Origin of the sequence: Pseudomonas sp., from assembly GCF_030690725.1 — a bacterium.
Taxonomy (GTDB): Bacteria; Pseudomonadota; Gammaproteobacteria; order Pseudomonadales; family Pseudomonadaceae; genus Aquipseudomonas.
In genome coordinates this window covers 1-56,826 of sequence record NZ_JAUYGD010000001.1, presented here as the reverse complement: position 1 = coordinate 56,826, position 56,826 = coordinate 1, and the positions used below count along the sequence as shown (strand labels likewise).

Annotated in this window: 48 protein-coding genes and 1 tRNA gene (1 of these 49 only partly in view); 21 read left to right on the top strand and 28 right to left on the bottom strand. The window is 63.6% G+C overall.

The window, feature by feature from the left end; all coding sequences use genetic code 11:
* Together dprA and Q8O69_RS00240 are read left to right on the top strand one after the other, a co-directional pair.
* Positions 1–379, top strand: partial view of a DNA-processing protein DprA gene (dprA, locus tag Q8O69_RS00245; protein WP_305588872.1) — the final stretch only. 737 nt of this gene lie to the left of the window's left edge; the window shows 379 of its 1,116 coding nt (coding positions 738–1,116); its start codon lies beyond the left edge, outside the window; the stop codon is at positions 377–379.
* Positions 380–433: 54 nt separating this feature from the next.
* A complete protein-coding gene (locus tag Q8O69_RS00240) occupies positions 434–991 on the top strand; it encodes an L-threonylcarbamoyladenylate synthase (RefSeq protein WP_275960008.1) in 558 nt (185 codons plus the stop codon).
* An 81-nt stretch (positions 992–1,072) separates the two neighbouring features.
* Here the strand turns inward: Q8O69_RS00240 and Q8O69_RS00235 are convergent, their stop codons facing one another.
* Positions 1,073–2,050 (bottom strand): NADPH:quinone reductase, encoded by a 978-nt coding sequence (locus Q8O69_RS00235; RefSeq protein ID WP_305588870.1) that lies wholly within the window; start codon positions 2,048–2,050, stop codon positions 1,073–1,075.
* A 182-nt stretch (positions 2,051–2,232) separates the two neighbouring features.
* Here Q8O69_RS00235 and hemF point away from each other — a divergent pair, with 182 nt between their 5' ends.
* From hemF to Q8O69_RS00220, 3 genes are all read left to right on the top strand, one after another.
* On the top strand, positions 2,233–3,150 hold the full coding sequence (hemF, locus tag Q8O69_RS00230; RefSeq protein WP_305588869.1) for an oxygen-dependent coproporphyrinogen oxidase: 918 nt from the start codon (positions 2,233–2,235) through the stop codon (positions 3,148–3,150).
* Between the two features lie 90 nt (positions 3,151–3,240).
* Complete coding sequence (gene aroE, locus Q8O69_RS00225) at positions 3,241–4,065, top strand: shikimate dehydrogenase (RefSeq protein WP_305588868.1); 825 nt, start codon at positions 3,241–3,243, stop codon at positions 4,063–4,065.
* A 4-nt stretch (positions 4,066–4,069) separates the two neighbouring features.
* Positions 4,070–4,696, top strand: coding sequence for a bifunctional 2-polyprenyl-6-hydroxyphenol methylase/3-demethylubiquinol 3-O-methyltransferase UbiG (locus Q8O69_RS00220; RefSeq protein ID WP_305588867.1), 627 nt, complete (start codon positions 4,070–4,072; stop codon positions 4,694–4,696).
* Positions 4,697–4,886: 190 nt separating this feature from the next.
* Here Q8O69_RS00220 and Q8O69_RS00215 read toward each other — a convergent pair whose 3' ends face one another.
* Positions 4,887–8,951 (bottom strand): bifunctional nitrate reductase/sulfite reductase flavoprotein subunit alpha, encoded by a 4,065-nt coding sequence (locus Q8O69_RS00215; RefSeq protein WP_305588866.1) that lies wholly within the window; start codon positions 8,949–8,951, stop codon positions 4,887–4,889.
* Between the two features lie 542 nt (positions 8,952–9,493).
* On the opposite strand from Q8O69_RS00215, the gene nirB reads away from it, so the two are divergent.
* The 5 genes from nirB (at position 9,494) to modC (ending at position 15,244) form a co-directional block, all read left to right on the top strand.
* Entirely contained in the window at positions 9,494–12,049 is a 2,556-nt protein-coding gene (gene nirB, locus Q8O69_RS00210; protein WP_305588865.1) for a nitrite reductase large subunit NirB, read from the top strand.
* Positions 12,049–12,426, top strand: coding sequence for a nitrite reductase small subunit NirD (nirD, locus tag Q8O69_RS00205; RefSeq protein WP_305588864.1), 378 nt, complete (start codon positions 12,049–12,051; stop codon positions 12,424–12,426). The genes nirB and nirD overlap by 1 nt, the downstream gene beginning before the upstream one ends.
* A gap of 239 nt (positions 12,427–12,665) precedes the next feature.
* On the top strand, positions 12,666–13,412 hold the full coding sequence (gene modA, locus Q8O69_RS00200; protein ID WP_305588862.1) for a molybdate ABC transporter substrate-binding protein: 747 nt from the start codon (positions 12,666–12,668) through the stop codon (positions 13,410–13,412).
* 12 nt (positions 13,413–13,424) lie between these two features.
* Positions 13,425–14,105: a molybdate ABC transporter permease subunit gene (modB, locus tag Q8O69_RS00195; protein WP_305588861.1), complete on the top strand. Its 681-nt coding sequence runs from the start codon at positions 13,425–13,427 to the stop codon at positions 14,103–14,105.
* Positions 14,102–15,244 (top strand): molybdenum ABC transporter ATP-binding protein, encoded by a 1,143-nt coding sequence (gene modC, locus Q8O69_RS00190; protein ID WP_305588860.1) that lies wholly within the window; start codon positions 14,102–14,104, stop codon positions 15,242–15,244. The genes modB and modC overlap by 4 nt, the downstream gene beginning before the upstream one ends.
* Here the strand turns inward: modC and Q8O69_RS00185 are convergent.
* The gene (locus tag Q8O69_RS00185) at positions 15,227–15,658 is read right to left on the bottom strand and encodes a hypothetical protein (RefSeq protein ID WP_305588859.1); all 432 of its coding nucleotides are present in this window, start codon (positions 15,656–15,658) and stop codon (positions 15,227–15,229) included. The genes modC and Q8O69_RS00185 overlap by 18 nt on opposite strands.
* A 125-nt stretch (positions 15,659–15,783) precedes the next feature.
* Here Q8O69_RS00185 and Q8O69_RS00180 point away from each other — a divergent pair, with 125 nt between their 5' ends.
* Positions 15,784–16,596 (top strand): helix-turn-helix domain-containing protein, encoded by an 813-nt coding sequence (locus Q8O69_RS00180; protein WP_305588858.1) that lies wholly within the window; start codon positions 15,784–15,786, stop codon positions 16,594–16,596.
* A 102-nt stretch (positions 16,597–16,698) separates the two neighbouring features.
* Entirely contained in the window at positions 16,699–17,442 is a 744-nt protein-coding gene (locus Q8O69_RS00175) for a hypothetical protein (protein WP_275959994.1), read from the top strand.
* A 148-nt stretch (positions 17,443–17,590) separates the two neighbouring features.
* Here Q8O69_RS00175 and Q8O69_RS00170 read toward each other — a convergent pair whose 3' ends face one another.
* A complete protein-coding gene (locus tag Q8O69_RS00170) occupies positions 17,591–18,115 on the bottom strand; it encodes a DUF962 domain-containing protein (protein WP_305588857.1) in 525 nt (174 codons plus the stop codon).
* Between the two features lie 92 nt (positions 18,116–18,207).
* On the opposite strand from Q8O69_RS00170, the gene Q8O69_RS00165 reads away from it, so the two are divergent.
* Both Q8O69_RS00165 and Q8O69_RS00160 read left to right on the top strand, forming a co-directional pair.
* A complete protein-coding gene (locus tag Q8O69_RS00165) occupies positions 18,208–18,891 on the top strand; it encodes a Crp/Fnr family transcriptional regulator (RefSeq protein WP_305588856.1) in 684 nt (227 codons plus the stop codon).
* A gap of 93 nt (positions 18,892–18,984) precedes the next feature.
* The gene (locus Q8O69_RS00160) at positions 18,985–20,976 is read left to right on the top strand and encodes an alkaline phosphatase D family protein (protein WP_305588855.1); all 1,992 of its coding nucleotides are present in this window, start codon (positions 18,985–18,987) and stop codon (positions 20,974–20,976) included.
* Between the two features lie 97 nt (positions 20,977–21,073).
* Here Q8O69_RS00160 and Q8O69_RS00155 read toward each other — a convergent pair whose 3' ends face one another.
* The 4 genes from Q8O69_RS00155 to Q8O69_RS00140 all read right to left on the bottom strand — a co-directional run bounded on the left by Q8O69_RS00155 (position 21,074) and on the right by Q8O69_RS00140 (position 24,249).
* Positions 21,074–22,387 (bottom strand): FAD-binding oxidoreductase, encoded by a 1,314-nt coding sequence (locus Q8O69_RS00155; RefSeq protein WP_305588854.1) that lies wholly within the window; start codon positions 22,385–22,387, stop codon positions 21,074–21,076.
* 82 nt (positions 22,388–22,469) lie between these two features.
* Entirely contained in the window at positions 22,470–22,643 is a 174-nt protein-coding gene (locus Q8O69_RS00150) for a hypothetical protein (protein ID WP_305588853.1), read from the bottom strand.
* Between the two features lie 94 nt (positions 22,644–22,737).
* A complete protein-coding gene (locus tag Q8O69_RS00145) occupies positions 22,738–23,709 on the bottom strand; it encodes a hypothetical protein (protein WP_305588852.1) in 972 nt (323 codons plus the stop codon).
* A gap of 123 nt (positions 23,710–23,832) precedes the next feature.
* Positions 23,833–24,249, bottom strand: a complete 417-nt coding sequence (locus Q8O69_RS00140; protein ID WP_305588851.1) for a MerR family transcriptional regulator — start codon at positions 24,247–24,249, stop codon at positions 23,833–23,835.
* Between the two features lie 77 nt (positions 24,250–24,326).
* Between Q8O69_RS00140 and Q8O69_RS00135 the strand changes: the two genes are divergently transcribed.
* Positions 24,327–25,556, top strand: coding sequence for an NADH:flavin oxidoreductase/NADH oxidase family protein (locus Q8O69_RS00135; protein ID WP_305588850.1), 1,230 nt, complete (start codon positions 24,327–24,329; stop codon positions 25,554–25,556).
* Positions 25,557–25,635: 79 nt separating this feature from the next.
* Here the strand turns inward: Q8O69_RS00135 and Q8O69_RS00130 are convergent, their stop codons facing one another.
* The 9 genes from Q8O69_RS00130 to speB form a co-directional block, all read right to left on the bottom strand.
* On the bottom strand, positions 25,636–26,319 hold the full coding sequence (locus tag Q8O69_RS00130; protein ID WP_305588849.1) for a type 1 glutamine amidotransferase domain-containing protein: 684 nt from the start codon (positions 26,317–26,319) through the stop codon (positions 25,636–25,638).
* 151 nt (positions 26,320–26,470) lie between these two features.
* Entirely contained in the window at positions 26,471–27,976 is a 1,506-nt protein-coding gene (locus tag Q8O69_RS00125; RefSeq protein ID WP_371136028.1) for a methyl-accepting chemotaxis protein, read from the bottom strand.
* Positions 27,977–28,300: 324 nt separating this feature from the next.
* A complete protein-coding gene (locus Q8O69_RS00120; RefSeq protein WP_305588847.1) occupies positions 28,301–29,374 on the bottom strand; it encodes an FAD-dependent oxidoreductase in 1,074 nt (357 codons plus the stop codon).
* A gap of 85 nt (positions 29,375–29,459) precedes the next feature.
* Complete coding sequence (locus Q8O69_RS00115; protein ID WP_305588846.1) at positions 29,460–30,899, bottom strand: aldehyde dehydrogenase family protein; 1,440 nt, start codon at positions 30,897–30,899, stop codon at positions 29,460–29,462.
* Positions 30,900–30,941: 42 nt separating this feature from the next.
* Positions 30,942–31,679 (bottom strand): MBL fold metallo-hydrolase, encoded by a 738-nt coding sequence (locus Q8O69_RS00110; protein WP_305588845.1) that lies wholly within the window; start codon positions 31,677–31,679, stop codon positions 30,942–30,944.
* Positions 31,680–31,727: 48 nt separating this feature from the next.
* On the bottom strand, positions 31,728–33,068 hold the full coding sequence (locus Q8O69_RS00105; RefSeq protein ID WP_305588844.1) for a cytosine permease: 1,341 nt from the start codon (positions 33,066–33,068) through the stop codon (positions 31,728–31,730).
* Positions 33,069–33,209: 141 nt separating this feature from the next.
* Positions 33,210–34,811, bottom strand: a complete 1,602-nt coding sequence (locus Q8O69_RS00100; protein WP_305588843.1) for a 5-guanidino-2-oxopentanoate decarboxylase — start codon at positions 34,809–34,811, stop codon at positions 33,210–33,212.
* Between the two features lie 113 nt (positions 34,812–34,924).
* Entirely contained in the window at positions 34,925–36,319 is a 1,395-nt protein-coding gene (locus Q8O69_RS00095) for a YjiH family protein (protein WP_305588841.1), read from the bottom strand.
* A gap of 150 nt (positions 36,320–36,469) precedes the next feature.
* Positions 36,470–37,429, bottom strand: a complete 960-nt coding sequence (speB, locus tag Q8O69_RS00090; protein ID WP_305588840.1) for an agmatinase — start codon at positions 37,427–37,429, stop codon at positions 36,470–36,472.
* Positions 37,430–37,594: 165 nt separating this feature from the next.
* Between speB and Q8O69_RS00085 the strand changes: the two genes are divergently transcribed.
* Positions 37,595–38,488, top strand: coding sequence for a LysR family transcriptional regulator (locus Q8O69_RS00085; RefSeq protein ID WP_170050257.1), 894 nt, complete (start codon positions 37,595–37,597; stop codon positions 38,486–38,488).
* 7 nt (positions 38,489–38,495) lie between these two features.
* Here the strand turns inward: Q8O69_RS00085 and Q8O69_RS00080 are convergent, their stop codons facing one another.
* From Q8O69_RS00080 to arsS, 5 genes are read right to left on the bottom strand one after another with little or no spacing between them, the layout of a single operon-like run.
* Positions 38,496–39,209 carry a DUF3047 domain-containing protein gene (locus Q8O69_RS00080; protein ID WP_305588839.1) on the bottom strand — a complete coding sequence of 238 codons (714 nt, stop codon included), beginning with the start codon at positions 39,207–39,209 and terminating at the stop codon, positions 38,496–38,498.
* Positions 39,209–41,350, bottom strand: coding sequence for an FAD-dependent oxidoreductase (locus Q8O69_RS00075; RefSeq protein WP_305588838.1), 2,142 nt, complete (start codon positions 41,348–41,350; stop codon positions 39,209–39,211). The genes Q8O69_RS00080 and Q8O69_RS00075 overlap by 1 nt, the downstream gene beginning before the upstream one ends.
* The gene (locus Q8O69_RS00070) at positions 41,343–42,311 is read right to left on the bottom strand and encodes a hypothetical protein (protein WP_305588837.1); all 969 of its coding nucleotides are present in this window, start codon (positions 42,309–42,311) and stop codon (positions 41,343–41,345) included. The genes Q8O69_RS00075 and Q8O69_RS00070 overlap by 8 nt, the downstream gene beginning before the upstream one ends.
* A complete protein-coding gene (locus tag Q8O69_RS00065) occupies positions 42,311–43,702 on the bottom strand; it encodes a sodium:solute symporter (protein WP_305588836.1) in 1,392 nt (463 codons plus the stop codon). The genes Q8O69_RS00070 and Q8O69_RS00065 overlap by 1 nt, the downstream gene beginning before the upstream one ends.
* A gap of 10 nt (positions 43,703–43,712) precedes the next feature.
* On the bottom strand, positions 43,713–44,681 hold the full coding sequence (gene arsS, locus Q8O69_RS00060) for an arsenosugar biosynthesis radical SAM (seleno)protein ArsS (RefSeq protein ID WP_305588894.1): 969 nt from the start codon (positions 44,679–44,681) through the stop codon (positions 43,713–43,715).
* A gap of 199 nt (positions 44,682–44,880) precedes the next feature.
* Between arsS and Q8O69_RS00055 the strand changes: the two genes are divergently transcribed.
* Both Q8O69_RS00055 and Q8O69_RS00050 read left to right on the top strand, forming a co-directional pair.
* Positions 44,881–45,315, top strand: a complete 435-nt coding sequence (locus tag Q8O69_RS00055) for a BLUF domain-containing protein (protein ID WP_275959972.1) — start codon at positions 44,881–44,883, stop codon at positions 45,313–45,315.
* 84 nt (positions 45,316–45,399) lie between these two features.
* Positions 45,400–48,291, top strand: coding sequence for an EAL domain-containing protein (locus Q8O69_RS00050; protein ID WP_305588834.1), 2,892 nt, complete (start codon positions 45,400–45,402; stop codon positions 48,289–48,291).
* Positions 48,292–48,298: 7 nt separating this feature from the next.
* Here the strand turns inward: Q8O69_RS00050 and Q8O69_RS00045 are convergent, their stop codons facing one another.
* The 3 genes from Q8O69_RS00045 to Q8O69_RS00035 form a co-directional block, all read right to left on the bottom strand.
* Positions 48,299–48,796 carry a DUF4189 domain-containing protein gene (locus Q8O69_RS00045; protein WP_305588833.1) on the bottom strand — a complete coding sequence of 166 codons (498 nt, stop codon included), beginning with the start codon at positions 48,794–48,796 and terminating at the stop codon, positions 48,299–48,301.
* Positions 48,797–48,893: 97 nt separating this feature from the next.
* The gene (locus Q8O69_RS00040) at positions 48,894–49,268 is read right to left on the bottom strand and encodes a hypothetical protein (protein ID WP_305588832.1); all 375 of its coding nucleotides are present in this window, start codon (positions 49,266–49,268) and stop codon (positions 48,894–48,896) included.
* Positions 49,269–49,365: 97 nt separating this feature from the next.
* Positions 49,366–50,079 (bottom strand): class I SAM-dependent methyltransferase, encoded by a 714-nt coding sequence (locus Q8O69_RS00035; RefSeq protein ID WP_305588831.1) that lies wholly within the window; start codon positions 50,077–50,079, stop codon positions 49,366–49,368.
* Between the two features lie 100 nt (positions 50,080–50,179).
* Between Q8O69_RS00035 and Q8O69_RS00030 the strand changes: the two genes are divergently transcribed.
* Complete coding sequence (locus tag Q8O69_RS00030; RefSeq protein ID WP_305588830.1) at positions 50,180–51,064, top strand: LysR family transcriptional regulator; 885 nt, start codon at positions 50,180–50,182, stop codon at positions 51,062–51,064.
* Between the two features lie 22 nt (positions 51,065–51,086).
* On the opposite strand, the gene Q8O69_RS00025 is transcribed toward Q8O69_RS00030, so the two are convergent.
* From Q8O69_RS00025 to gabD, 3 genes are all read right to left on the bottom strand, one after another.
* A complete protein-coding gene (locus Q8O69_RS00025; RefSeq protein WP_305588829.1) occupies positions 51,087–52,298 on the bottom strand; it encodes an HDOD domain-containing protein in 1,212 nt (403 codons plus the stop codon).
* A 340-nt stretch (positions 52,299–52,638) separates the two neighbouring features.
* Positions 52,639–53,919 carry a 4-aminobutyrate--2-oxoglutarate transaminase gene (gabT, locus tag Q8O69_RS00020; protein WP_305588828.1) on the bottom strand — a complete coding sequence of 427 codons (1,281 nt, stop codon included), beginning with the start codon at positions 53,917–53,919 and terminating at the stop codon, positions 52,639–52,641.
* A 176-nt stretch (positions 53,920–54,095) separates the two neighbouring features.
* Positions 54,096–55,544 (bottom strand): NADP-dependent succinate-semialdehyde dehydrogenase, encoded by a 1,449-nt coding sequence (gene gabD / locus Q8O69_RS00015; protein ID WP_305588826.1) that lies wholly within the window; start codon positions 55,542–55,544, stop codon positions 54,096–54,098.
* Between the two features lie 348 nt (positions 55,545–55,892).
* Here gabD and Q8O69_RS00010 point away from each other — a divergent pair.
* Positions 55,893–55,969 (top strand) — tRNA-Arg (locus tag Q8O69_RS00010).
* Between the two features lie 105 nt (positions 55,970–56,074).
* The gene (locus Q8O69_RS00005; RefSeq protein WP_305588825.1) at positions 56,075–56,710 is read left to right on the top strand and encodes a Shufflon-specific DNA recombinase; all 636 of its coding nucleotides are present in this window, start codon (positions 56,075–56,077) and stop codon (positions 56,708–56,710) included.
* Positions 56,711–56,826: the final 116 nt, after the last annotated feature.

The following is a 56,826-nucleotide window of genomic DNA, read 5'->3' as shown; positions in this document are numbered from 1 at the left end:
CAGCGGTTCGCTGATCACCGCGCGGCTGGCCGCCGAACAGGGCCGTGAGGTCTATGCGATCCCAGGTTCGATCCACCATCCCGGTGCCCGTGGCTGTCATCAGTTGATTCGCGAAGGGGCGACGCTGGTGGAAAGTATCGAGGATATTCTCCAGGCCCTGCGTGGCTGGCAGGCGCAGCCACCCGCAAGTGGCTCGCTTAAGCCCGAGCCGCTCAGCCACCCATTACTGGCCCTATTGCATGCCGCGCCGCATAGCAGCGAGGCGCTGGTGGTCGCCAGTGGTTTGCCGTTGGCCGAGGTGTTGGCGGCGCTGACTGAGCTGGAACTGGACGGCCGCGTTGCCTGTGAAAATGGCCGCTGGGTGGGCCGCGCACCTTGAACAGGGTCTTGGCTTGGATACACTGCCCGTCAAGTGTTTAGCGGAGAGCAGTGAATGGTCAGCAACTGGCAGATACAGCAGGCTGCACGGGTGGTGCGCAATGGTGGGGTGATTGCCTATCCGACCGAAGCGGTATGGGGGCTGGGCTGTGATCCCTGGCATGACGAGGCGGTGGAGCGTTTGCTGGCGCTGAAGGATCGTCCCGTGCACAAGGGGCTGATTCTGGTGGCCGCCGATATCGAACAGTTCGACTTTCTTCTCGAAGACCTGCCGGAAATCTGGCTGGCACGCCTGGCTGGTAGCTGGCCCGGACCCAACACCTGGCTGGTGCCGCATCAGAACCGCTTGCCCGAATGGATCAGCGGCCAGCACGACAGCGTTGCCCTGCGCGTTAGCGATCATCCGCAGGTGCGGGCGCTGTGCCGGCTGACCGGCCCATTGGTGTCGACTTCGGCCAATCCTGCTGGCCGCCCGTCTGCGCGCAGCCGTTTGCGTGTCGAGCAGTACTTCCCTGGCCAGCTGGATGCTGTGCTTGGCGGTGCCTTGGGCGGACGCAAGAATCCCAGCCTGATCCGTGACTTGATTAGCGGCGATGTGGTCAGGGCGTCGTAGGTTGCGCCTCATCACGTAGCCCGGATGCAATCCGGGGATGGCCCGACACCGCCCCCCGGATTACATCCGGGCTACCTGGTTTCAAGGCAATAGAATGCTCGAGCCCGTGGTCTGCCGTGCGCTCAGGGCGGTTTGTGCCAGCGGCGCATCCTTGAGCGCATAGCGGTTGCTGATCTCCACCTGCAGTTGGCCGCTGGCGATCATGGCGAACAGTTCGTCAGCCATCGCCTGCAGCCGGGAAGGTGTATCGGCGTAGCCGGCCAGGGTTGGGCGGGTGACGAACAGCGAGCCCTTCTGCGCCAGGACGCCCAGGTTGACCCCGCTGACTGCGCCAGACGCATTGCCGAAGCTGACCAGCAGGCCGCGCGGCGCCACGCAGTCCAGCGAGGTTTCCCAGGTGTCCTTGCCGACGCCGTCGTAGACCACCGGGCACTTCTTGCCAGCGGTCAGTTCCAGCACGCGCTGGGCGACGTTTTCATGGCTGTAGTCGATGGTCGCCCAGGCGCCCTGCTCCATGGCCCGTGCGGCTTTTTCGGCGGAGCTGACGGTGCCGATCAGCTTGACCCCAAGCGCCTTGGCCCACTGGCAGGCGAAGGAGCCGACCCCGCCAGCGGCGGCATGAAACAGAATGGTTTCGCCACCCTGCAGAGGGAACGTTTGGCGCAGCAGGTACTGCACCGTCAGGCCCTTGAGCATCACTGCGGCGGCCTGCTCGAAGCTGATCGCATCCGGCAATTTCACCAACTTCTCGGCCGGCAGTACATGCAGTTCGCTGTAAGCGCCCAGCGGCCCAGTGGCATAGGCCACGCGGTCGCCCACTCGAAAGCTGCTGACCGCCGTACCCACTGCCTCAACGATGCCCGCACCCTCGGTGCCCAGGCTCGACGGCAGCGCTGGCGGCGCATATAGGCCACTGCGGAAATAGGTGTCGATAAAATTCAGGCCAATCGCCTGGTTCTGCACCCGCACTTCATTGGGGCCTGGGGCAGCGGGAGTGTAGTCGCTGTAGTCGAGAACGTCCGGGCCGCCGTGATGGTTGAACTGGATGCGCATGGCCATTTTCAGAGTCTTCCGCAATTGAATGCCTGGATGATGCCCGCACGGGCAGAAAAGTGCCGTTATCCAATCGTCTGCATTGACCGCCGTCAACTGCGGCCGTGGGGTGGCTGGTGTTATGCTGGCCGCCCATTTTTCCCCGCGGCCACGTGCCGCCTGGCCTTACCCGTTTTCAAGGTGCCGCCGTGAGTGACCGTACTGAGGCCGTCAAAGCCTACCTGCTGGATCTGCAAGACCGTATCTGCACTGCCCTGCAAGCCGAAGATGGCGGCGCCGAATTCTTCGAGGATGCCTGGCAGCGGCCAGCCGGCGGTGGCGGGCGCACGCGGGTGATGGAGAACGGTGCGCTGATCGAAAAGGGCGGGGTGAACTTCTCCCATGTGTTCGGCGACAGCCTGCCGCCGTCGGCCAGTGCACACCGTCCGGAACTGGCCGGGCGTGGTTTCGAGGCCCTCGGCGTATCGCTGGTGATCCACCCGGAAAACCCCTATGTGCCGACCTCCCACGCCAACGTGCGCTTCTTCAGCGCCGAGAAAGCCGGTGAAGAACCTGTGTGGTGGTTCGGCGGCGGCTTCGACCTGACGCCCTACTACGGCAATGAAGAGGACTGCCGGCACTGGCACCAGGTCGCCCATGACGCCTGCGCGCCCTTCGGTGCCGAGGTCTACCCGAAGTTCAAGGAGTGGTGTGATCGCTACTTCCACCTCAAGCACCGCGGCGAGCCGCGCGGCATTGGTGGGTTGTTTTTCGATGACCTCAATCAGTGGGATTTCGACACCAGCTTCGCCTTTATGCGCGCTATCGGCGATGCCTATATCGCGGCCTATCTGCCCATCGTGCAGCGCCGCAAGCTGACCCCGTATGGCGAGCGCGAGCGTGAGTTTCAGGCCTTCCGCCGCGGTCGCTACGTCGAGTTCAACTTGGTATTCGACCGTGGCACGCTGTTCGGCCTGCAGTCCGGCGGGCGTACCGAATCGATCCTGATGTCGCTGCCGCCGCACGTACGTTGGGGCTACGACTGGAAGCCGGAGCCGGGCAGTGAAGAGGCGCGGTTGACCGAGTATTTCCTGACCGACCGTGATTGGCTCTCGGCTAAGGCGTAATTGCGTAGCCCGGATGAAATCCGGGGAGTTCCAGCGACCGTTCCCGGATTTTATCTGGGCTACGAACTCTGTAATCAGAAAGGATGTTTCATGGACCGCTACGGCGTATTCGGCAACCCCATCGGCCACAGCAAGTCGCCGCTGATTCATCGCCTGTTTGCCCAGCAGACCGGCGAGCAGTTGAGCTATGACGCCCTGCTCGCGCCGCTGGATGACTTCCCCGGCTTCGCCCGCGCATTCTTTGCCGAAGGGTTGGGTGCCAATGTCACGGTGCCGTTCAAGGAGCAGGCGTTTGCTCTTGCCGATCAGCTCAGCGCCCGTGCTCAACGTGCTGGCGCGGTAAATACCCTGAAGAAGCTCGCCGACGGCAGCCTGCTCGGCGACAACACCGACGGCGCCGGCCTGGTGCGTGATCTGACGGTGAATGCCGGGGTAACCCTCAAAGGCAAACGCATCCTCCTGCTCGGCGCGGGCGGTGCGGTGCGCGGGGTGCTGGAGCCGTTGCTGGCCGAGCAGCCGGCGGCGCTGGTGATTGCCAACCGTACGGTGGAGAAGGCCGAGCAACTGGCCCGTGAATTCGCCGACCTGGGCCCGGTGGTTGCCAGCGGCTATGACTGGATCGACGCGCCGGTGGACCTGATTATCAACGGCACCTCGGCCAGCCTGGCCGGCGAGTTGCCGCCGATTGCGCCAAGCCTGATTCAGCCGGGCCATACCCTGTGCTACGACATGATGTACGGCAAGGAATTGACCGCCTTTAACCGCTGGGCTGCCGAGCATGGCGCGGCGCGCACCCTGGATGGCCTGGGCATGCTGGTCGAGCAGGCCGCTGAAGCCTTTGCCTTATGGCGCGGTGTGCGCCCGGCCAGCGCGCCGGTGTTGGCCGAACTGCGTCGCCTGCTGGCCGAGAGCTAAGACCGTGGGATTGAGCACGGATGAGCTGGCGCAGATCAGCGCGCTGACCCTGCGCCATTATCAGGACTGCGCCGAAGACTTTCGTGAGGGTACCCGCGATCACGATGTCAGCCAGAATATCGCCGCCCTGCTCGCGCATATTCAGGCCACTGCGCCCTACCAGATTCTCGATTTCGGCTGCGGCCCGGGACGCGATCTGCGCACCTTTAGCGCCATGGGCCACAGCGCCGTCGGTTTGGACGGCTGCGCGCGCTTTGTCGAAATGGCCCGCGCCGACAGTGGCTGCGAGGCCTGGCAGCAGGACTTTCTTGCCCTGGATCTGCCGCCTGAGCGCTTCGATGGGGTGTTTGCCAATGCCTCGTTGTTTCATATTCCCCGCCAGGAACTGCCACGGGTGTTGCAGCAGCTGCATGCCACCCTTAAACCCGGCGGTGTGCTGTTCAGCTCCAACCCCCGTGGTGAGAACCAGGAAGGCTGGAATGGCGAGCGCTACGGCGCCTATCACGACCTGGCCAACTGGCGCCTACTGCTTAACGCCGCAGGCTTTAGCGAACTGCAGCATTACTACCGCCCGGCAGGCTTACCGCGTGAGCAGCAGCCCTGGCTGGCCAGCGTCTGGCGGCGCAGCTAACGCTCGGCTGTAGCCTGGATTAGCGCAGCGTAATCCGGGAAAGGGGGCTCGGTGATGCCGTGATACCCGGATTGCGCCTTCGGCTTATCCAGGCTACGAAACAGGGGCAGAGCCTGGCTCAGTCCGTAGGGTGGACGTCGTTTTTCACGTCCACCGCAATGGTGGATCGATGAAGCGTGATCCACCCTACTCAATACACATCACGCAGATAACGCTTCTGTTCGGCCAGACGGCGGATATGTTCGGCGGCTTTTTCCTCGCTTAAACCACCGTGCTCGCGCGCCACATCCCGTAGCGCCCGCTCGACATCCTTGGCCATGCGGTTGGCGTCGCCGCAGACATACAGCTGCGCACCCTCCTCCAGCCAGCGCCACAGCTCGCCGCCCTGCTCGCGAATACGATCCTGCACGTAGATCTTCTGCGCCTGATCGCGGGAGAAGGCCAGGCTGAGGTGGGTCAGCAGACCGTCGTGCTGCATCGCCGTCAGCTCGTCGCGGTAGTAGAAGTCGCTGGCCGCATGCTGCTCGCCGAAGAACAGCCAGTTCTTGCCGGTATCGCCGCGCGCACGACGTTCGTGAAGAAAGCCGCGAAACGGCGCCACGCCGGTACCGGGGCCGATCATGATCATCGGCACGTCGCCATCTTGCGGCAGGCGGAAGTATTTGTTGCTCTGCACAAACAGCGGCACCTCGCGGTTATCCGCACGGTCGGCAAGAAAGGTTGAGGCCACACCCTTGCGCTTGCCGTAGCGCACGGCGGAAACGGTCAGGTGCACTTCGCCGGCATGCGCCTTGGGGCTCGAGGAGATGGAATACAGGCGTGGTTGCAGGCGCTTGAGGCTGCCCAGCAGCTCGCCAGCCGTGTGTTCGGCCGGATAGGCCTGCAGCACATCGGCCAGTTGGCGGCCCCACAGCCAGTCCTTCAGCTCGGCCTTGCGCTCGCCAAGCAGGCTGTGCAGCTCGCTGCTGGCGCTGCGTTCGGCGACCAGGGCGAGGGCTTCGTTGCTTGGTCGGGCGATTTCGAAATGGCTGCTCAGCGCCTCGCGCAGCGGCAGGTCGCCGACCTTGGCCACGTTGACCCGTTGCTCGCCGTCAAGGCGCGCCAGTTCGAGCACTTCCTCGACCAACTCCGGGCAGTTGCGCGGCCAGATGCCGAGGGCATCGCCGGCTTCGTAGGCTAGGCCGGAGTCGCCCAGGGCGAAGGCGATCTGGCGAGTGTCCTTGCTCGCGCCTGCTGCGTTCAGGCGCAGGTTAAGCGCCAGACGCGCAGGAAGCGGCTGGGTTTTGTTCACCGTGCTGACGGGTTCAGTTGAAGCGGCGCTGTGTGGAGGAACTGCCGTTGCCGCCGGGCGCAGCAGTGGTAGCAGTTCGTTTAGCCAGGCTGAGGCGGCCTCGTCGAAGTCGCTGTCGCAATCCAGGCAGGCCCGCATTGGTGTGGCGCCGAGTTCGGCCAGGCGACGGTCGAGGTTTTTGCCATGCTGACAGAACTGCTCGTAATTCGGGTCGCCAAGTGCCAGTACCGCATAGCGCAGATTTTCCAGGCGCAGGTCGCTGGTCTGCAGGGCATTCCAGAAGGCTTGGCCGTTGTCCGGCGCATCACCGTCGCCGAAGGTGCTACTGAGCAGCAACACCGAGCCGGCGCTGGCCAATTGTTGCGGTGGGTAATCGGCCATGCAGCTGAGCGCCACGGCCACTCCGGCTTCGCTCAGGTACGCGGCCAGGCGCTCGGCCAGCGCTTCGGCATTGCCGGTCTGCGAGGCCCACAACAGGGTTACCGCAGGATTTGTTGCCAGCACCGCGGGTGCGACGCGGCTGAATATTCCGGCGAGCATGCCATCTAGCCACAGGCGGGTCGGCTCGGCCAGGGGCGCCTGGCTTGGCAGGCTGGGCACACCGCCGCCGGGGTTGCTGCGCAAGCCGCTGATAAAGCCGGCCATATAGCTGCGCTCGCTTTCGCTGAGGGGCGGCGGCGCGCTGCAATCTACGCCGACCAGGGCCGCAAAGGTGTCGATGCTGGACATCGCAAGTTCCTCGGGCGGGAGAGATAGGCGAGTGCTGTCGACTGCCTCGGCGGTGGGCGTATCGAGGCGTTGATGGGCGATCAGCTCGATACGCCGCAGGCTGACGGCGCAGAACTTGAATTCCGGCTGCTGCGAGATGGGGTCGATGGCGTCGCTGGTCACCGCGTTGATCGCCAGGTTATCGCCGTACACATCGTTCCAGTGAAACGGCGCAAAGCAGCCGCCGGGCAGCACGCGGTCGCTGATCTGCACCGGCAGCACGGCATGGCCACGCCGCGAGCGGACCTCCAGCTGGTCGCGGTCGCGCACGCCGAGGGCGGCCGCGTCCTGCGGGTGCACTTCGATAAAAGGGCCGGGGTTGAGCTTGTTCAGCGTGGCGACCTTGCCGGTCTTGGTCAGGGTGTGCCACTGGTGCTGCAGGCGCCCGGTATTGAGTACGAATGGGAAGTCGGCATCGGGCATTTCCGCCGGGTCGAGGTGCGGGCGCGGGAAAAACTGCGCCTTGCCGCTGGGCGTGGCAAAGGCCAGGCGCGGCGTGCTGCCATCTTCGCGGATGTGCAGCGTCTGGCTGATGCCGTCGTTTTGATAGCGAATCGGCATACGCCCGTCGCCCTCTTCACTGGCGCAGGGCCATTGCAGCGGCGTTTGGCGCAGGCGCGGGTAGCTGGCGCCGCGCAGGTCATAGCCGGTTTTAGGGTTGTGGAAGCGTTTGATCTCTTCGAATACCTGCTCGGCCGAGCTGTAGCTAAAGCCGTCGGCGAAGCCCATGGCGCAGGCCACCTTGGCGATGATCTGCCAGTCGGCCATGGCCTCGCCGGGCGGCTCGACGGCTTGCGGCATCAGGGTCAGGTTGCGCTCGGAGTTGATCATCACCCCTTCGGCTTCGGCCCACAGTGCGCCGGGCAGGAGGATGTCGGCGTAGCGGTTGGTTTCGGTGTCGAGAAAAGCGTCCTGGGCGATCACCAGTTCGGCGGCCTTCAGCCCTTCGATCACCTTGCTACGGTTGGCCATGCTCGCCACCGGATTGGTGCAGATGATCCAGCAGGCCTTGACCTTGCCGGCTGCCAGATCCTCGAACAGCGTCACGCTGCCGCCGCCCAGGCGAGTGTGCAGGGTGCCGGCCGGCACGCCCCAGACTTGCTCGACAAAGGCGCGGTCGTCGTCCACCAGCACGCTGCGCTGGCCCGGCAGACCGGGGCCCATATAGCCCATTTCGCGGCCGCCCATGGCGTTGGGCTGGCCGGTAAGGGAGAACGGCCCGCTGCCGGGGCGGCAGATCTTGCCGGTGGCCAGGTGCAGGTTGCACAGGGCGTTGGTGTTCCAGGTGCCGTGGGTGCTCTGGTTGAGGCCCATGGTCCAGCAGCTCATCCACTCGCCGGCTTCGCCGATCCAGCGTGCGGCCTGGCGGATCGCTGCTTCGCTGAGCCCGGTGTGGACGGCGACGTATTCGGGGGTGTAGCTCTCAAGGAAGTCCGGCATGACCTCCCAGCCTTCGGTGAACTCGGCAATAAAGCCTGGATCGGTGTGGCCGTTCTTGTGCAGCAGGTGCAGCAGGCCGTTGAGCAGCAGCAGGTCGCTGCCCGGTTTGATCTGCAGGAACAGGTCGGCTTTGTCCGCCGTGGCGTTGCGCCGGGGGTCGACGACGATCAGCTTGGCGCCGGCCTTGACCCGCGCCATCAGGCGTAGAAACAGGATCGGATGACAGTCCGCCATATTCGCGCCGATCACCAGCAGCACATCCGCGCGGTCGAAATCCTGGTATGAGCCGGGTGGGCCATCGGCACCCAGCGACAGCTTGTAGCCGCTGCCGGCGCTGGCCATGCACAGGCGCGAGTTGGATTCGATCTGGTTGCTGCCCAGGTAACCTTTGACCAGCTTGTTGGCCAAGTACTGCGCCTCCAGCGACATCTGCCCAGAGACATACAGGGCGATGGCGTCCGGGCCGTGTTCGTCGAGTATCGCGCGCAGGCGGGCGGCGGCGGCGCTGATGGCGGCATCCATGGCGATTTGCCCAGGGTCACGGTTACGTTCGCTGCGCAGGTAGGCGTGATGCATGCGGCCGGATTCGTTCAGCGGCTGGGCGCAGGTGCTGCCCTTGGTGCACAGGCGGCCGAAGTTGCTCGGATGCTGTTGGTCACCGCTGACCTTGGCGATCTTGCCGTTTTCCACTTGCATGACGATGCCGCAGCCGACGCCGCAATATGGACAGACACTCCGAACCGTTTTGTTCGCCACACCCCTCTCCTGCACCTGAAACGCAAAACGCCATGCAACCCTCCGTCGAAACGGGAGCGGCACGGCGTCTTTGTCGTGGATGGGCAATCAGCGTTGATTACCTGGGTGAGTCTATAGCAAGGCACGCGCCAGGGTTCGCCAGCGCGGCTCGAATGCCCGCGCGGCAAGGCCTGGCGAGGTGTGTGTGGGGCTGCTGGGCGGGTTTTACGCGACTCATAATGGGGCGCAGGCTGCCCTTATCGCCTCTTTTTGGGTCTTTATCGCGCCGGGCAGGTGAGCCTGCAACTGCGCCTGTAGCCCGCTGCAATGCGGGCCGCAGGCCGCTGCGGGGAAACTGGCACAAGCGCTGCATGAGCCCCGGCGAGCCCGCCACATTCGGGCCGCCCATTCGATCAATGGCGATCGCCAGCCTCTATAGGTAATGGGTATCAGGTGCCATGCAGGCACCGCACAGAACAGGCAAAGGCGCCTGAAACCGCAAGGTTTCAGGCGCCTTTTTTATTGCCGCAGAAAAACCTGATGAGCTTCGGCCGGGAAATGCCATGAACAGCACAGATACCTCCACAGACCAGCAACGGCTGATCATCATCGGCAACGGCATGGTCGGCCATCACTGCGTCGAGCAACTGATCGAACGTGGCGCACTCGCCCGCTATCAGGTCCATGTGTTCAGCGAAGAGCCGCTGCGCGCCTATGACCGCGTGCACCTCTCCGAGTATTTCACTGGCCGCGATGCCGAATCCCTGGCCCTCAGCGGTGCCGAGTTGTACCAGACGCCGGGCGTGACCCTGCACCTCGGTGTGCCGGTGCTGGAGATCGACCGCGAACGCCGCGAAGTGATCACCGCCGAAGGCAGCTTCCCCTACGACCAGCTGGTGCTGGCCAGCGGCTCCTACCCGTTCGTGCCGCCGATTGAAGGCGCCGAAGGCGATTCGCGCCTGGTCTACCGCACCCTGGCCGACCTCGACACCATCCAGGCCGCCGCCAAGAGCGCGCGCCGTGGCGTGGTGGTTGGCGGTGGCCTGCTCGGTCTGGAAGCGGCCAACGCGCTGAAGTCCCTGGGCCTGGAAGCCCATGTGGTGGAATTCGCCCCGCGCCTGATGCCAGTGCAGCTGGATGATCACGGCGGCCTGGCCCTGAAGGCGCAGATCGAAGCCCTGGGCGTCAGCGTGCACCTGTCGCGCGGCACCCAGTCGATCACCCCGGGCAGCGAGTACCGCTATCGGATGAACTTTGCCGGTGATGAATTCCTTGAAACCGACCTGATCGTGTTCTCCGCCGGTATTCGCCCGCAGGACGCCATCGCCAAGCAGTGCGGCCTGGAACTCGGCCCGCGCGGCGGTGTGGCCATCGACAGTCAGTGCCGCACCAGCGACCCGGCCATCTACGCCATCGGCGAATGCGCGGCGTGGAACGGCGGCATCTTCGGCCTGGTTGCGCCTGGCTACCAGATGGCCCGCAGTGTCGCCACCCAGCTGTGCGGCGAAGACAGCGAGCCGTTTATGGGCGCGGACATGTCGACCAAGCTCAAGCTGCTCGGCGTCGACGTCGGCTCCATCGGCGATGCCCACGGCGCCACCGCCGGTTCGCGCAGCTACCGCTTTATCGACGAAGCCAACGCCAGCTACCGCCGTCTGGTCGTATCTGCCGACGGCAAGCAGGCCATCGGCGCCGTGCTGGTCGGCGACAACAGCTACTACGACACCCTGCTGCAGTACGTGCAGAACGGCATTGCGCTTCCGGCTGACCCGTCCTGCCTGATCCTGCCGCAAGGCGAAGGCGCCCCGGCGCTGGGTGCCGATGCGCTACCGGACACCGCGACCATCTGCTCCTGCCACAACGTCAGCAAGGGCGCGATCTGCTCGGCCATCGATGCCGGTTGCGGCGACCTCGCCGGGCTCAAGTCTGCTACCCGCGCCGCCACCGGTTGCGGCGGCTGCTCGGCGCTGCTCAAGCAGGTGTTCGAGCACGAGCTGACTGCGCGCGGCGTGGTGGTGGACAAGAGCCTGTGTGAACACTTCGCCTACACCCGCCAGGAGCTGTACGGCATCGTTCGCGTCGAAGGCATCGAGAGCTTCGAGGCGCTGCTGGCCAAGCACGGTCGCGGCCATGTCGGCTGCGACATCTGCAAGCCGGCGGTGGGCTCGATCCTCGCCTCCTGCTGGAACCGCTCGATCACCGACCCCGCGCTGGTGCCGCTGCAGGACACCAACGACACCTTTATGGCCAACATGCAGAAGAACGGCACCTACTCGGTGGTGCCGCGTATTCCCGGTGGCGAAATCACCCCGGACGGCCTGCTGGCCATCGGCGCGGTGGCGAAAAAGTACGACCTCTACACCAAGATCACCGGCGGCCAGCGCATCGACCTGTTCGGCGCGCAGCTGCACGAACTGCCGGATATCTGGGCCGAGCTGATTGCCGCCGGCTTTGAAACCGGCCACGCCTACGGCAAGTCGCTGCGTACGGTGAAGAGCTGCGTGGGCAGCACCTGGTGCCGTTACGGCGTGCAGGACAGCGTGGCCATGGCGCTGCTGCTGGAGGACCGCTACAAGGGCCTGCGCTCGCCGCACAAGATCAAGTTTGCGGTCAGCGGCTGCACCCGCGAATGCGCCGAGGCGCAGAGCAAGGACGTTGGCGTGATCGCCACCGAGAACGGCTGGAACCTCTATGTGGCGGGCAACGGCGGCATGCGCCCACGCCATGCCGAGCTGTTCGCCACCGATCTGGATGATGAAACCCTGATCCGCTATATCGACCGCTTCCTGATGTTCTACGTGCGCACCGCCGACCGCCTGCAACGCACCTCGGTGTGGCGCGAGTCGCTGGAAGGCGGCCTGGATTACCTCAAGGAAGTGATCATCGACGACAGCCTCAATCTCGCCGCCGAACTGGAAGCGCAGATGCAGCTGGTAATCGACCGCTACGAGTGCGAATGGGCCAACGCCCTGAAGGACCCGGAGAAGCTCAAGCGCTTCCGCACCTTCGTCAACCAGCAGGGCGGCGATCCGGACATCCAGTTTGTCGAAGAACGGGGTCAGCGCCGCCCGATCAGCGCCGCCGAACTGCAACTTATTCCAGCCGAGGAGGTGGTCTGATGGGCCAGTCGAGCGCAACCGCAACAATCGAACACACCAGCGTGCAATGGCGCGCCCTGTGCAGCCGAGCCGATCTGGTGGCCAATTCCGGCGTGGTCGCCTGGGTCGACGGCGCCCAGGTGGCGCTGTTCTATCTGCCCAATGAGGCCAGTGACAAGCAGCTGTATGCCGTCGATAACCGCGACCCGAAGTCCGGCGCCAACGTTATCGGTCGCGGTATTGTCGGTAGCCTGGCTGGCGACTTGGTGATCGCCGCGCCGCTGTACAAACAGCACTACCGCCTGGAAGACGGCAGCTGCCTGGAATATCCCGAGCAGCAGCTGCGCACCTGGCCGGTGCGCTTGCAGGGTGACCGGGTGGAAATTGGCCTGAGCTAAAACCACTGGGCAAGCCGGGCTGAATAGGGCGCTACTTGACTATTGAGTCAGTAATTGGCTTGATGCAGCTCAGCCCGCAGGGCTGTCGATTCTTTCGGCAGCCCTATTTTTGTTGCTCTGCCAAGCCCTTATTACGCAAATCGCTGTATATCGCGAGATATAGCGAAGGTAGAGTAGCCAGGTGAATCAGCGTCGACAGCACCGCCGTTGCAACGCGGTCGCACACCCAGGAGTTATCCATGCAAGCGCGTATCGCGGCGCTGTTCGCCGCTCTGATTTTCAGTAGCCAGGCCCTGGCTGAGCAGGTGCAGGTCGCGGTGGCGGCTAACTTCACTGCGCCGCTGCAGACGATTGCCGCCGAGTTCGAGAAAGATACAGGTCACAGCGTGGTCGCTTCCTTCGGCGCGACCGGGCAGCTGTATGCGCAGATTCAGCACGGCGCGCCATTCGAGGTGTTGCTCAGCGCCGATGCAAGCACCCCGGCCAAGCTCGACAGCGAAGGCCTGGGCGTCAGTGGCTCGCGCTTTACCTATGCAATTGGCAGCCTGGTGCTGTGGTCGGCCACGCCGGGTTATCTGGATGGCAGCGACGCGGCGCTCAAGGCCAACCAGTACCGGCACTTGGCGATTGCCGACCCGAAAACCGCACCCTATGGCCTGGCAGCAACCCAGGTGCTGGATAAGCTCGGTTTGACCGAAGCTGTGCAGGGCAAGCTGGTCACGGGGCAAAGCATCGCCAAGGCACTGCACTTTATCGCCACCGGCAATGCCGAGCTGGGCTTTGTCGCGCTGTCGCAGGTGTATCAGGACGGTCAGCTCAGCAGCGGTTCGGCCTGGATCGTGCCAGCCGAGCTGCATTCGCCGATCAAGCAGGATGCGCTGATCCTCAAGCAGGGCGAGCGCAACCCAGCCGCTGCGGCTTTTATGGATTACATGAAGGGCGAAAAAGCAGCCGCAATTATCAAGTCCTATGGCTACCAACTCTAAGAGGCGGTTGCGATGCCACTGACTAAAGCCGATCTCGCTGCGGTACTGCTGACCCTTGAGCTGGCATCGCTGACCACCCTGTTGCTGCTGTTGATCGGGACGCCGATTGCCTGGTGGCTGGCGCGCACTGATTCGCGCTGGAAGCAGCCGATTGGCGCCATCGTCGCGCTGCCGCTGGTGCTGCCGCCGACGGTGATTGGCTTCTATCTGCTGGTGAGCATGGGCCCGCACGGTTTTATCGGCCAGCTGACCCAGAGCCTCGGCCTGGGCACCCTGACCTTTACCTTTGCCGGACTGGTGATCGGCTCGGTGTTCTATTCCCTGCCCTTTGTTGTGCAGCCGCTGCAGAACGCCTTCGAGGCGATTGGCCGGGGGCCGCTGGAGGCGGCGGCGACGCTGCGCGCCGGGCCTTGGGATGCGTTCTTCACGGTGGTGCTACCGCTGGCCAAGCCGGGCTTTATCACGGCGGCGATTCTCGGCTTCGCGCATACCGTGGGCGAGTTCGGTGTGGTGCTGATGATCGGCGGCAATATCCCCGGCAAGACCCAGGTGGCGTCGGTGCAGATCTACAACCATGTGGAAACCATGCAGTACGCCCAGGCTCACTGGCTGGCGGGCGGCATGGTGCTCTTCTCCTTTATCGTGCTGCTGGCACTGTATTCCGGGCGTAGCCGCACGCGGGTGTGGCAATGATCTGGCCATTGGCGCGGCGCAATCCGGTGATTCGTACAGTCGCCGGGGCGGGCGAAATCCACGCGCGTTTCAAGGTGGCGTATGCCGGTTTTACTCTGGATGTTGAGCTGAACCTGCCCGGTCGCGGCGTCAGTGCCCTGTTCGGCCATTCCGGCTCGGGCAAGACCAGTTGCCTGCGCTGTTTTGCCGGACTGGATCAGCCGAGCGCAGGCTACCTGCAGGTCAACGGCGAGCTGTGGCAGGACAGTGCCCAGGGCATCTTCGTGCCGGCGCATCAACGCGCCGTGGGTTACGTGTTTCAGGATGCCAACCTGTTTGCCCACCTCACGGTGCAGCGCAATCTGCAGTACGGGTTGAAGCGCATCCCCGCTGCGCAGCGGCGGATTGCCCTGGAGCAGGCAGTGGAATTGCTCGGCATTGAGCATCTGCTGGAGCGCCTGCCGGGCAAGCTGTCCGGCGGCGAGCAGCAGCGCGTAGGCATTGCCCGCGCCCTGCTGACCAGCCCGCGCTTGCTGCTGCTGGACGAGCCGCTGGCGTCCCTCGACCTCAAGCGCAAGCAGGAGGTGCTGCCCTATCTGGAGCGCCTGCATCAGGAGCTGGAGATTCCGATTGTCTACGTCAGCCACTCGCCGGATGAAGTGGCGCGTCTGGCTGATCACCTGGTGCTGCTCGAGGACGGCAAGGTCAGCGCCAGTGGCCCCTTGAAGGAAACCTTGTTGCGCGCCGACCTGCCGTTTGTCTTCGAGGACGATGCCGAAGCGGTGGTCGACGGCGTAGTTACCGCGCATGACCAGGCTTACGGGCTGCTCTACCTGCAATTGCCGGATAGCCAGATCAACCTGCGCTTGCCCCATGGGCCGCTGCCGCTGGGCCAGTCGGTGCGGATCAAGGTTAAGGCGCGGGATGTCAGCCTGAGCCTGCAGCAGGCCGAGGACAGCAGCGTGCTCAACCTGCTGCCGGCGCGGGTGCTGGACTGGATCAACGTCGCCGAGCAGGCGCATGTGCTGGTGCGCGTGCAGGTGGGTGGCGAGCAATTAATAGCCCGCATCACCCGTTACTCCTTCGACCGCCTGCAGATCCAGCGCGAGCAATCGCTGTGGGCGCAGGTCAAGTCGGTGTCATTACTGAGCACCAACTGATGTCTGGGCAAACGCGCCGGGGACGACCTGCGAGCGCTTCAGGCCGATCAGCTCCAGCTCGATAAACACCAGCACGGCCACGGCCTGGACGATCACGAAGGCGTAGCCGAGCAGGTTCGGCGTGACCCAACCGCTGAGCAGCAACAGCACGCTGTGCACCACCCACAGCGCGTTCAGGCCGATCACCGTGTAGACCGCCGCCCGCGCCATGCTTTCGCGGCGCGATAGCCAGAGTAGAAAGGCCGCCAGCGGCAGCAGCACCAGGGCGGCGCCGAGCAGCAATTCACGCGGCAGGGCCAGCAGGCCGCTAAGCCAGTCGGCCAGCAGCAGAAGTTGCGCGGCAGTGGCCACACCGACCAGCCCATCGGCGAGCAGGGCGCGGCGCAGTAACAGCGAAGGTTGCAAGGTGGTCATGGCGAAGTCTCCACAAAGGACCGCCGAAATGGCGGCTTGCCCTTAGATTTCGCCGATCCGCGCGCCGCGTCGATTACCTCGCAGGTAATGGCTGCAATGACCTCGCTGGTCTATCGTCGATGCCCATGAACAGTCAAATCCAGCCCGTCGGGGCCCTGCTGCGCCAGTGGCGCCAGCACCGTCGTCTTAGTCAGCTCGACCTCGCCTGCGAGGCCGATATTTCCACCCGCCACCTGAGTTTCGTTGAAACCGGGCGCGCCCAGCCCAGCCGCGAGATGCTGCTGTTGCTCGCCGAGCAGCTGGATATTCCGCTGCGCGAACGCAATCGTCTGCTGAGTGCTGCTGGTTATGCACCGCTGTTTACTCAGCACGCGTTGTCCGAGCCGGCCATGGCGGCCGCGCGAACCGCCATCGAGCTGCTGCTTAAGGCTCACGAGCCCTATCCGGCGTTGACCATCGACCGCCACTGGAACCTGCTGGCGGCCAACAGTGCCATCGAACCTTTTCTGGTCGGCATCGCTCCAGAGTTGCTGGAGCCGCCGATTAATGTCATGCGCCTGAGTCTGCATCCGGGCGGGCTGGCCCCGCGTATCGTCAACCTTGGGTCGTGGCGCGCCTACCTGCTGGCGCGGTTGCAGCGCGATATTCAGGCCAGCGGTGATGCCCAGCTGCAGGCGCTGTGGGATGAGCTGAATGCTTATCCGGGGCCGGCGGCGCCCGCGCAGTTCGACAGCGACACGGTGCTGATGCCATTGCAGTTTGCCAGCGAGCAGGGCGTGGTCAGCCTGATCGGCACCACCACGGTGTTTGGTACTGCCAACGACATCACCCTGGCGGAGCTGGCGCTGGAAACCTTTTTCCCGGCCGATGCCTTCAGCGCGCAGTACCTGCGTGACTTGGCCGAATCGGCGCATCTTTCCGACGAAATCACTCTTTAGGCTGCTTTTCTCCAGTATTCAGTGCAGTACCCTGTGGCGCGCGATTGTATAAGCTGACCTGGTTCAGCACTGCTCACAAAAATAATAAGGAGCACCCCACGTATGCGTTCTACAACGCTGTCTCGCTCGCTATTGCTCGCGGTTATTGGGTTGTTGGCCGGCCTCTCGCCGCTGACCTTTGCCCAGGCCGTTACTCCCCAGGAACAGGTGCAGGTGCAGGCCAGCCGGGTTACCAGCAGCCTGATGCTGTTACGCGGTGAGGGTTTCCAAAAGAAACACCAGGACGCCCTGGAAACCGATCTGCAGGCCTTGGCCGCAGCGGTGCAAAGTCTGCCGCAAAACAGCGATGCCCTGCGCAGCGCCCATCAGGAATTGGTGGTGCAGATTCGCCGTGGCGTGGCCTTTGGCCCAAGCGAAGATGACATGCCCTGGCGCTACCCCGAGGACCTCAGCAAAGCCCTGCTCGGCGTGCTCGAGCAAACCCGCAAGCTGGCCGGCCCGGATGACAGCGAACTGTCCGCCAAACTCGAATACCTCTCGGTGCAGTACCTCAGCCGCGCCTACTTCGGCAATTTCGAAACTGCCCGCGAACAGCCCGACACCTACCTCGGGCAGGACGAACGCAAGATCGTGCCCTCAGTGGATGCGCAGCTTGCCGCGCTGGATGGCAAGGCCGACCCGCAGGTAGGCAAGCTGAAAACCCGCTGGGAATACCTCAAGGCCGCGCTGGTCGACCTCAACAGCCAGAGCAGCGCCTTGCAGAGCGCCTCGGGCCGGCCATTTGCGCCAATCACCGTGCACCGGCAAACGCGCTCGCTGACCACGCAGTGGATGGCGATGTACTAAGTCCGTCTTCGATCTGCTGCGCGTTGGTGATCGGGGTTAAGCAGGTGAGCGGCTGCTTTGTAGCCCGGATGCAATCCGGGACGTTTGGGTGAGCAGCATCACCGCTCCCGGATTACATCCGGGCTACGGCTTAATGGTCTTGGCAGTCTCAGGCAGTGGCTTTCTTCTCGCGAATACAGGTCGGGCCGGCGCGCTCGACGATCGCCTGTTCAACCTCTTTGCGCAGGCCCAGCAGGAAGGCTGCTTCGGCGGCGACGAACAGTGGGCCGATCACCAGGCCCATCACGTCATCGACAAATGCCGGTTTGCGCCCTTCGTAGTAATGGCCGACAAACTGGATGATCCAGCCGATCACAAACAGGCCGATGCCGCTGCTCAGCCACACCACTGTCGATTGCACGGCCAGGCCCGCTGCCGCCCATAGGCTGAGCACCAGCAGCAGTGCCATCAGTAGGCCGAAACGCAGGTCCAGGCGCAGGTAAAACACCCCTGCCGCCAGAGCCACCAGCAGGGCTGGGGACAGCCACAGACCGAGCAGCTCGAAGCCGGGGCGCGATAGCAGCACGGCTACCGCCACAACGATCAGTGGAATACCGATAAAGTGGCTGAGAATATTGCGTTGGTCGCGGTGATAGGCCGCGTATTGAGCCAGATGATCAACCAGGGTTTTCATTATTATTTTCCTCATGCAAGACAGGTGGCCAGCATGAACCCTCGCCCGCGCAGCGCTCTGTCAGCTAGCCGACAAACCTCTTGGAACCGTCGATGAACAGCGGCCACAGCTATCAGGCGCGCCTGCGTCAGGGCCACTGGTTCAGCGCCCTGCCCGCTGCATTGCAGGAGTCCCTGCTGGCCGCTGCCCAGGTGCAACAGCTGGCACCCGGGCAGGTGCTGTTTCGCCGGGGCGATAAGCCCTGCGGCCTGTATGCGGTGGTTGAGGGCGGCATGCGCATCGGCGCGGTCAGCGCCACCGGCAAGGAAGCGCTGCTGACCCTGGTCGAACCGCCCTACTGGTTTGGCGAGATTTCCCTGTTCGACGGCCAACCGCGCACCCACGATGCCTTTGCCGAAGGCCCCTCCACTCTGCTGCTGGTGCCGCAGGCGCGGCTGTTGGCGCTGCTCGAACAGCAGCCGCAGTATTGGCGCGACTTCGCCCTGCTGATGAGCCATAAACTGCGCCTGGCATTTATCGCCCTGGAAGAAATGAGCCTGCTGCCCGCCGCCCCGCGCCTGGCCCGGCGCCTGCTGCTGATCGCGGAAAACTACGGCGAAGGCGAGCCGCGTCGGGTTCTGCATCTGCCCCAGGAACAGCTGGCGCTGATGCTGGCGATCTCCCGGCAGACCACCAACCAGATCCTCAAGGAACTGGAAGGCCGGGGCATTCTGCGCCTGACCTATGGCGAGATCGAAATCCTCGATCTGCCGCGCTTGCGTCAGGCGGCGCAGTGAGCCAAACCGGCCGGGCAGGCTGCAAAGACTGAACCTGTGGCGCAGAATGGCGCTCTATTGCCGACCTGCATGCCACCAGAGCCCGATGTCCTGATGCCGATAACCGCTGTTACCCCCACTGTCGCCCACGCTGACCTGCCCCTGGTGTTGGCCGGCCCGCTGCTGCGCCGCATGGAGTCACAGCGCCTGGTGTTGTGGCTGGTCGGCAGCCGGCCGCTGACCCTTACTCTGCAGCTGAGCCATGGCGACGCGCCTGAGCCACAGCGCTTGCCGCTGACTGGCGACAGCTGCCAGGTCATCCAGATCGGTGAGCAGGCGTTTATCCACCTGCTTGATCTGGCGCTCGACGCCCCGCTGCCCTGCGATATGCAGATTGATTACGACCTGCTGATTGAACAGCCGGATCAGGCCGCGCTGGGCATCGCCGACTGGGCGCCGCACTTGCTGTACGACGGCGCGACCCAGGCGAATTTCGTGCTGCGTGCGCAGCTGGATCATCTGCTTCACGGCTCCTGCCGCAAGCCGCATCACCCGGCGGCCGATGGCCTGCTTTGCGCCGACCGCCTGCTGGCCGAAGCACATGCCCCCGAACAGCGCCCGGCGTTGTTGTTGATGAGCGGCGACCAGATCTACGCCGATGATGTTAGTGGGCCGATGCTGCGGGCGATTCATCAGGTGATCGAGCGCCTGGGTCTGTTCGGCGAGCACCTGGAAGGCGCAGTGGTCGCCGACAGCACGGCGTTGTACCAGCACCCGGCCAGCTACTACCAACGCGCCGAGTTGCTGCCAGCGCTGAAGAGCAACGAAACCCTGCGCGAGCGCTTTTTCGGCGGCGTGGAAAAGCCGGTGTTCACCACCAACAGTGCCGACAACCACCTGGTGACCTGCGCCGAGGTGCTGGCCATGTACCTGCTGGTCTGGTCGCCCGTGCCCTGGACGTTGCTGGATGCCGAAATGCCGGCGCTAAGCGCCGAGGAAGTGCCGCGCTACCAAGCTGAGCGCGGGCGTATTGAAGCCTTTCGCGGCGGCCTGGGCCAGGTCGCCCGCGCCCTCGCCCATTTGCCGACGCTGATGATCTTCGATGACCACGACATCACCGATGACTGGAACCTCTCCGCGCAGTGGGAAGAGACGGCCTACGGCCACCCGTTTTCCAAGCGCATCATCGGCAATGCGCTGATCGCCTACCTGCTGTGTCAGGGCTGGGGCAACAACCCCGATGTATTCGCCAAGCCGTTGCAGATGATCCGCGCGATGACCGAGGGACGCGATGCCGCCAACCATATGGACTGTCAGCCGCAGGACGCGCTGATCGACGAGCTGCTGAGCTTTCATCAGTGGCAGTTCGTGCTGCCGAGCACCCCGGCGCTGGTGGTGCTGGATACCCGCACCCGGCGCTGGCGCAGCGAGCGCAACCTCAAGCGTCCGTCCGGTTTGCTGGATTGGGAAGCGCTGTGCGAATTTCAGCAGGAGCTGCTTGATCATCCGTCGGCGATCATCGTCTCCCCCGCGCCGATATTCGGCGTCAAGCTGATCGAGACCATCCAGAAGGTCTTCAGCTGGGCCGGCCATCCGCTGATGGTCGATGCGGAAAACTGGATGGCCCACCGTGGTGCGGCGCAGGTGATGCTGAATATCTTCCGCCACTCGCGCACGCCGGGGAACTACGTGATCCTCTCCGGCGATGTGCATTACTCGTTTGTCTACGAGGTGCTGATCCGCCAGCGCAAACGCGGCCCGCAGCTCTGGCAGATCACCAGCAGCGGCCTGAAAAACGAATTCCCGCCGCGCCTGCTTGACTGGTTTGACCGCCTCAACCGCTGGCTCTACGCGCCCTGGTCGCCGCTCAACTGGCTGACCACGCGTCGGCGCATGCAGGTCAAACCGCGCATCCCCTCGCGCAGCAAGGCCGGCGAACGCCTGTGGAATGGCGCGGGGCTGGGTCAGGTGTTCTTCAACAAGCAAGGCCAGCCGAGCGCGATCTATCAGCTAAATGCCGATGGCTCGCCAGCGGTGGCTTTTGTTGATGACCGGGATAAGGCACCTGCTCCGCAAACCGCACTCAGCCCCGCAGGAAGAGGCTAAAGGCTCGCGGGCATGGCCCGCTCCTACGATATGCGTAAGCCTGTAGGAGCGGCTGGGCGGCACTCCGCCATGCCCGCGATCTGTTATGGCGAATGGCTTAACGCAGCTTTTCCAGCATTTGGTAGTACCACATGCCGGCCGCCAGCATCGGGTTGCCAAACACGTCGCCCAGCGGCACCTTGATCTGTGAGCAGGCGGCAAAGGTGTCGTAGTGGCCCATGGTGCCGGTCAGGGCGTTGGCCATGATCTCGCCCATGATATGGGTGGTGGCGATGCCGTGGCCGGAGTAGCCCTGGCAGTACCAGACGTTGTCCGAGAGCTTGCCCAGCTGCGGGATGCGGTTGATCACGATGCCCATGGCGCAGCTCCACTGAAAATCAATGTTGACGCCCTTGAGCTGCGGGAAGGTCTGTTCGATGCCGGGGCGTAGTTCACCGGCGATATCCCGCGAGTCGCGCCCGGAGTAGTTGCAGCCGCCGCCGAACAGCAGGCGGCCATCGGCGGTCAGGCGGTAGTAGTCGAGGACGAAGCGGCAGTCGTACACGGCCAGGTCCTGCGGGTTGATCTGCTTGGCCAGCTCACCCAGCGGCGCGGTGGTGACGATGCCGCCCATGGCCGGGAAGATCATGCCCTTGAGCTTTTTCGGCTCCAGCTTGTGGTACACGTCGCCGGCCAGCAGCACCTGCTTGGCATTGATCCGGCCTTTGGCAGTGACCACCGCCGGCTTGGCGCCGTGGATGATCTCCAGCACTTCGGAGTGTTCGAAAATCAGCGCGCCCAGGCTGGCGGCGGCCTTGGCTTCACCGATGCACAGGTTCAACGGGTGCAGGTGCATATTGCGGGTGTTCTTCAGCGCACCGTTGTACAGGTCGCTGGCCAGGTGGCTGCGCACGCCGTCGCGGTCGAGCAGGGTCACGTCAGCGCCCATGCCCCGGCGCTGCGCTTCGGCGTAGGTGGCTTCGAGTTCCTGCATATGTACGGGCTTCATCGCCGCATGCAGGTGGCCGTGCTTGAGGTCGCACTGGATGGCGTATTTTTCCACGCGCTGCTTGATGATTTCGTGGCCGCGCCAGCGCAGGTGCCAGATAAAGTCTTCAACCTCCTCACCCAAGGTGTTGCGCATCTGCTTGGTCATCGCCGCATCGCCCGACAGGCTGCCGGTGACCTGGCCGCCGTTGCGCCCGGTGGCGCCCCAGCCAATCTTGTTGGCCTCGACAATCGCCACCTTGAGGCCGCGCTCGGCCAACTCCACGGCAGACGCCACGCCGGTAAAACCGCCACCGATGATCACCACATCGACGCTGACCTCGCCCTGCAGGGTCGGGTAGTCGGTTTCTTCATTGAGGGTGGCGCTGTAGTAGGACGGGCAGCGCTCGGCGGCGGGCGTTACGGGTTTGATGGCGGCGTTCATAAGAGGGTTCCTGGGTGCGGCTGGCAGGGCATGAGCCAGGCTGGCTCAGCGACGGCAGCCAGGGCTGCTGGCTGCGGGGCGATCAGTGGCGTGCGGCCAGGGCATCCGGCGGGCGTGCGTGGCGGCAATGCCACAGGGCCCAGAAGGCGAGGATTTCCGGTAACAGCGGGCTGAGCCGATCAATGCCGAAACGTCCCTCGGCCTTGCACAGGCAGAAGCGGAAGACGCGGCGCAGATTGGCTATCGGTTCACTCATGCCGGCAGACTCGCACGCCGGCGACTGTTGGTTAAATCGTGTTTTTCACATATTCAGATTGCTGCTGGCTAAACAATCATGGGCACGGGCAGGCCTATGGTTGATAGCGAAACGGCACCAAGAGGCCCCGCTCGATCTGCCCGGACAGCTGATGCACGCCGGCCAGCACGCCGTGCTCGGTGCTGCGCATCAGCCCCAGCCACTCATCATCGAAGGCGGCGTTGAGGTTCTTGCGCAAGTGCGCCTCGCTGGCCGGTCGCGCGTTTTCCCGCGAGACGGCGGTAAACAGCGCCACGCCAAGGGACACGGTGGTGCCGGCCGGGCCGCCGATCAACGCCGACACGGCACCGGCCGCGCCGCTGACCGCGAGGTCTTCGACCAGGCGCTCACTGGTCTGTTGCGCCACGTCGGAGATGCCTGGGTCCGCCGACCAGTCGCCGAGGCCGCGTGGGGCGTTGCGGATGCGTTCGATAAAGGCGCTATAGGCCGGCAACTTGGCCAGTGGCTTGGTGTGCAGCAGTTCATACAGCGATGCGCCGGGTGCCTGGGTGATCGCCGGAATGGCCTTGAGGCGCTGGTGAAACTGCTCGCGCGGCAGGTCATATTGCTGGGCAATTCGCGGCAGGTTTTCATCGAGATGTTGAATGTACAGCCAGGTGCTGCGCGCCATGATCTGCTGTGGATCGTCGGTCTCGGCGACCGGTTCCAGCACGCGCTCGCGGTATTGCTCCTGCAGGTACAGGGCCAGGCGTTTGACGCTGGGGTCCTTCGCGCCACCGCTGCTGAGCCGATACCAGGAAACCTTGACGCTCATCCACTGCTGGGTCCAATAGCCGGAAAACCAGGGGATAAATTCTTCATCGGTCTGCTGGTAGACCAGGTCCATCCACTGCTCCATCGACAGCAGGGCATGTTCGCGCGCCTGCTGCGCGGCGCTGCGTGACACTGTGCTGATCTCACGGTCGACCTGCTGCCAGGTACTCGCGCTTACCGGAATCGGCGGGTTGCTGGCACAGCCGGCCACTGCCAGCAGCAGGGCGAGCAGAACGACGCGCGGACTCGACATGGCAAGCCTCCGCCTGCTGGGTGCCAGCCCCTACTCCAATGGAGTGCTGAAGTTATTCCCCCTGTGGCTTGAGTATAGGCGCGCGGCTAGCCGCTTTCGCCGCAGCAGACGGCAGGTATGGAGCTACTGACTGGCGTGCGTGTCACGCAGATTGGCCAGCACCCGCTCGGCGTTTTCCGTGCAGGGCATGCCTTCCGGTTTGCTCTCGATGGTGGCGATGATGTTGAGCAGCTGCGCTTTGTTCTGCGCCAGACGTTGCTGCATCGCCTCGATTTCGATGACCTTGCGTTGCAGGCTGTCGAGCATCTGCTCATGCGCCCAGCCCTGCGGGTTGGCATCGGGCAGCAGGCGACGAATTTCTTCCAGGCTGAAACCGGCCTGCTGGGCGCAGCTGATAATGCCCAGGGTTTGCAGTGTCTGCTCCGTGTAGCTGCGATAACCGTTGGCCTGACGCTGGGCGTTGATCAGCCCGCTGGCCTCGTAGAAGCGAATACGCGAGGCGGCCAGACCGCTGCGGGTGGCCAGTTCACCAATTTTCATCATCTGTGCTCCGGGCTATTGACCTTAAAGTTGACTTTAACCTTAGCCTTGCTTCACCTGCTACCCCGGAGTACGCCATGACTGCCTTCCAAGCGCTGCAACTGCCCAACGGTACGACCATCACCAATCGCATCGCCAAGGCGGCGATGGAAGAGAACCTCGCTGACGCCAACCAGGGCCCGTCCGCCGAGCTGCTGCGCCTGTATCAGGCCTGGGCCGAGGGCGGTGCCGGCTTGCTGCTCACGGGTAACGTGATGGTCGACCGCCGCGCCATGACCGGCCCCGGCGGCGTGGTGCTGGAAGATGAACGGCAACTGGACAAGTTCCGCGAGTGGGCGCGTATCGGTCGTGCCCAGGGCGCGCAGTTCTGGATGCAGATCAACCACCCTGGCCGGCAGATGCAGGCCAACCTTGGCCAGCAGACCGTCGCCCCCTCGGCCGTAGCCCTGGAGCTGGGCGGCCTGTCGAAGATGTTCCCCGTGCCCAAGGCGCTGGATGAGGCGGAAATCCAGGCATTGATCCAGCGTTTCGCGCGTACCGCGCAGCTGGCCGAACAGGCTGGCTTTAGCGGTGTGCAGATCCACGCCGCGCACGGTTATCTGCTGAGCCAGTTTCTCTCGCCGATCAGCAACAAGCGTACGGATAGTTGGGGCGGCACCCTGGAAAACCGCGCGCGGCTGCTGTTGGAAGTGGTCAAGGCGGTACGCGCCTTGGTGGCACCGAGCTTCTGTGTGGCGGTAAAGCTCAACTCCGCGGACTTCCAGCGCGGCGGCTTCGATGCGGCCGATGCCAAGCGCGTGGTGCAACTGCTCAATGAACTGGATGTTGATCTGGTCGAACTGTCCGGCGGCAGCTACGAAGCCCCGGCCATGCAGGGCGATGCCCGCGACGGCCGAACCCTTGCGCGTGAGGCGTACTTTCTCGAGTTTGCCGGTGAGATCGCCGCTGCGGCGACCATGCCGGTGATGGTCACCGGCGGTATCCGGCGTTTGCCAGTGGTCGAACAGGTATTGGCCAGCGGCGTGGCCATGGCCGGGATCGCCACGGCCTTGGCGATCAACCCGGCGCTGCCGAAACAGTGGCAGGCCGGGCAGTACAACAGCGCCGAGCTGGCGCCGATCCGCTGGAAGCACAAGGCGCTGGCCTCCCTGGCCTATATGGCGGTGGTGAAATTCCAGCTGCGTCAGCTCAGCCTGGGCAAGCACACCCACGCCGGGGTTTCGCCGCTACGCGCGCTGCTGCTGGAACAACTGAAAAGCGCGCGGCGCACCCGTCAGTACAAGCGCCTGATGGCGACTGGCAGCTAGTTGGGAAAATGCCCGGTCTTTATCCAGATCAGGCAGCCTTCTTCACGGTACGGCTTGTGTTGCGACAGATGCGGGCTGCTTAGCGGCTTTTCAGCAGCTTGATCAGCGCCTCGGCGGTGGCATCCGATGAGGATGGATTCTGCCCGGTGATCAGCAGCCCATCGACCAGCACATGGCTTTGCCAGTCGTTCGCGCTGGAGTAGTGTCCGCCGTTGGCGATAAGCATGTCCTGCACCAGAAATGGCACCACCTCGGTCAGTTGCACCGCGGCCTCTTCGCTATTGCTGAAACCGGTGACCTTCTTACCACTGACCAGTGGCTTACCGTTGGCCGCTTTTACATGGCGCAGCACACCCGGAGCGTGGCAGACCGCCGCTACGGGTTTGTTCTGCGCCTGGAAGCGTTCGATCAGGGCGATGGAGGTGCGGTCCTCGGCCAGATCCCACAGCGGGCCATGGCCACCGGGATAGAACACAGCGTCGAAATCATCGGCCTGCACCTGGCTCAACGGCAGCGTCGTGGCCAGCGCCTGTTGCGCCGCAGCATCCGCTTTGAAGCGTTCGGTGGCTGGCGTTTGCGCGTCAGCGGCGTCACTTTTCGGATCGAGCGGCGGCTGGCCGCCCTTGGGCGAGGCCAGGGTCAGCTGCGCCCCGGCATCCTTGAACACGTAATAGGGCGAGGCGAACTCTTCCAACCAGAAACCGGTCTTGTGCCCGGTGTCGCCCAGTTGGTCGTGGGAGGTTAGTACCAGCAGGATCTTCATAGGGTGTCCTTGGAGGCGGATGGCCGATAAATGGCCTACAGCTTAAGAACCCCAGCCAGACTCGATAATTCAAAACATTGTTGCGTCGGGTCGAGCGCCCTGAAATGTGGGCGGCAACGCCGTCGGCCGCTGGCCGAGGTGTTGCGTGCGCTCAGGGCTCTGGCTTGTAACCCAGACGTAAGCCACCCCAGTGCCGGCCCTGGAGCATGATCGGCACCGACAGGTCGTGCATCAGTTCGCCGGTGTCGCGCATATAGGTTTGTAGCAGCAGCGGCTTCTGGTGGCTGCCACAGCGGATGCCGGTGCGGTCGTTGAACAGGCGCTTGCTGCGGCTCTTCAGGGTGTCCACGGCGCGGTCGCCGCAGGGTGGGTGGTTAAAGGCGTTGTTATGCGTCGGCACGTAGCCTTCGGCGGTGCATGCGATGGCGAAGACCAGACCTTCGTGCTGGCTCAGCAGCGGCTCCTGAATGGCTGGCAGCACCTGATCGGCGTAGCTATCGAAGCGTGTTTTGTACTTGGCCGGGAAGCTGCCGGCAATCGGCTGGTAGTGGCGGTCGAACAGGTCGCTGGCGCTGATCCGGCCGCTCTGCAGGTCTGCTTCGAACTGCGCGGCAATCTGCGCCGCGGCGCTGCGCGCGAGGTCGTAGATGCGCTGGTGGTAGTCATCCAGGCCGACTTCGGCGAGCTGTTCGCTGACGCTTTCCGCCTGGCCGACTAAACGTTCGGCGGCGCTGCTGAGCTGGCGAGTCTGCCCTTCGCTGTCGCCGACATCGCCGCGCAACTGGCCGACCGCCACCGAGAGCTCGGCCAGACGTTCGTGGTTCTGTCGGGTGCCGGTGTCGATCTGGCTGACCTGACTTTCCACGTCCACCGCCAGTTCGGCAATCCCCTGCAGCTGTTCGCCAGTGTGCTCGACCTGCTGCGCGGCCAGGGTCAGCTGCTCGGCCTGCTGCTGCATATGGCTGACCACCGCTGCGCTCTGCTGGCGGATATCGCTGACGATCTGCCCGACTTCCTCGGTGGCGCTGCTGGTGCGCCCGGCGAGGTTGCGCACCTCATCGGCAACCACGGCAAAGCCCCGGCCGAGTTCACCGGCGCGGGCCGCTTCGATGGCGGCATTCAGCGCCAGCAGGTTGGTCTGGCTGGCAATCGACTGGATCACCTGGGTGACTTTCTCGATCTGCTCGGTGCGGGCGCTAAGGCCGTCAATCAGCTCGCGGCTGGTGGCAGTCTGCGCGCTCAGGTGCTGCATGGTCTCGATGGCCTGACGCAGTTCCTGCTGCCCGCTGCTGCTGTTCTGCCGCACGCTCTGCGCCGCCAGCAGGGTCTGCTCGGCGCGCTGGGCGTTATCCTGTTCGGTATAGGTGATCGCTTCGGCGGCCTGGTTGATCTGCTCGGTGGCGCTCAGTTGCGATTGCAGTTTGCCGGCCAGCTGCTGCGCGGCATGCGCCACTTCGGCGGCGGCCAGGGCGTTGTGACAGGTGTGCCGCGACAGGTTCCGGCTGAGGGTGCTGAACGTGTCGTGCTGCGCATTGGCGGGCGCTGGATGGTCTTCATGCTGGCGCTGCCAGGGCCCGAGCCATGGCCACAGGGCCAGCAGCAGAAAGGACGGAATGCTGATAAACCAGGGCAGCTGGATCTGCTGGTACGTCACCATCAACCCAGCCAGCCCGATGGCATGCAGCAGGCAGGCCTTGGGATAGGTAATAAACGCAGAGCGCATGACAAACCTCATTATTTTTATTCTGGTCGAACCACGACCAGAAACTGCCTGTGGCGCGCCGCCGTGGAGTGGGCGGGCCATGCCTGCTGGAACTGGAGTGCGTGCAGCTGGATATGCCTGGGTAGGCAATCGGCCGCTGTCGGCGAATCTATAGACCATAGCGGGTGACGCTCCCTGCGGCCAACCTTTGGTGGGAGGTTGATTCGAGCACCCATGGCGGCATTCGGCCATGGCACTTTGGTCGCAGGTGATTCGTGTTTAGAGCCGATGGCGCTGAATAAAACCCTTATCTAGAAAATCCTTCCAACGCCCGTAGAAGCGCCCGCCAGCACTGTGCCCATGCCAGTCCAGCAACGCCCCACCGTCGCCGGTGGCGAGCAGTGCCAGGCTCTGTCGTTGCGGGCGGTAGCGCTTGAGCGCCAGACCCCGTAGCGCGGCGTTGAGGTTGCTGGCCAGCACCGGGCCCTGGCGTACCGAGTACACCCCGCTCTTGCGAGCGCCGGGCAGGCTGGCGCAGTCGCCCACAGCGAAAATTGTCGGGTGGGTGTAGCTCTGCAGCGTTGGTGCGATCAACACAAAGCCCTGCTCATCGCAGCCCAGGCCGCTATGTGCCGGCCAGGCAAAGGCCTTGGCGCCGCTGGCCAGCAACAGGCGTTGACCACGCCAGACCGGCTCGTCGCCGCTGAACAGGCAGTCGTCCTCGATGCGGCTGATCGGGCAATCCTCGCGCACCCACACGCCGCGCTGGCGCAGATGGCCGAGGGCGCGCAGACGTACGCCAGCAGACAAACCATCGAGCAGATGCCCGGCGCAGAACAGCGCCAGTTGCGGCACTTTTCCGGCCAACGCCAACGCCAGCTCAACCCCCGCCGCGCCACCACCGAGAATCGCCAAAGGCTGCGGCGCGGCTTGCCACTGTTGCCAGCCGTCGAGAAATTCCGCAAAGGGTTTTACCGCCAACAGCTGCATGGCATCGCCCTGTTGCGCTGGTGCAGAAACTTGCGCGCCGACATTTAGCGACAGCCAGCTGGCGTTAAGGGTTCGGCCATCGGTCAGCTGCACCTGTTGCTGGGCGGCGGACAGGCTCTCCACCGGACTGATGATCAACTCGACCTTGGCCGCCCGGCACAGCGCCTGCAACTCGACCTGACAATCCTCCGGCCGATGCCGCCCAGCCAGCAGCCCCGGCAGCATGCCGGAATACCAAGCCACCGGCCCGGCACTGAGCAGGGCGATTCGCCCCGGCGGCCGCTCGACCAACGCCCAACGGCGCAGCACGCCGAGGTGGGCGTGGCCGGCACCGATCAACAGCAGGTCATAGTGATGAGTCACGCAGGGCTTCCATGGGTTGCGCTGAGACAGAGCCCGCATGGTAAAGACTTAAGCGCGCGGTTGTCGCCCATCAGGTTGTTGCGATTTAACTGTCCGCGCTGGGCACGGTGATGTGCTTGACCTGCTGAAACGCTGACAGTCCCCAGGGGCCCAGCTCGCGGCCGATGCCGCTGGCTTTACCGCCGCCCCAGGAGGTGTGCGGGTAGATCACCTGCGCCGAGTTGATCCACACATGCCCGGCTTCCAGCGCTGCAGCCACGCGCAGGGCGCGCTTGCGATCGGCACTGACCACCGTGGCGGCCAGGGCGAAGTCGCAGTCGTTGGCTTGCTCAATAGCATCTGCTTCATCTTTGAAGCGTCGGCTGCAGAGCACCGGGCCGAAGATTTCCTCGCGCCACAGGCGGCTCTCTGCTGGAACATCGGCGTACAACGTGGGCGCGACAAACCAGCCCGGCCCCGGCAGTTGCCGCGCGCCACTCAGGCACTGCAGGCCTTCCTGTTCGGCGATGGCGAAATATTCCAGCACCTTGTGCAGTTGCGCCTGGCTGGTCATCGGGCCCATTTCGCAGCCTTCGCTGTGCGGGTCGCTGACCTTGAGCGCGGCCATGGCGTTGGCCAGCTTGTCCAGCAGGGCGTCGGCGATGCTGTCCTCGACCAGCAGGCGCGAGGTGGCCGAACACATCTGCCCGGCGTTCCAGCAGATGCCCGCGATAATCCATTGCACCGCCTGGTCCAGGTCGCTGTCGGCGAATACCAGGATTGGCGATTTGCCGCCAAGCTCAAGAGCCACCGGCATTGTGCGCGTGGCGGCGGCCTGCATCACCTTGCGCCCCACCGCATTGCTGCCGGTAAACGACAGCTTGGCGATCTGCGGATGAGCAACCAGCGCTGCGCCGGTAGCGGCATCACCCGGCAGCAGGTTGAACACCCCCGCCGGCAGGCCGATGGCGCTGGCGATCTCGCCCAGTTGCAGCTCGATCAGCGGGGTCAGTTCGGACGGTTTAAGCACTACGCAGCAACCCGCCGCCAGGGCCGGGGCGAGCTTCCAGGCGCTGGTCACCAGAGGGAAGTTCCACGGCACGATCAGCCCGACCACGCCCAGTGGTTCCAGGCGGGTAAAGGCCTGGTAGCTATTGTCCGGCAGGCTTACTGCGGCGTTCTGCCGGGCATCCAGGCCGTCGGCCAGTTCGGCGTAGTAGGCGAAGGTAGCGATGGCGTCGCTGATATCAAGCTCGGCCTCATGCCGTGGCTTGCCGCTGTTGCGCATCTGCAACGCGATCAGCGCTGGGCTGCGTGCCTCGATCTCTGCGGCGAAGGCGCGCAGGTACTCGGCACGCTCACTGGCCGGCCGCTGGCTCCAGGCCGGGAAGGCGCGGCGCGCGGCCTGCACCGCCAGCTCGACATCAGCTGCCGAGGCGCATGCGACGCTGGCGATCTGCTCGCCGTTACTGGGGTTGAACACCGGCAGGCGGCTTGCGCAGCTGGCGGGCTGCCAGCTGCCATCGATAAACAGTTGTGCGGTCATGCGTCACCTTGAACAGCTTTTAAGGACGAAAGGGGGTTGGTTTTAGGCGTGTAAGTGCGGGTGCTCGGCAAACCAGGTGTCGATCAGCAGACGCATACGCTCGCCGGAGAAACTCGCGAAGTGGCCGCCATGCACCACGCGCACCGGCAACTCGCGCAGGCGCGCCAGGCTATGGGCGTAGTGCTGCAGATTGGAGTGGTAGGCATCCTCGATCAGTGGGCCGTCGTAGAGGATGTCGCCGGAAAACAGCGTCTGCGTCGCCGCTTCCCACAGGCTGATGCCGCCCGGCGAATGGCCGGGGGTGTGCAGCACTTGCAGCACCCGGTCGCCCAGGTCGAGCACATCGCCTTCCTCGATCAGCCGGGTCGCCGGTGCGGCGCGCACGCGGTATTCGGCATAGCACAGCGGGCAATCCGGGTGGGCCTCGAACATCTCATCGCCGACAAAGGCCGTGGCTAGGGTGTTGGCCCCGGTCGGTGCGGCGAGAATCTCGGCCTCGGCCGGGTGCACCAGGCGTTCGGGGAATTCGTGGTGGCCGGCGATATGGTCGAAGTGGCAATGGCTGGCCACTGCCAGCAAAGGTTTATCGGTGAGCCAGGGCAATTGCTCGCGCAGGCTGACCAGGCCCGAGCCGGAGTCGATCAGCACATCGCGCGCGCGGCCCTGCACATGCCACATATTGCAGCGGTAGAAGGGCCGCACAAAGGGCTCGTGAATCAGCTGTACGCCGTCATCCAGACGGCGCACTTCAAACCATTGTTCGCGGGTGACGATTTTCATCTCGGGCCCTCAACACGCTGGCGGGGCAGCCCGCCACGCTTATTCAACCTAGGCCAGCTGCGCTTTGGGCACCAGCACCCAGCGGCGCAGCACGGCGTAGCTGGCGGCGGTGATCAGAAACACCGGCAAGGAGGCACCAAAGGCCAGTGGCGCAACCCAGCCCCAGTAGTAGGCCAGCACGGCACCCAGGCCGTAAGCGGCGAAGGCCGCCGGGTTAAAGCCACTGACATAGCGATAACGCCCACCGTCCTCACTGAGCAGATCACCGACGTGGTAGTGGCCGCGATGGATCAGGTAGTAGTCGGCGATCAGTACGGCAAAGGCCGGGATAAATACGCTGCCGATTATCAGCAGAAAGCTCTGGAAGTTGTCGAGGATGCCGGGGATCTGCGAGCCGAGAATCGACAGCACGCCGATGCACAGCGCCGGTTTCCAGAAGCGCGTCTTCGGGCTGATATTCAGGTACGACAGCGAGGCGCTGTACACGCACATCACGTTGGTGGTCATCACCGAGAGGAATACGACTATGGCGGCTGGCAAGCCGAAGCCGAAACCGGCCAGCAGCACCGCCGGATCGTAGGTTTGCTCCATCCCGCCGAGTACCGAGAAGCCCGATACCGTGGCGCCCAGGCCCATGGCCAGCAGTGTGGCGGCCACATAGCCGACCCAGGTGCCGACTGCGGCCACGCCCTGGCTGCGGCAGTTGCGGTTGTAGTCGGCGGCCAGGGGAATCCAGGAAAACGCCGTGGCGATGACGATATCGAAGGCGATGCCGGGGCTGATCTCGTTGCGTGGCTCCACCGGCATGCTCAGCAAATTGCTGAATTCGAACTTCTGCCCCATTACATAGAACACCGCGCCGGCCAGAATCAGCATGCCGACGGCGGCCCAGCGCTCGACCCGCTCAATGCCCAGATGGCCGCGCAGGGCAATCAGCAGCACCAGGGTTTCACAGAGGATGGTGAACAGCGGCAGGTTGGAGTAGCCGGTCAGATGCTCGACCGCATAGTTCAGGCTCATGCCGGCCAGCAGCGCCTGAATCCAGCTCCAGGCCAACAGGGTCAGCAGGTTGACCAGTGACGGCAATTTCGCCCCCTGCGGGCCATAGCTGCCGCGCGCCAGCACCATGGTAGTCAGCCCCGAACGCTGGCCCATCAGGCCGACCAGCACCAGCGGCAGAATGCCGACGGCTGAACCAATCAGGACAATCAGCATGGCCTGCACAAACGGCAGGTCGGGCACCAGCAGCATGCCGGTGAGGATGGTGGTCACCACCACGTTGGCCCCCAGCCACAGGGCGGTGGTGCCGCCGAGACCGAGGCTGCGGTGGTCGTGGGCGGTGGGCGCAAGGCCGTCCTGCCCGAAGTAGCTGCTTAGGTTCTTGAACATGGTGTCGACTTCCCGGTGTTTGATTATTGGTCTGGGTAACGCGGCAGTCAGTGTTTGTAATGCTTCTTGTGGTTATGGCCGTAGCCCGGATGCAATCCGGGAAACGCTGTCCCGGATTGCATCCGGGCTACGGGGATTGATTCAGGGATGAAAGGGCGCGGCCTCCAGCACTTCGATAATCAGCGGGCGGTCACTCGGCGCAGTGCGCAGTAGCTCGGCCAGATGCGCGTGATCGCGGGCGCGTTCGGCCAGGCAGCCGAAGCCACGGGCGATGGCGAGCAGGTCCGGGGTGTAGATATCCACGCCAATCGGGGTGATCTCGCGCTTTTCCATATAGCGCTTGATCTCGCCGTAGCCGGCGTTATTCCACAGCAGCACGATGATGCCGACCCCGGCCTCCACCGCGCTGGCCAGCTCTGGCAGGGTGAACTGGATACCGCCGTCGCCCATCAGGCAGATCACCGGGCGCGAGGGTTCCGCCAGCTTGGCGCCGATGGCCGCCGGCAGGCCGTAACCCAGGGTGCCGTAGCCGGTGGAGGCGTTGAACCAACGCCGCGCGCCGTCCAGTTCCACTAGGTGGTTGCCGCTGTACACGGTCTGGGTTGAGTCGCCGACAAAACGCGCATCCGGCAGCACCTCAAGCACTGTGTCGAACAGCTGGCGGTAATGCGCCCAGCCGCTGAAATCCTCGGCCAGTTGCGCCTGCACGGCGGCGGTGCGCATGGCGCCGGGGCTGTTGTCACAAGGTTCGCCGGGGTTGAACTCGGCCAGCAGCATGCGCATGGCCAGGCGTGCATCGCCCTGGATGGCCAGGGTTGGGCTGAAATTGCGCTGCAGTTGCTGAGCGTCGATATCGATGCGGATCAGCGCGCCACCGAGCTTGAAGTTGCCGTCGAACACCACGTCGTAGTCGGTCTCGCCCAGTTCGGTGCCAATCGCCAAGACCACGTCGGCGGCCAGTGCCAGTTCGCGCACCGGGACCAACGCCTGATTGCTGCCCAGCAGCAGCGGATGGCCCGGCGGCAGCAGGCCCTTGGCGTTGATGGTTTGCGCGGTCGGCGCATCCAGGGCGATTGCTAGCGCGCGGGCTTCGGCCTGGGCGCTGACGCAGCCACCGCCGAGCAGCAGCAGTGGGCGCTTGGCGTTTTTCAGCATGGCTGCTGCTTCGCGGATCAGTGCGCGATTGGGAGCCGGGCGCTGGATGCTCGGTTTGGCGGCCAGCTGCATATGGCTGGCATCGGTGGTGATGATGTCCAGCGGCAGCTCGATATGCACCGGCCGTGGTCGCTCGCCTTCGAACACGGCGAAGGCGCGGGCCAGCACGCCGGGCAGCTCCTCCACGCTCATCAGGGTATGGCTGAAGGCGGTAACCCCGGCGGTCATGGCGCGCTGGTTGGGCAGCTCGTGCAGGTAGCCCTTGCCCAGGCCGAGACGGTCGCGCTGGTTGACGCTGGAAATCACCAGCATAGGGATCGAGTCGGCGTAGGCCTGGCCCATAGCCGTGAGGATATTGGTCATGCCCGGGCCGGTGATGATAAAGCACACCCCCGGCTTGCCCGAGACGCGGGCATAACCGTCGGCCATAAAGCCGGCACCCTGTTCGTGGCGCGGGGTGATATGGCGGATGTTGCTGTGCGGCAGGCCGCGGTACAGCTCGACGGTGTGCACGCCGGGGATGCCGAATACGCTGTCGACGCCCCAGGCTTCGAGTTGTTTGACGAGAAATTCGCCGCAGGTGGTCATGTCATCTAATCCTGTGCTGTCGTTGTAGGAGCGGGGGGACGCCGAGTCCCATGCCCGCGAGCCGCTGGTGCCAAGAGCATCGCGGGCATGGCCCGCTCCTACGTCAGAGGTTTTTAACCGACGATCCAATGCGCCATCAGCGCGATGATCGGCAGGGTGATCAGGGTGCGGATGATAAAGATGGCGAACAGTTCGAGGATGTTCAGCGGCAGCTTGGCCTTGATGATCAGTACGCCGACTTCTGACATATAGATCAGCTGGGTCAGGGATACGCAGGCCACCACGAAGCGGGTCAGTTCACTCTCGATACCCTTGCCCAGTACCGCCGGCAGGAACATATCGGCAAAGCCCACCAGCATCGCCGGCGCAGCCTTGGCGGCTTCCGGCAGTTGCAGCAGTTCCAGCAACGGCACGATGGGTGCGGACAGCCAGTTGAAGATCGGCGTGTACTCGGCAATCGCCAGGGAAATGGTGCCGATGGCCATCACCAGCGGCAGCAGGCCGAGCCAGATATCCACCACGTTATGCACGCCGACCTTGACCATCTGCGCCGGCGAGGGGTTGCTGTTGGCGCGCTTGACCGCCTGCAGCACGCCCCAGCGCAGCAGCGAGGTGCCGGCCGGTACGTCTTCCTTGATCTGTTTGCCGACGCCGGCGACGTAGTCGTCCTTCTTCCACGACAGCGGCGGAATGCGCGGGGTGATGATCGCCGCCGCCAGACCCGCCACCACCACGGTTAGGTAGAAAGGCACGAACAGGTGGTCGAGCTTCATAAAGCTGGTGATCAGCAGGCTGAAGGCGATTGAGGCGACCGAGAAGTTGGTGGCGATTACCGCTGCTTCCCGAGCGCTGTAGAAGCCCTTCTGGTACTGCTGGGCGGTGATCAATACGCCGACCGTGCCGGAGCCGAGCCAGCTGGCCACGGCATCGATGGCCGAACGGCCCGGCAGGCCGAAGACCTTGCGGAACACATTGCGCACCAGGGTGCCGATAAATTCCATCAGGCCAAAATCGGTGAGCAGCGGCAGGATCAACCCGGCTACCAGAAAGAAGGTGATCAGCACCGGGGCCAGGTCTTTCAGCACCACGCCGCCGGTGTTGGCATTCCACACCCATTCCGGGCCGAACTGCCAGAAGGTCATGGCGGCAAATACCGCGCCGAGTACGCGCAGGCCGAGCCACAGCGGGCTGAGGTTAAACATCTCATTCAGCGTATGGCGCTCGGTGAGCCACTTGGGCTTGAGCAGGCTGGCGAACAGGCCGAAGGCGGCGGAGAACAGCAGCAGGCCGGTGGCGATAGCCGGCAGCCAGGCGCTTAGCCCGACCTTCAAAGCATCGGCCATCACGCCCAGGCCGATGGTGACCTTGTCTTCATAGACGATGGGGGTAAGAAACAGCAGCACACCGAGCAGCGAGGGGATCAGAAAGATCAGCAGCTGGCGCAGGTTGTAGGAGCTTTGAGCGGGCGGCTGGTCGTCCAGCAGCGGCATGCTTTGTTCGTGGTTCATCGTGGCACCCTATTTATTGTTGTAGTGCACGGACACCGCACGAGGTGCCCGATCAGTATAAAAATTGCCGGGAGCGATTTTTAACGTCGCTTGCGACGGCCCGAATGGGGGCCGCCATGGATGGCAGGCCATAAAAAAGCCGGGCCCGCTTCAGCGGTGCTGAACACCCGGCAACACGCAGAGCATTTCGTAGAGCAGGTTGGCGCCCAGCAACGAGGTGTTGCCGGTGGTGTCGTAGGGCGGCGAGACCTCTACTAGATCGCCGCCAACCAGCTGCAGGCCCTGGCAGCCACGGATGATTTCCATGGCCTGGATGGTGGTCAGGCCGCCGATTTCCGGGGTGCCGGTTCCTGGGGCCCAGGCCGGGTCGATGCCGTCGATATCGAAGCTCAGGTACACCGGGCCGCCGCCGACCTTGGCGCGCACTTCTTCCATCAGCGGGGTCAGGGATTTGTGCCAGCACTCTTCGGCCTGGACTACCCGAAAGCCCTGCTTGCGGCTCCAGTTGAAGTCCTCGGCGGTGTAGCCCTGGGCGCGAAGGCCGATCTGCACCACGCGGTCGCAATCGAGCAGGTCTTCCTCCACCGCGCGGCGGAAGGTGGTGCCGTGGGCGATTTTCTCGCCGAACATATGGTCATTCACATCGGCATGCGCGTCGATATGCACCAGGCCGACCTTGCCGTGTTTCTTCTTGATCGCGCGCAGAATCGGCAGGGTGATGGTGTGATCACCGCCCAGGGTCAGCGGGATGATGCCCAGTTCGAGGATCTCGTCGTAGGCCTCTTCGATGATGCGGATGGCCTCGGCCATATTGAAGGTGTTGATCGGCACATCGCCGATATCGGCGATATTCAACGAGTCGAACGGCGCCGCACCGGTGGCCATGTTATACGGGCGGATCATCACCGATTGCGCGCGGATCTCGCGCGGGCCGAAGCGAGTGCCGGAGCGCAGCGAGGTGCCGATATCCAGCGGCACGCCGACAAAGCCGACATCCAGTTCGCGTTTCTCTTCAGTCTTCTGGATATGCGGCAGGCGCATCATGGTGGCGATGCCACCGAAGCGCGGCATCTCGTTGCCGCCCAGGGGCTGGTGCAGGATCTTGTCCACGGCTAGGCCTCAGCATTGTTGTGGTTATCAGTGGGGCCGATTCTTGGTCAGGCTGCGCTTGCGACAAATCGCTGCAGGCAAAAACTTAGTTCAGAAATTTCTAAACTAATACGCGCCTCTGTAGGATGGGCCGAACCGCGTAACCCATCCGAAGAGTCCGCGCTGATGAGCCAAGCCCTGCCCGATCTGAAACTGCTGCGCATCTTCGTCTCGGTGGTGCGTCATCAGGGTTTTGCTGCGGCGCAGCAGGAGCTGAACCTGTCCACCTCGGCGATCAGCACCTATATGAGTCAGCTGGAAAGCCAGCTAGGTTTGAGTCTTTGTCACCGTGGTCGTGGCGGCTTTAGCCTGACCAGCAAGGGCGAGCTGTTCCATCAGGAAACCCTGCGTCTGCTGGGTGAGCTGGAAGGCTTCGAGCGCTACTCGGCGGCGTTAAAGGGCGAGCTGCGGGGCACCCTAAACCTCGGCGTGCTGGACTCCACCGTCAGTGACCCGGCCCTGCCGCTGGCTGAGGTGATCGGCGCTTACAGCCAGGAGCATCCGGCCGTGCACCTGCACCTGTCGGTGGTCAGCCCTTACGAACTGCAACTGGCGGTGCTGGATAACCGCCTGGACCTGGCCATCGGTGCGTTCTCCACGCGGATGAACGGCCTGGTCTACCAGCCGCTGTATCGCGAGCAGCACTGGCTGTATTGCAGCGAGCGGCATTCGCTATTTACCGAGCGGCGCATCCCCGAGGAAGTGATAGCCCAGCAGCGTATGGTCGGCCGTGGTTACTGGAGCCAGGCAGAACTGGCCCGGCACGGCTTCAAACACAGCGCGGCGACGGTGGAGTCGATGGAGGCGCAGCTGATTCTGGTGCTGTCCGGTGCTTATATCGGCTACCTGCCGGAGCACTACGCTCAGCCTTGGGTGGAGCAGGGCCGGCTCAAGGTGCTGCTGCCGGCGACCTTCGGCTATCAGGCGCCCTTCTCCCTAATTTTGCGCCGTGGCCGTTCGCGGGAAGCGCTGATCCAGACCTTTCGCGACCTGCTTAAGGCTCAGCTTAATCAGGGGTAGAGCCTGTTTAGGGCGTCGTACTGCGCAACTGCGGCGCGGCGAAATAGCTTTCTACGGACCCCTCTGTGTTGTCGCTGTCGGCGGCAAACACCACACCAAGGATCTTGCGTGGCGCGCTGCCAAAGGCGGCGATGGCGTCCGCGTGCAGATCGCGGCTCTCGCTTAGCCATTGCCCCAGCGGCGCTTCCGGGCCACGCAGCACGTGCATTTCTACCGTCTCGGTATAGGCGCTGCGGGCATGGGTGCCGGGGGCGGCGCGGTTGTCCCAGACGTAACTCAGGGTCGCTGCTGGCAGGTCGGGATCGAAGAAAGTGCGCGCCAGGCGCAGCTTTTGCCGGGTGACAAAACTTAGCGAATCCAGCGGGTAATCCAGCAGCACATAAACCCGTGCTGCGTAGTCGTCGCCTTCGCGGGTGGCAAAGCGGGCTTGGTCCAGCTTCTGCTTGGTGCGCCACTGCCAGCTCAGTTGCCAGGGCTGGTCGCCGGGTAGATCCAGCGGATGTAGCAGGCCACCGGCTGCGGCGTCGGCCTTGATCCGCAGCTGCTGCTGTCCGTCCTGCTCGACCAGCGTGCGTTGCGATGGTTTGATCTTGGGGATATCTGCCAGGCGCCAGGGCGCTGACCATTCGCCGCTGGGCGGGCCAGCCGTCCAGGGCGTCAGTTGGTTTTCGGCTTGCGCCAGGGGCGTGGCCAGCAGCAGGGCGATTAACAGTGCGCGCACTAGCTGCGTCGCCAGGTATGAAAACGTTCTACCAGCCGCAGCAGGCCTTGCGGAGCATGGGCGCGTTTCCATTCACCGGCCGCGTATTTGTTGGCCTCGGCCATAGTCGGGTAGGTGTGGATGGTGCCGAGAATCTTGTTCAGGCCCAGGCCATGCTTCATCGCCAGTACGTATTCGGCGAGCAGCTCCCCGGCGTGTTCGCCGACGATGGTTACGCCAAGAATCTTGTCCTTGCCCGGCACAGTCAGCACTTTGACAAAGCCGTGGGCGGCTTCGTCGGCAATCGCCCGGTCGAGATCGTCGATGCCATAGCGGGTCACCTCATAGGCGATATTCTGCGCCTTGGCTTCGCCTTCGGAGAGGCCGACGCGGGCGACTTCGGGGTCGGTAAAGGTGCAGGCAGGAATCACCCGGTAATCCACCTTAAAGCGCTTGAAACCTGAGAAGAGCGCATTGACCGCCGCATACCAGGCCTGGTGCGCGGCGACATGGGTGAACTGGTAGGGGCCGGTGACATCGCCCACCGCGTAGATATTGGGAAAGCGTGTGGCCAGGTATTCGTCGACTTCCAGGGTGCCGTTGGGTCGCACGGTCAGGCCCAATTCCTCCACGCCATAACCCGTGACATTCGCCACGCGGCCGAGGGCCAGCAGCAGGCCGTCGAAGGCGATGGTCACCTCCTCGCCAGTATCCAGACGACGGGCGACCATCCGCTGTTCGCCATCCACCACTTCAAAGCGCTCGGCCTTGTGTTGCAGACGCACATCCACACCGTCACTGCGCAGGCTCTGCAATACCAACTCGCTGGCATCGGCATCCTCGCGCGGCAGCAGGCGCTCGGCCAATTCCACCTGAATCACCTGGCTGCCGAGGCGCTGGAAGGCCTGGGCCAGCTCGCAGCCAATCGGCCCGCCGCCCAGCACCAGCAGCCAGCGTGGTTGTTCACGCAGGCTCCAGATGCTGTCCGAGGTGTAACTCTGCACCTGCTCCAGGCCGGGAATCTTCGGCACCAGTGGCCGCGCGCCGGCGGCGATAATCAGGTTGCGGCTGGTCAGAGTCTGGCCATTCACTTCCACGCTCCAGGGCGAAAGGATTTTCGCTTCGCCCTGGATCACTTCGACGCCCAGCCCGCTGTAACGCTCGACCGAATCATGCGGCTCGATATCGGCAATCACTCGCTGGATACGCTGCATCACCGCCGGAAAATCCACCGTGCCCTGCACGCCGCTAAAGCCCAGGGCCGGGCCCTTTTTCAGCTCGTTGGCCAGCTTGGCCGAACGCAGCAGCGCCTTGGATGGCACGCAGCCGGTGTTCAGGCAGTCGCCGCCCATTTGGTGTTTTTCGATCAGGCTGACCTTGGCCTTTACCGCCGCTGCGATATAGGCGCTGACCAGGCCACCGGCCCCCGCGCCGATCACCAGCAGGTTACGGTCGAAACGCTTGGGTTTGTGCCAGCCGGCATAGACCCGCCGCGCCTGGATCAGGCCGAGCAGCTTGCGTGCGATCAGCGGGAACACCCCGAGCAGCACAAAGGCGCCGAGCAGGCTCGGCGAGAGGATGCCAGCCAGGGAGTCCAGCTGGCCCAGTTCGCGCCCGGCGTTCACATAGACCAGGGTGCCCGGTAGCATGCCGAGCTGGCTGACCCACCAGTAGGTGCGCGCGGGGAGACGGGTCAGGCCCATGGCCAGGTTGATCAGAAAAAACGGAAACAGCGGCACCAGGCGCAGGGCGAACAGGTAGAACGCGCCTTCGCGCTCGATACCCGCATCGATGCCGGCGAGGCGCTGGCCGAAGCGGTTCTGCACCCAGTCACGCAGCAGAAAGCGGCTGCTAAGCATGGCCAGAGTCGCGCCGAGGGTGGAAGCGAAGGACACCAGGACAAAGCCTTCGAGCAGGCCAAATAGCGCGCCGGCCAGCAGGGTCAGCAGGGTCGCGCCGGGGAAAGACAACGCCGTCGCCGCCACATAGGCGAGAAAGAACAGCCCGGCGGCCAGCCAGGGTTGCGCCGCCACCTGGGCATTCAGCGCCGTTTGCTGCGCCTTAAGCGCCTCTAAATTTAGATATTGGCCGATGTCGAAGACAAAGAAGCTGCCCAGCAGCGCGAGGATCAGGCCCATCAGGGCGAGTTTGCGGCTATTCATCAGTCAGCGCCTCCAGGGCGCAAAGGCTTTGGCACAGGCTGAAACCGGCCAGCAGGGCATGCTCGGGGCGATCGGCCAGTTGGCCGAGCACCCGTGAACGATAGGACAACTCCGCCGGACTATCGGCGGGCCACTGGCGGTCGAAGTCGGCGAGGAAGGCGTCGTGGTTGTAGTTCAGCGGCAGCGCCTCGATAAACAGGCCGTCACGCTGGCAACGGTAAAGCGCCGCTGGATGTGGCGTGGTGGCGATGCGACTGAGCAGGCCATAGCGGCCGCCGGCAAAGTTCGGCAGCCCGGCCGCGCCGTTATTGATCAGCGAGCCGTGCTCAAGGTTCAAGGCTACCGCCGAGCAGGTATGGCTGGTGGCCAGAACCGTTACGTTGTGTGTGGCAAACCAGTTATCCAGTTGCTGCTGACGCGCCGCTTCGCTGAGCGATTCCCGCGAGCAGCTCCAGCCGGCCAGGGACTGCTCGTCGCCATGGCTGATCGCCACGCGCCGCCCGGCCACGCTGACCAGTGCCGTGCTCGGCCGTGACGCCAGGCGTTCGGCCATGCCCGGCAAGCCCTGCACCGTTCGGTTCAATACCTGCTGAATGGCATTGGAGCGCTCAACTACCGCGTCATCCACTTCCATCGGATAGGCGCAGCCGCAGCCGGCGCCGCTGTCGTCGGCACGACCGAGTTCGGTTTCAACATTGCCGCGCAGGGCCAGGTGGGCACTGAGACCCTGCTCAATCTGCTGGAAAATCTCGGGGTCGCGGTCAAACCAGTGCGCATCGCCGTTAAACACCACCCGCGCCTTTGGCTCCGCCGCCACGCGTCGTTGCAGAGCGGCCAGGGCCTGGCGATTGCCATACAGGCCGCCGACCACATACAGCACGTCGCAGTCGAACAATGGCTCGCCGCTAAAGGCATCCCGCGTCAGGCGATAGTCCAGCGGGCAATCGCGGCCGGCGCGCATCAGGCAGTACCTGCGTTGCGCCGCAGCAACCAGCCGGGCAGCAGATAACCCAGCACGCAGAGGCCAAGACCGTAGAGATTGGTGCCGAGCAGCAACGCGTATTTGCCGTCGCCGATGGCCCAGCTCTGCGGAATCCAGTTCAGGGTCAGGGCTACGCCCAGGCCCAGGCCGGTCCAGAAGCTCAGGTGAAAACCCAGCCGGGTTGGCGTGGTCAGGCCGTGCAGGACAAACACCGGCGCCAGGCCAATGACCATGGTGCCGCTGATGGTGGTGGCCTTGAGGATGTCGGTGCCGGCGATCATCGGCAGATTGCCGAGTAGGGCGAACACCACCATCACCGCCATGCCGACGCCGATGGCTTTCTGCCCGAGGTCGCGGCCCGCCAGCTTTGGCAACTCGCGCCCGGCCAGTTTGGCCAGGCTGGAGAAGGTCGAATCCAGGGTCGAGCCGGCAGCCGAGACCATCACCACGGTCATGATCAGCAGCGCGCCGATGCCCAGGCTCTTGGCCAGGGCCGCCGGTACGTTATCCGAGGCGGCAACACCCACCAGCTGCGCGTGCACGCCGATCAGGCTAAAAGCCAGAATGGCGATAAAGCCGAGAATGCCGGCAATCAGAAAGGAGCGGCGCATGGCCTTCTCCTCGCTGATAAAGCCCCGGTCGGTCAAAACCGGGTCATGGAAGCCGTAGCTAAACGCCTGCAGACCGGCGACCAGCAGCAGGTCGACACCGGCATTTAGCGCCCAGTTGCTGGTACTGGCCAGCTCGCTGGGTGAATGCTGCGGCAGCACCAGGCCGAGTACCCAGACCAGGGCGATCACGAAAATCGCCGCCTGCGCCGCATCGGTGAGGATCGAGCTGCGCAAGCCGCCGCGCAGGCTGTAGGCCAGGGTTACGGCGGTAAATAGCAACGCCGAGGCAATAAACTCGAAGCTGCCCGAGTCGCCGTAATAACCGCCGACCACGGCGGTGTTGCTCCACACCTCGTTAAACAGGCGAATCAGAATCGCCGCCGAGAATGCCAACGCCGCGCCCCGGCCGTAATGGCTGCTCAAGAAGCTCACCAGGCCGGTGGCGGCAAAGCGTCGGCGCAGGCGATAGATAACAAAGCCGGTGAGCGGAATCGACAGCCAGTACATGGCATAGGCCAAGCCGCCGACCAGGCCATACGTGGCGCCGAGGTTGGCGGCGTTGGTCACCGATTTGGCGAAGATCCAGCTGATAAAGATGCTCGAAGTAATCAGCCAGGGGCTGGCGCTGCGGCCCTGGTTGTCCTCGCCATTAAAGAACCCGCCAAGGGTTACGGCGCGTGGCGATAAGGCCAACATCAGCGCGCCGTAGACCAGCAGAAAACCCCAGAAGAACAGCCCGGTCAGACTGGTTGGTTGCATGCTTCGATCCTTAGGAAGTGAGGCTGCCGCCGCAGCTGGAACCCTGTCCGGCGGTGCAGGCGTAACAGTGGTCGCGGGTAACGATGGGGTTGCCGGCAAGCGATGCGCTAAGCAGATCACGCAGATGCGGGCGCTCGCGGCCGATCAGTTGGCCTTGCAGCTCAAGTGGCAAATCGAGCATCTGGTTGAAGTCGCAGTCGTACAGGTAGCCTTGCCAGTCGACGCTGACCAAACTGCGGCACATCAGCGGTTCGAGGTTTTCTGGGCGGTAGCTGTCGCGCAGCAGCTGCATATAGCCGTTGAACTGGCCCTTGCTGACCAGGGTGCTGCCAAAGCGCGCAATCGGCTGGTTGGTGATGGTCAGCAAGTGGTTGAAGACGATGCCGAAGTCCTCGGCCAGGTGGCGTTTGTAATCGGCTTCCAGCGCCGCTTGCGGTGGCGGCAGGCTCGGGCCTTGCGGGTTGTACACCAGGTTCAGAATCAGGCCGCTGCCCGGCTGGCCATAGCCCAGGGCGTTGAGCTTCTGCAGGCCCTTGATACTGGCGTCGAACACGCCATCACCACGCTGCTTGTCGACGTTATCGCGCGAGTAACAGGGCAGCGAGGCGCTGATTTCCACGCCCTGCGCGGCGAGAAACTGCGCCAGGTCTGCATAACCCGGCTCGCTGAGAATGGTCAGGTTGCAGCGGTCGATCACCCGCAGACCTTCGCGCCGCGCGTGCAGGACTATCTCGCGAAAACGCGGATGCATCTCCGGTGCGCCGCCAGTGAGGTCGAGGGTGTGCACCGGGTGTGCATCGATCACCTGATGCAGCAGGGCCAGGCTTTCGTCGGTCATGGCCTCGGTGCGGGTCGGCCCGGCATTGACGTGGCAATGCAGGCAGCGCTGATTGCAGCGGTAGGTCAGGTTGATCTGCAGCGCTTCCAGCTGGCCACGGCGGATTGCCGGAAAGGCCAATTGGTCGAGCAAGGGCAACATTGCATGCACGGTGTTGGGTTCCTTGATGCTGGCCGCCGGCTGATTGTGTCAGCCGCTAAGTAGCCACTATAGAGAGTGGCCGAGGGCTTTTGTTACGCGTGTGGCCAGAAGAATGTTGTGCAATTAGTTATACAAATCTTATACAGATAATGCAGAATCTGCAGCTGTTACCCTGCCCGCTGCCTGCGAGGATCTGTTTATGTTAGTCCGCCTTACCTATGCCAGCCGTGCCAGCCATTCGGTTTCAGCCGAGCTGATCCGCGAAATTCTCGACAGTTCACAGCGCAACAACCCAGGCAAAGGGCTGACCGGGATACTTTGCTGCAACGCCGATATCTTTCTGCAGGCACTTGAAGGGCCGCGTGCAGAGGTGAACGCCTTGTACAACCGCCTGGCCGATGACAGCAGGCACAAGGACCTGACCATCCTCGATTACGCCGAAATCAACATGCGCCGCTACAGCAACTGGAGCATGGGCTGGGCTGGGGCCAAGCAGGCCAATCGCGAGTTGTTTCTGAAGTATTCGGCCAGCGACCGCTTTGATCCGTTCAACATGAGCGCCGAGCAGATTACTGGCCTGCTGCTGGAGCTGAGTGAGACCGTCAGCGCAATCAAATCGCCAGTTCTCAGCTAGAATTCCCGAGCGTCAACTCGCCTCGCAGGCGAGCTGTGTTCACCCTGAGCCTTGGCGCACCTCGCAGTTTATTGAGGCGCCAGGATGCTCCGTCTGCTCAACCTTCCCCTGCTGGCTGCGCTGCTCTGCTTTGCATTGGGCAGCGTCTCGGCGCATGCCGAGTTGCCATTGCTGGTGCTCAGCAGCGAGCAGCTCAAGCAACCGGTGGAGGTGCCCGCCAGCCTGGTGCTGGAAGACCCCAGCGGCAACCTGACCGCCGGCGAGGTGCAGCAGCGGATTGCTAGCGAGGGCAAGCGGATCGATGGTGTGCCGCGCCTGGGGTATTCGGCCAGCGCCTGGTGGCTGGCGTTTCGCCTCGATGCGCCGGTGGCCGAGCGCCTCGATCTGATCATCGACCGGCCCTTTCTCGACGACATCGAAGTCTGGCTGTATGACCGCGAACGGCTGATCGCACCCTTTTACAGCGGCGATCACCGCGATTTCCTCCAGCGCGGCGCGCCCTCGCCGCACTTTCTGCTCAACCTGCCGCGCCTTGGCGAAGGCCCGCACACCCTGTTGTTGCGGGTGCAAAGCGGCTCGGCGGTGAGTGTGCCAATGCAGCTGGTGGCGGCCGAACAAAGCCCGCTATTGCTGGCCGAGCACTGGATGCGCAGCGGCCTGCTGCTGGGTGCATTGCTCAGCCTGACCCTGTTCTTTCTGGTGAAATTCAGCGCCCTGCGCGAAACGCAGTTGGTGTGGTTCTGCCTGACGGTGGCCAGCGTGGCGCTGTACAACGCCAGCCTGCATGGCGTCACCAGTCTGTTGGGGCCGCAGTGGGTGTGGTTGTCGACCCAGCTGGCCAACCTGGCCAACCCCGGCATGCTGATTTTCAGCAGCCTGTTTCTCGCCAGCTCACTGAAGCTTGAACTGGGCCGCGTGCGCCATCTGCGCAACGCGCTGTTTGCCGTGACCCTGCTGGTGTGCGGCTGGACCATCGTCAGCTATGGGCACTTCCGCTCCTACCAGACGCTGAACGTGCTGATCCTGCTTAACGGGCTGTTCCAGCTGTTGCTGCTGATCCTCGGCGTGCGCCAGCGCCGGCCTTACGCCAGCGCCTACCTGCTGTGCTGGAGCTCGGCGCTGCTGCTGATGCTGTTGGTGCCACTGGGACGCAGTGGGGTGATTCCGCTGCCGCCGGGCTTCAATTACATGCACGCCTACCTGCCGGTGCTGAGCATGCTGCTGTTTGGCGGCATCCTCGACAAACAGCTGGAGCAGATCCGCCGTGCCCTGCTGCACAGCAAGGCCCAGGCCCTGGGCAATCTGCAGCAGTACCAGGCGCTGTTCAGCAGCAGCGGTGAGGGGATTTTCCGCTGTACCCGCAGCGGCGCACTGATCGAAGCCAACCCGAGTTTTGCCGCGCTGCTGGGGCTGGCGCAGGACAGTCGCGAGCTGTCCATGCAGCAGCTATTGGGCGCCGAGCAATGGGCCGAGCAGGTGGCGCAGCTGCACAACGAGCAGCCGGCGATCAGCCAGGAGTGTCAGATTCATGGACTCGATGGACAGAGCCATTGGGTCTATCTGTCGCTGCATCTGCGCCCGACCCAGGACTGCATCGAAGGCATCGTGGTCGACCTCAGTGAGCGCCGCGCCCTGGAAGAGCGCCTGCAGTACCTGGCCGCACATGACTCGCTGACCGGCCTGCTCAACCGCCGCGAACTGGAGCGCCTGTTGCGCGAAAGCCTCAAGGGGCAGGGTAAACCGCGCTACAGCCATATGCTGTGTCTGGACCTGGATCAGTTCAAGCAGGTCAACGACCTCTGCGGGCATTCGGCCGGCGATCAGCTGCTGCGCCAGCTGTCCGGCCATCTGTTGCACCAGCTGCCACGGCATGCCGAACTGGCGCGTATCGGTGGCGATGAATTCGCCGTGCTGCTGCGTGAAATCAACAACGAAGCCGCTCTGGAGCATGCGGAAAGCCTGCGTCATTGCGTCGAGCAATTTGTCTTCAGCTGGCAGGGGCGGCCGTTCCGCGTGCAGGCCAGCATCGGCATGCTGGAGCTGGACAGCGGCGTCAGCGACTGGGAAACCGCGCTGAACTGGGCCGACAGCGCCAGCCAGCTGGCCAAGCACCTGGGCCGTAATCGCGTGCAGCAGTTCAACCCGGCCGATGGCGTGTTGCTGGAGCATCAACGCCAGCTGCAATGGATCACCCGCTTGCGCGAGGCCATCGAGTTGGGCCACTTCGAGCTGTTCTATCAGCCGGTGGTGGCGCTGCAGGGCGCCAGCGACGGCCTGCGCTATGAAGTGTTGCTGCGCTATCACGACCCGCACAGTGGCGAGTGGGTCAGCCCCGGGCAGTTTCTCGGTGCGGCAGAACGCTACGGCTTTCTCGGCGCCATCGACCGCTGGGTGGTGATGCGCCTGCTGCAGTGGCTGGCGGACAACCCGCGGCATGTGCAGCAACTGGCCCAGGTGAACTTCAACCTGACTGCCAGCTCACTGCTTAACGCGCACTTCCACGATATGCTCCACAGCGAATTGCTGCGGCACAACCTGCCGGCGCACAAGCTGTGCATCGAGGTAACCGAAATGGTCGCCCTGGGTGAGCTGGGGGTGTCATCGCAGTGGATCAAACAGCTGCGCAGCCTGGGCCTGAAAGTGGCGCTGGACGACTTCGGCAGCGGCTTCGCCTCCTACGCCTACCTACGCCACCTGCCGCTGGATATCGTCAAGATCGACGGCAGCTTTATCCGTGGCCTGGAGAGCGACCCGATCAACCAGGCCATGGTTGGCTCAATGCAACAGATTGCCAACCAGCTGGGCCTGAGCACCGTGGCCGAGTTTGTCGAAACCCAGGCCACCCTCGACTGCGTACGCGGGCTGGGGCTCGACTATGCCCAGGGTTATTTTATTGGCCATCCGCAGCCGTTGACTCAGCTGGCCGATAGCGCCCAGGGTGAAGTGCAGATGCAGCTGGTTCTTGACCGCCCTTGATAGTGCATCACTGGATGCGTTCGGCATAACTGCAGGCGGAGTAGTAGAGGTCGCAGTTGGTCGTAGTCTTTTCACAATTACGCAGCGCTGTCTCTTCCGCATCCTTCAAATCGGGTGAGCGGGTCATGCGACTCCCGGCATCACCCCAGGCGACCGCAACGCACTGATTGTAGTAGGCGATGCGGACCTCACAGGCCTTGCCAGAGGAGTGAGCCTGGCATTCGGAAATCGCCTGCTGTTCAGCGCTTTCTTGGGATTCCTGTCCGGCCGCAACGCCCATCGCTCCATCTGTAGTAGCGACCGCGCCCCAACGCGTTTCCCACTGAGGCTCCGGCTCCTCCGACGGCCCTGCCCCAGAGTTTGGTCCCATCGGCGCACAGCCTTCCCAGCCGGCGCTACCGCCACCAATCGGGAAATAGCCATCCGGGCAGCGCCCTTCTGCGCGGGCATCTGCATGCATCAGCAGAACCAATAGCAGAGGGAGGTGAGGGAGCAGTTTTTTCATGGCATCAACACCCCGATGAGTGACCGCGCAAATCATCAGCGCGGTCGAGTGTAGTGAGCGCAATTCCCGGCCAGGGCTGACCGGGAAACCCGGGCAATCAGCAGCGTCCGGCTGCCTGCAGCAGGGCATTGCAGGTGCTGCCGGAATTGTTGCTGCGTTGCCCGCTAGCGGCTGGCGTACCTGCCATGGCCGTGCAGACGGCGTCCGAATGTGGCGTCTGGCCAAAGCTCATGGCCTTCTGGAAGCCAGTGGCCGAATACATGTAGCAGCGGTAAGTGCCGCCGTCCTTGGTGTTGACGTTGTAGTTGATGCGCCCGCCGGTTTCCTCGGTGCGCTCGGTGATGGTGAATTGCCCGGTGGGTTGGCCGATGGCCTGGGCCGTGCGTTGTTCCAGACCACTTTGGTTGATGGTGGCGGCGCAGCCGGACAGTAGTAAAGCGGTGGTCAGTGCGGTGATTGGGCGAAGGTACATGGCAAGCTCCAATGTTTTTTTGGGGTGCAACATAGGGACGGACCAGCAGGTCCGGGTGGTGAAAATCGTCAGTTAGGGCGAGGTATGCAGGCGTTGATCAGACCGCCAGCGGCGGGGCATCGGGCTTGCGCGCCACGATAAACACCCGCCAATCTTTGCCCTTGCTGCCATGGCGCTCGACGGTCAGGATTTGCAGACCTTGCTCGGTCATGGCCGCCTGTAACTGGTGGGCGTCGAAACACAGCACAGGCGGCGCTTTGCCGATGGCGCGCATCAGCGGCAGGGCCAGCTTGGGGATCAGTGGGTTCATCTCATTCAGGCAGGGTGTCTTCGAGATCAGCAAGCCGCCTGGTTTCAAGGCATTGATGGCTGAACTCAGCGCCTGCGGCAGATCTGTCACGAGATGCAGCAGGTTGAACGCCAGCACGGCATCGTAGGAGCCTTGTTCGGCCACCGGTGCATCGGCGTCGGCCAGCCTGAAGTGCAGCTGCGGCAGTGTGTGGCTGGCGAGCTTTTCGCCTGCGATGGCAATCATCTGCTCGGCTACATCGGTGGCCACCAGCCGCCGCGTAGCGGGAGCCAGACGCAGGGCGGTAGTGCCCGTGCCACAACCGATTTCCAGCACCTCATGTTGCGTAGACAGCAAGGCTTGTACGCGCTGCAACGTCCGTTCGTAACCGGCCAGGTCGGCAATCGGATCGTTCGCGTATTTACGTGCAATCCGGTTCCAGAAGCGTGCCTTGTCGGTCATGGCAGCCGGTGTTGCAGCTGCAGAGCAGTGGCCGCTGGCAGAGGTGATGGGTGAGTGCATGGTGCGCGTCCTGTGCATGGATGTAAGGCGAAAGCCAACACAGTGCGGATGCTATCCTTGCGAATCACCACGGGGTATTGCGATAAATTGCAGACAACATATGCATTTACGTATGGATAAGGTCGACTGGAATCAGTTGCGTGCCTTTCTCGAGACGGCAGAGACCGGCTCGCTGTCAGCGGCTGCACGTAAGCTCGGGCAGTCGCAACCGACCCTCAGTCGCCAGGTCGCAGCCCTTGAGCTGGCGCTAGGGGTGACGCTGTTTGAGCGGGTGGGCAAAGCCATGGCGCTGACCACCACCGGGCAGGAGCTGTTGGGCCATGCCCGCGTGATGGGCGCTGCGGCGCATGAACTGGGCCTGGCCGCGACCGGGCGCTCAGAAGAGGTGGCGGGCGTGGTGTCCGTGGCCACCAGCGACGCCGTGGCGGCGTACCTGATGCCGAAGATTCTCCTGCAGATCCGCGAGGCGGCACCCGGCATCCAGGTCGAGGTGGTCGCTTCGGACGGTTTCAGCGACCTGCTGCGCCGCGAGGCCGACATCGCCATCCGCCATGTGCGCCCCGAACAACCAGAGCTGATTGGCCGTTTGGTACGGCAGAGTTCTGCCTGTTTCTATGCATCCGAAAGCTGGGTGCGCGTACATGGCCTACCGCGTACCGCCGAAGAGGCTTTGCAGCACGACTTTATCGGCCTGGACCGCGCCGGCCATTACCTGCAACACCTGCACGGCCAAGGCCTGCTGCTGAGTAACACGAATTTTCGCAGCTACGCAGATAACTCCGTCACCTACTGGGAAATGGTCCGCCAGGGCCTGGGCATCGGCGCAATCATGGAGGAGATCGCGCGGGAAACCCCGGGTATGGTTCGCGTGCTGGAGGATGTCAGCCCCTTCCAACTGCCGATCTGGCTGGTCACCCACCGCGAGCTGCGCACGGCCCGGCGTATCCGTATCGTCTTCGATCTGCTGGCCGAGATCCTCGCCTGATCCGTGTTCGCGGCTGCTGTTGTCAGGCCGCGGCAGCCAGAGGCATGCGCTCCAGCAGGCTGAGGTCCAGGCGCAGCATGCGTACACAGCGCTCCTCGCGCAGCTCTTTGGGCGACTGGTTACTGCGCAGGCGCAGAACCTGGCAGACCAGGTTGAGCACCAGCGCCTCGCGGCTAAATACGCCACTGCCGAGGTTGTAGAACGCCGCGATCAGCTCGCGCAGGCCAAACGGCAGGCGCCAGCGGATGCGCAGCGCCGAGCCGAAGCTGGCGGCGCGTTGCTGGAAGCTTTGGTGAATATCCTCATCACGCAAGGCGCCGCCGGCGTCCTGCCAGTCCTGCAGGCTGCGCAGCAGGGCCAGCTCGCCGATGTTGTGCAGCAGCGCGGCGGTAAAGCACAGCTCGGCATCCAGTTGCAGCTCGCCCGCCAGCCAGCGCGCCAGTTCGGCGCTGCGCTGAGCGCTGTCCCAGGCACTACTGGCCAGCTCGGCCAGGCGTGGGTCGCTGAGTAGCGCATTGCGTTGCACGGCCATGCCCAATACCAGATTCAGCGTGCGCGCCAGGCCCAGGCGCGGCAGCGCCTGGCTCAAGGTCTGGCAGGGTGCGCCCTGGTGCTGCGCGGCGCTATTGGCGGCGGCGATCAGGCGGGCGGTGATCTGCGGGTCGCGGGCGAACACCTCTTCCAGCTCGCGCAGGTCGCTGTCGTCACCGTTGAGGCACTGGCTCACCGAATCGCGTACCGAGGCCAGCAACGGCGCGCCCTGACCTTCTTCGCGCACCGCATTGAGGTAATCATCCAGGCTGTCGACCAGCAAGGGTGCCGCTACCGCTGTCTCGCTGGCGGCGGCGCTGCCGAGAATGCCGAGCAGGCGCTGGCGCAGTTGTTCGGCATTGAACGGTTTGGCCAGGTAGGCCGCCGGTGCCAGTGGTCGTGCAGCGCGCACGCTGCTGGCGTCCAGGCGGCTGCTGATCAGGATAAATGGCAACGCCGGAGTACGTGGATGGCGGCGTAGCTGACGCAGCAATTCCAGGCCATCCAGGCCCGGCAGGTCGCCGTCGGCAATCACCAGAGCCGGTAAACGGCGTTTGCATTTGGCCAGCGCCGCCTCGCCGTCGGTGACTCGGATAACCCGCGCATCGGCGCGTACATCAAGTACCAGTTGCACGAGCAGATCGGCAGTCCAGGGGTCTGCTTCGGCGATCAGAATCTCCGGAGCGTTGGCCAGGGCAGTCATGAAAACCTCAGGGAAAAGCGTGATGGCAAAATAATGGCGTCAGCGATGTGACGGCGCGCAGTGTACGGGCTGGCCACTTTAAAACCAGCGTCGGCCGACGAAGTGCTGAACAACTCGTCAACTTTCTTATGCGGCCTGAATAGGCCGTGATAGAGCGGTCTGGTTGTCCTACAAAGCGCTGTAGAGACCGTGAGTAAGGCTGTGCCGGTCGGCATGATGCAGGCTATGGCTTGCTGCCTGCCAATAACACCTGACTATCAGCTCGATGGCCTGCTCAATCGCCGAAAGCGAAAGACCCGCCGAAGCGGGTCTTTTTTATTGCCGGGTTAACGCGGCGTGCTTAGGCCAGTTCGGCGAAGCACTCGGCGATAATCGCCAGGCCCTTGTCGAGCAGGGCGTCTTCGGCGGTCAGAGGTACCAGTACGCGCAACACGTTGCCGTAGGTACCGCAGGACAGCAGGATCAGGCCCTTGTCGCGTGCCTTGGCCACCACCGCGGCGGTCAGGGCGGCGTTTGGCTTGTGCAGGTCGCCGCCTTCGAACAGCTCGACAGCGATCATCGCACCGAGGGCGCGTACATCACCGATGGCCTTGTGCTTGGCCTGGATGGCCTTGAGGCCAGTGACCAGACGCTCACCAACGGCCTTGCAACGATCCAGCAGCTTCTCCTCTTCGAACACTTGCATCACGGCCAGGGCCGCGGCGCAGGCAATCGGACTGCCGGCATAGGTGCCGCCCAAACCGCCTGGAGCGATGGCGTCCATGTATTCAGCCTTGCCGCACACGCCCGCCACCGGGAAACCGCCGGCGATGGATTTGGCGAAGGTGGTCAGGTCGGCAGCGACGCCCATCTGTTCCATGGCGAAGAAGGTGCCGGTACGGCCGGCGCCGGTCTGCACTTCGTCGGCGATCAGCAGGATGCCGTGCTGATCACAGAGGGCGCGTAGGCGCAGCATGAAGTCTTTCGGCGCGACGTAGAAACCGCCCTCGCCCTGCACTGGCTCGATGATGATCGCGGCGATATCGCGCGGCTCGGCGTCGTTCTTGAAGATGCGCTCGATGCTGGCGATCGCGTCATCTGTGCTCACCCCGTGCAGCTCGCATGGGTACTGGGCGCGGAAGATACCGCCGGGCATCAGGCCCATGCCGGCCGAGTACGGCACGACCTTGCCGGTCAGACCCAGGGTCATCATGGTGCGACCGTGGTAACCGCCGGTGAAGGCAATCACGCCAGCACGGCCAGTGGCAGCACGGGCAATCTTCACGGCGTTTTCTACCGCTTCGGAGCCGGTGGTGACCAGCAGGGTCTTCTTGGCGAAGTCGCCCGGGACCTTGGCGTTGACCTTCTCGCACAGCTCGACGTACGGCTCGTAGGCCAGCACCTGGAAGCAGGTGTGGGTCAGCTTGGTCAGCTGTTCCTGTACGGCGGCAATTACTTTCGGGTGCAGGTGGCCGGTGTTGAGTACCGCGATGCCACCGGCGAAGTCGATAAACTCGCGGCCTTCAACGTCGGTAACGGTGGCGTTCTTCGCCGACTCGGCGAAGATCGGGTGGATCTGGCCCACGCCGCGCGGAACGGCAGCGGTGCGGCGTTGCATCAAAGATTCGTTGGTTTTGCTCATGATGTCCTCATTCGCCGGTTAATCTCGGCGTGGTTCAAGGATGTGTCACCGGCGGCGGCTTGGCAGTATTCGATGATCGACTGTCACAGCACGCCCGGCCACAGCTATGTCCATATAAAGCCGAAGGCGCAGCGCTCTCGTGCGTCTTCGGCGGGGTTACTGCTACTTCGCCAGGATTAGATACCCAGGCAGAGGTATTTGATTTCCAGGTAATCCTCAATGCCGTACTTCGAGCCTTCACGGCCGAGGCCCGAGGCTTTCACGCCGCCGAACGGCGCGACTTCATTGGAGATCAACCCGGTGTTAACGCCGACCATACCGTATTCCAGGGCTTCCGCTACACGGAACACGCGACCCAGGTCACGGGCATAGAAATACGAGGCCAGGCCGAACTCGGTGTCGTTGGACATGGCGATCACTTCGGCCTCGTCCTTAAAGCGGAACAGCGGCGCCAGCGGGCCGAAGGTTTCTTCCTTGGCCACTGCAGCGTTGTTCGGCACGTCGACCAGAATGGTCGGTTCGAAGAAGCTGCCACCCAGCGCATGCGGCTTGCCGCCAGCGAGCAGGCGCGCACCTTTGCTCAGCGCGTCGGCGATGTGTTCCTGGACCTTGGCCACAGCCTTGTCGTCGATCAGCGGGCCGGTGGTGGTGCCTTCATCCAGACCGTTACCGATCTGCAGCTTGGCTACGGCGGTGGCCAGTTTTTCGGCGAAGACGTCGTACACGCCGTCCTGAATGTACAGGCGGTTGGCGCAGACGCAGGTCTGGCCGTTGTTGCGGTATTTGGAGATCAGCGCGCCTTCGACGGCTTTATCCAGATCGGCATCGTCGAACACGATAAACGGCGCGTTGCCGCCCAGCTCCAGGGAGACCTTCTTGATGTCCTTGGCGCATTCGGCCATCAGCTGGCGGCCGATTTCGGTCGAGCCGGTGAAGCTCAGCTTGCGCACGATCGGGTTGCTGGTCAGCTCACCGCCGACTTCGCCGGCGCTGCCGGTAACCACACTCAGCACGCCTTTCGGAATACCAGCGCGCTCGGCCAGAGCAACCAGAGCCAGAGCGGAGAACGGCGTCTGCGAAGCCGGCTTGATCACCATGGTGCAACCGGCGGCCAGGGCCGGGCCGGCTTTACGGGTTATCATCGCCGCTGGGAAGTTCCACGGGGTGATGGCCGCGGTTACGCCAATGGGTTGTTTAATGACGATAAGCCGCTTGTCCGGCTGGTGACCAGGGATTACATCGCCGTACACGCGTTTGGCTTCTTCGGCGAACCACTCGATAAAGGAGGCGGCGTAGACAATCTCGCCCTTGGCTTCGGCCAGCGGCTTGCCCTGCTCCAGGGTCATCAGGCGGCCGAGGTCGTCCTGGTTTTCGATCAGCAGTTCAAACCAGCGGCGCAGCTTGTTCGAGCGCTCCTTGGCGGTCAGGGCACGCCAGGCCGGCAGCGCACGGTCGGCGGCTTCGATGGCGCGACGGGTTTCCGCTGCGCCCATCTTCGGCACGCTGCCGATGATTTCGCCGGTGGCCGGGTTGTTGACCTTGATGGTCTGGCCGTTGTCGGCGTCCAGCCAAGTGCCGTCGATATAAGCCTGCTGACGGAACAGCTGGGTGTCTTTCAGTTGCATGGCAGTCTCCTAAATTCCGACACCCTGGTATCGGCACTTGCGCTGGGTGCGCCGCCAAGCGGCGCGTGTAGGTTCGGTGTGTGCACCCATGCTGCTGATGTATGCCCCTCGGATGACCAATCACCCGGAATTGCACACAGTTTTAGCAAGAGCGTTTGAAATCTCAAACGAATCCTAGGGTCAAGAGGGTTAAAGGGCAATAGCCTGTTCGAAAAAATTAACGGAATATTGCACGTATTCACCCGCTTTATATGGATAGACAGCTAGCCAGTCGTCACCGTGCAGAATTGCGAACAAGGCAGCGGCATGGACGCCCGCCAGCGAGATGCGTATGATTGCGCCCGCGCTGCACCAGTAGCTCAGCTGGATAGAGTACTGCCCTCCGAAGGCAGGGGTCGTGGGTTCGAATCCCGCCTGGTGCGCCACTTCTTTTCCCTTGCTCATCAAGGGGTTAGCGCTTCTGACAGAAACCTGTCCTAGTCCTGAAAGTCGTTTTTGCCACAAATTTGCCACACTTGAACGTGGCGGGAATGGTCGAAATGGCAACAATCAGGAATCGCGGCGAGTCTCAGTGGGAAGCGCAAATTCGCCGTAAGGGCTATCCAGCCCAGCGCAAAACCTTCGAAACCAAAGCCGACGCCCAAGCCTGGGCCCGCATCATCGAAAGTGAAATCGACCGGGGCATTTTCGTCTCCCGTGTGGAAGCCGAACGCACGGCGTTTCATCAGCTGATCGATCGCTATATTTCCGAGGTAGCCCCGAAGCACAAAGGTGCCTATTCGGAAATCAAACGCCTCGAAGCGTTGAAGCGTCATCCACTGGCTACCCGAATCGTCGCCACCCTCACCTCGTCCGACTTCGCCCGCTACCGAGACGAGCGCTTGAAGATACGCAAGGGCAATACGGTCAAGCGCGAGCTCGCACTATTTCAATGCGTGCTGGAAGTAGCGCGCCGCGAATGGGGTATTCACCTGGCCGAGAATCCGGTTCGGATGGTCAGCCGGCCGAGCTACAACGACGAGCGCTCCCGCCGCCTGGCCCCGGACGAAGAAGAGTATCTGCTGGCCGCCCTGGAGTATTTCGAGCGCCGCGCAGATGGCACCTACGCCGACGGCTCACATAACCCCTGGATACGTCCTATCGTGTTGCCGCTGACCGAAAACTGACCCAGTAGAGGCTGTTCTGCCGACTGAAAACTGACCCAGGTGTTCAACTGCTTCTGCTCAATTTTTGAGCAGGAGAACACAGGGTGATCAGTATGGAAATGATGGGCAAAATCCGC

Excerpts from the sequence above, each read along its gene's own strand:
- Q8O69_RS00075 (WP_305588838.1), bottom strand. The coding sequence starts at position 41,350 with ATGAATAGCCGCAAACTCGCCCTGATGGGCCTGATCCTCGCGCTGCTG.
- gabT (WP_305588828.1), bottom strand. The coding sequence starts at position 53,919 with ATGAGCAAAACCAACGAATCTTTGATGCAACGCCGCACCGCTGCCGTT.
- Q8O69_RS00065 (WP_305588836.1), bottom strand. The coding sequence starts at position 43,702 with ATGCAACCAACCAGTCTGACCGGGCTGTTCTTCTGGGGTTTTCTGCTG.
- Q8O69_RS00145 (WP_305588852.1), bottom strand. The coding sequence starts at position 23,709 with ATGTCGAGTCCGCGCGTCGTTCTGCTCGCCCTGCTGCTGGCAGTGGCC.
- Q8O69_RS00005 (WP_305588825.1), top strand. The coding sequence starts at position 56,075 with ATGGTCGAAATGGCAACAATCAGGAATCGCGGCGAGTCTCAGTGGGAA.
- Q8O69_RS00235 (WP_305588870.1), bottom strand. The coding sequence starts at position 2,050 with ATGGCCATGCGCATCCAGTTCAACCATCACGGCGGCCCGGACGTTCTC.
- gabD (WP_305588826.1), bottom strand. The coding sequence starts at position 55,544 with ATGCAACTGAAAGACACCCAGCTGTTCCGTCAGCAGGCTTATATCGAC.
- arsS (WP_305588894.1), bottom strand. The coding sequence starts at position 44,681 with ATGTTGCCCTTGCTCGACCAATTGGCCTTTCCGGCAATCCGCCGTGGC.
- Q8O69_RS00140 (WP_305588851.1), bottom strand. The coding sequence starts at position 24,249 with ATGAAAATTGGTGAACTGGCCACCCGCAGCGGTCTGGCCGCCTCGCGT.
- Q8O69_RS00040 (WP_305588832.1), bottom strand. The coding sequence starts at position 49,268 with ATGTACCTTCGCCCAATCACCGCACTGACCACCGCTTTACTACTGTCC.
- Q8O69_RS00130 (WP_305588849.1), bottom strand. The coding sequence starts at position 26,319 with ATGAAGATCCTGCTGGTACTAACCTCCCACGACCAACTGGGCGACACC.
- nirB (WP_305588865.1), top strand. The coding sequence starts at position 9,494 with ATGAACAGCACAGATACCTCCACAGACCAGCAACGGCTGATCATCATC.
- modC (WP_305588860.1), top strand. The coding sequence starts at position 14,102 with ATGATCTGGCCATTGGCGCGGCGCAATCCGGTGATTCGTACAGTCGCC.
- Q8O69_RS00025 (WP_305588829.1), bottom strand. The coding sequence starts at position 52,298 with ATGACTGCCCTGGCCAACGCTCCGGAGATTCTGATCGCCGAAGCAGAC.
- Q8O69_RS00095 (WP_305588841.1), bottom strand. The coding sequence starts at position 36,319 with ATGAACCACGAACAAAGCATGCCGCTGCTGGACGACCAGCCGCCCGCT.
- Q8O69_RS00100 (WP_305588843.1), bottom strand. The coding sequence starts at position 34,811 with ATGACCACCTGCGGCGAATTTCTCGTCAAACAACTCGAAGCCTGGGGC.
- nirD (WP_305588864.1), top strand. The coding sequence starts at position 12,049 with ATGGGCCAGTCGAGCGCAACCGCAACAATCGAACACACCAGCGTGCAA.
- Q8O69_RS00045 (WP_305588833.1), bottom strand. The coding sequence starts at position 48,796 with ATGAAAAAACTGCTCCCTCACCTCCCTCTGCTATTGGTTCTGCTGATG.
- aroE (WP_305588868.1), top strand. The coding sequence starts at position 3,241 with ATGGACCGCTACGGCGTATTCGGCAACCCCATCGGCCACAGCAAGTCG.
- Q8O69_RS00050 (WP_305588834.1), top strand. The coding sequence starts at position 45,400 with ATGCTCCGTCTGCTCAACCTTCCCCTGCTGGCTGCGCTGCTCTGCTTT.
- Q8O69_RS00160 (WP_305588855.1), top strand. The coding sequence starts at position 18,985 with ATGCCGATAACCGCTGTTACCCCCACTGTCGCCCACGCTGACCTGCCC.
- Q8O69_RS00035 (WP_305588831.1), bottom strand. The coding sequence starts at position 50,079 with ATGCACTCACCCATCACCTCTGCCAGCGGCCACTGCTCTGCAGCTGCA.
- Q8O69_RS00115 (WP_305588846.1), bottom strand. The coding sequence starts at position 30,899 with ATGACCGCACAACTGTTTATCGATGGCAGCTGGCAGCCCGCCAGCTGC.
- Q8O69_RS00085 (WP_170050257.1), top strand. The coding sequence starts at position 37,595 with ATGAGCCAAGCCCTGCCCGATCTGAAACTGCTGCGCATCTTCGTCTCG.
- Q8O69_RS00180 (WP_305588858.1), top strand. The coding sequence starts at position 15,784 with ATGAACAGTCAAATCCAGCCCGTCGGGGCCCTGCTGCGCCAGTGGCGC.
- Q8O69_RS00155 (WP_305588854.1), bottom strand. The coding sequence starts at position 22,387 with ATGAACGCCGCCATCAAACCCGTAACGCCCGCCGCCGAGCGCTGCCCG.
- Q8O69_RS00135 (WP_305588850.1), top strand. The coding sequence starts at position 24,327 with ATGACTGCCTTCCAAGCGCTGCAACTGCCCAACGGTACGACCATCACC.
- Q8O69_RS00125 (WP_371136028.1), bottom strand. The coding sequence starts at position 27,976 with ATGGTGACGTACCAGCAGATCCAGCTGCCCTGGTTTATCAGCATTCCG.
- modB (WP_305588861.1), top strand. The coding sequence starts at position 13,425 with ATGCCACTGACTAAAGCCGATCTCGCTGCGGTACTGCTGACCCTTGAG.
- Q8O69_RS00185 (WP_305588859.1), bottom strand. The coding sequence starts at position 15,658 with ATGACCACCTTGCAACCTTCGCTGTTACTGCGCCGCGCCCTGCTCGCC.
- modA (WP_305588862.1), top strand. The coding sequence starts at position 12,666 with ATGCAAGCGCGTATCGCGGCGCTGTTCGCCGCTCTGATTTTCAGTAGC.
- Q8O69_RS00110 (WP_305588845.1), bottom strand. The coding sequence starts at position 31,679 with ATGAAAATCGTCACCCGCGAACAATGGTTTGAAGTGCGCCGTCTGGAT.
- Q8O69_RS00170 (WP_305588857.1), bottom strand. The coding sequence starts at position 18,115 with ATGAAAACCCTGGTTGATCATCTGGCTCAATACGCGGCCTATCACCGC.
- Q8O69_RS00150 (WP_305588853.1), bottom strand. The coding sequence starts at position 22,643 with ATGAGTGAACCGATAGCCAATCTGCGCCGCGTCTTCCGCTTCTGCCTG.
- Q8O69_RS00030 (WP_305588830.1), top strand. The coding sequence starts at position 50,180 with ATGCATTTACGTATGGATAAGGTCGACTGGAATCAGTTGCGTGCCTTT.
- Q8O69_RS00055 (WP_275959972.1), top strand. The coding sequence starts at position 44,881 with ATGTTAGTCCGCCTTACCTATGCCAGCCGTGCCAGCCATTCGGTTTCA.
- Q8O69_RS00105 (WP_305588844.1), bottom strand. The coding sequence starts at position 33,068 with ATGTTCAAGAACCTAAGCAGCTACTTCGGGCAGGACGGCCTTGCGCCC.
- Q8O69_RS00165 (WP_305588856.1), top strand. The coding sequence starts at position 18,208 with ATGAACAGCGGCCACAGCTATCAGGCGCGCCTGCGTCAGGGCCACTGG.
- Q8O69_RS00240 (WP_275960008.1), top strand. The coding sequence starts at position 434 with ATGGTCAGCAACTGGCAGATACAGCAGGCTGCACGGGTGGTGCGCAAT.
- Q8O69_RS00070 (WP_305588837.1), bottom strand. The coding sequence starts at position 42,311 with ATGCGCGCCGGCCGCGATTGCCCGCTGGACTATCGCCTGACGCGGGAT.
- Q8O69_RS00175 (WP_275959994.1), top strand. The coding sequence starts at position 16,699 with ATGCGTTCTACAACGCTGTCTCGCTCGCTATTGCTCGCGGTTATTGGG.